The sequence below is a fragment of the Pseudochrobactrum kiredjianiae genome (genome assembly GCF_030362795.1).
Classification (GTDB): domain Bacteria; phylum Pseudomonadota; class Alphaproteobacteria; order Rhizobiales; family Rhizobiaceae; genus Pseudochrobactrum; species Pseudochrobactrum kiredjianiae.
Window position 1 is genome coordinate 1 of record NZ_JAUCBM010000013.1, and the last position, 57,671, is coordinate 57,671.

At 48.9% G+C, this 57,671-nt stretch carries 54 protein-coding genes, 1 tRNA gene and 1 pseudogene (1 of these 56 running past the window's edge); 35 read left to right on the forward strand and 21 right to left on the reverse strand.

Annotated elements, in window-relative coordinates:
• The first annotated feature begins 63 nt into the window (after positions 1-63).
• Positions 64-1,253, forward strand: a protein-coding gene (locus QUF18_RS17020) for an IS3 family transposase (protein ID WP_289386482.1) whose coding sequence is annotated in 2 segments (ribosomal slippage) — positions 64-316 and positions 316-1,253 — 1,191 coding nt in all. Because the reading frame shifts where the segments join, the coding sequence is not laid out codon by codon here.
• A gap of 15 nt (positions 1,254-1,268) precedes the next feature.
• Here QUF18_RS17020 and QUF18_RS17025 read toward each other — a convergent pair.
• The 4 genes from QUF18_RS17025 to QUF18_RS17040 form a co-directional block, all read right to left on the reverse strand.
• Positions 1,269-1,427 (reverse strand): HAD hydrolase-like protein, encoded by a 159-nt coding sequence (locus QUF18_RS17025; RefSeq protein WP_289388474.1) that lies wholly within the window; start codon positions 1,425-1,427, stop codon positions 1,269-1,271.
• Positions 1,427-1,936: a GNAT family N-acetyltransferase gene (locus tag QUF18_RS17030; RefSeq protein WP_289388475.1), complete on the reverse strand. Its 510-nt coding sequence runs from the start codon at positions 1,934-1,936 to the stop codon at positions 1,427-1,429. The genes QUF18_RS17025 and QUF18_RS17030 overlap by 1 nt, the downstream gene beginning before the upstream one ends.
• Before the next feature lie 196 nt (positions 1,937-2,132).
• Positions 2,133-2,218: transfer RNA gene (locus QUF18_RS17035), tRNA-Leu, on the reverse strand.
• Positions 2,219-2,432: 214 nt separating this feature from the next.
• Positions 2,433-3,137 carry an SDR family oxidoreductase gene (locus tag QUF18_RS17040; RefSeq protein WP_289388540.1) on the reverse strand — a complete coding sequence of 235 codons (705 nt, stop codon included), beginning with the start codon at positions 3,135-3,137 and terminating at the stop codon, positions 2,433-2,435.
• A gap of 241 nt (positions 3,138-3,378) precedes the next feature.
• Between QUF18_RS17040 and ade the strand changes: the two genes are divergently transcribed.
• The 6 genes from ade to QUF18_RS17070 all read left to right on the forward strand — a co-directional run bounded on the left by ade (position 3,379) and on the right by QUF18_RS17070 (position 11,126).
• The gene (gene ade / locus QUF18_RS17045) at positions 3,379-5,199 is read left to right on the forward strand and encodes an adenine deaminase (protein WP_289388476.1); all 1,821 of its coding nucleotides are present in this window, start codon (positions 3,379-3,381) and stop codon (positions 5,197-5,199) included.
• A complete protein-coding gene (gene ilvA, locus QUF18_RS17050; protein WP_289388477.1) occupies positions 5,196-6,452 on the forward strand; it encodes a threonine ammonia-lyase IlvA in 1,257 nt (418 codons plus the stop codon). The genes ade and ilvA overlap by 4 nt, the downstream gene beginning before the upstream one ends.
• A 387-nt stretch (positions 6,453-6,839) precedes the next feature.
• The gene (locus tag QUF18_RS17055; protein ID WP_374807205.1) at positions 6,840-8,381 is read left to right on the forward strand and encodes a DEAD/DEAH box helicase; all 1,542 of its coding nucleotides are present in this window, start codon (positions 6,840-6,842) and stop codon (positions 8,379-8,381) included.
• A gap of 195 nt (positions 8,382-8,576) precedes the next feature.
• Positions 8,577-9,623 carry a cysteine synthase A gene (locus QUF18_RS17060; protein ID WP_289388478.1) on the forward strand — a complete coding sequence of 349 codons (1,047 nt, stop codon included), beginning with the start codon at positions 8,577-8,579 and terminating at the stop codon, positions 9,621-9,623.
• A 115-nt stretch (positions 9,624-9,738) separates the two neighbouring features.
• A complete protein-coding gene (locus QUF18_RS17065; protein WP_289388541.1) occupies positions 9,739-10,485 on the forward strand; it encodes an alanyl-tRNA editing protein in 747 nt (248 codons plus the stop codon).
• Between the two features lie 86 nt (positions 10,486-10,571).
• Positions 10,572-11,126: a GNAT family N-acetyltransferase gene (locus tag QUF18_RS17070; RefSeq protein ID WP_289388479.1), complete on the forward strand. Its 555-nt coding sequence runs from the start codon at positions 10,572-10,574 to the stop codon at positions 11,124-11,126.
• A 12-nt stretch (positions 11,127-11,138) separates the two neighbouring features.
• On the opposite strand, the gene QUF18_RS17075 is transcribed toward QUF18_RS17070, so the two are convergent.
• Together QUF18_RS17075 and QUF18_RS17080 are read right to left on the reverse strand one after the other, a co-directional pair.
• Positions 11,139-11,942: a GGDEF domain-containing protein gene (locus QUF18_RS17075; protein WP_289388480.1), complete on the reverse strand. Its 804-nt coding sequence runs from the start codon at positions 11,940-11,942 to the stop codon at positions 11,139-11,141.
• Positions 11,943-12,256: 314 nt separating this feature from the next.
• Entirely contained in the window at positions 12,257-12,649 is a 393-nt protein-coding gene (locus QUF18_RS17080) for an MAPEG family protein (RefSeq protein WP_289388481.1), read from the reverse strand.
• A gap of 588 nt (positions 12,650-13,237) precedes the next feature.
• Between QUF18_RS17080 and QUF18_RS17085 the strand changes: the two genes are divergently transcribed.
• The 7 genes from QUF18_RS17085 to QUF18_RS17115 all read left to right on the forward strand — a co-directional run bounded on the left by QUF18_RS17085 (position 13,238) and on the right by QUF18_RS17115 (position 21,211).
• Positions 13,238-14,437, forward strand: coding sequence for a septal ring lytic transglycosylase RlpA family protein (locus QUF18_RS17085; protein WP_374807202.1), 1,200 nt, complete (start codon positions 13,238-13,240; stop codon positions 14,435-14,437).
• A gap of 137 nt (positions 14,438-14,574) precedes the next feature.
• The gene (locus tag QUF18_RS17090; protein ID WP_289388482.1) at positions 14,575-15,786 is read left to right on the forward strand and encodes a D-alanyl-D-alanine carboxypeptidase family protein; all 1,212 of its coding nucleotides are present in this window, start codon (positions 14,575-14,577) and stop codon (positions 15,784-15,786) included.
• A gap of 100 nt (positions 15,787-15,886) precedes the next feature.
• A complete protein-coding gene (gene tmk, locus QUF18_RS17095) occupies positions 15,887-16,540 on the forward strand; it encodes a dTMP kinase (RefSeq protein WP_289388483.1) in 654 nt (217 codons plus the stop codon).
• Complete coding sequence (locus QUF18_RS17100) at positions 16,533-17,606, forward strand: DNA polymerase III subunit delta' (RefSeq protein WP_289388484.1); 1,074 nt, start codon at positions 16,533-16,535, stop codon at positions 17,604-17,606. Before tmk ends, QUF18_RS17100 begins: the two co-directional genes overlap by 8 nt.
• Positions 17,607-17,820: 214 nt before the next feature.
• Positions 17,821-19,359 carry a methionine--tRNA ligase gene (metG, locus tag QUF18_RS17105; RefSeq protein WP_289388485.1) on the forward strand — a complete coding sequence of 513 codons (1,539 nt, stop codon included), beginning with the start codon at positions 17,821-17,823 and terminating at the stop codon, positions 19,357-19,359.
• Positions 19,360-19,532: 173 nt separating this feature from the next.
• A complete protein-coding gene (locus QUF18_RS17110; protein ID WP_289388486.1) occupies positions 19,533-20,309 on the forward strand; it encodes a TatD family hydrolase in 777 nt (258 codons plus the stop codon).
• Between the two features lie 83 nt (positions 20,310-20,392).
• Entirely contained in the window at positions 20,393-21,211 is an 819-nt protein-coding gene (locus QUF18_RS17115) for an MBL fold metallo-hydrolase (protein WP_289388487.1), read from the forward strand.
• 14 nt (positions 21,212-21,225) lie between these two features.
• Here the strand turns inward: QUF18_RS17115 and QUF18_RS17120 are convergent.
• Positions 21,226-22,351: pseudogene (locus QUF18_RS17120) on the reverse strand (acyltransferase family protein).
• Between the two features lie 277 nt (positions 22,352-22,628).
• On the opposite strand from QUF18_RS17120, the gene QUF18_RS17130 reads away from it, so the two are divergent.
• The 4 genes from QUF18_RS17130 to QUF18_RS17145 all read left to right on the forward strand — a co-directional run bounded on the left by QUF18_RS17130 (position 22,629) and on the right by QUF18_RS17145 (position 26,932).
• Entirely contained in the window at positions 22,629-23,648 is a 1,020-nt protein-coding gene (locus QUF18_RS17130; RefSeq protein ID WP_289388490.1) for a histone deacetylase family protein, read from the forward strand.
• 269 nt (positions 23,649-23,917) lie between these two features.
• On the forward strand, positions 23,918-25,669 hold the full coding sequence (locus tag QUF18_RS17135) for an amidohydrolase (RefSeq protein WP_289388491.1): 1,752 nt from the start codon (positions 23,918-23,920) through the stop codon (positions 25,667-25,669).
• 72 nt (positions 25,670-25,741) lie between these two features.
• Positions 25,742-26,200 carry a redox-sensitive transcriptional activator SoxR gene (gene soxR / locus QUF18_RS17140; RefSeq protein WP_289388492.1) on the forward strand — a complete coding sequence of 153 codons (459 nt, stop codon included), beginning with the start codon at positions 25,742-25,744 and terminating at the stop codon, positions 26,198-26,200.
• Between the two features lie 321 nt (positions 26,201-26,521).
• Positions 26,522-26,932, forward strand: a complete 411-nt coding sequence (locus QUF18_RS17145; RefSeq protein WP_289388493.1) for a DoxX family protein — start codon at positions 26,522-26,524, stop codon at positions 26,930-26,932.
• 71 nt (positions 26,933-27,003) lie between these two features.
• Here the strand turns inward: QUF18_RS17145 and QUF18_RS17150 are convergent, their stop codons facing one another.
• Positions 27,004-27,219 carry a hypothetical protein gene (locus tag QUF18_RS17150; RefSeq protein ID WP_289388494.1) on the reverse strand — a complete coding sequence of 72 codons (216 nt, stop codon included), beginning with the start codon at positions 27,217-27,219 and terminating at the stop codon, positions 27,004-27,006.
• Between the two features lie 354 nt (positions 27,220-27,573).
• Here QUF18_RS17150 and QUF18_RS17155 point away from each other — a divergent pair, with 354 nt between their 5' ends.
• Positions 27,574-27,804: a hypothetical protein gene (locus tag QUF18_RS17155; protein ID WP_289388495.1), complete on the forward strand. Its 231-nt coding sequence runs from the start codon at positions 27,574-27,576 to the stop codon at positions 27,802-27,804.
• Between the two features lie 48 nt (positions 27,805-27,852).
• On the opposite strand, the gene QUF18_RS17160 is transcribed toward QUF18_RS17155, so the two are convergent.
• Positions 27,853-28,545 (reverse strand): glutathione S-transferase, encoded by a 693-nt coding sequence (locus tag QUF18_RS17160; protein ID WP_289388496.1) that lies wholly within the window; start codon positions 28,543-28,545, stop codon positions 27,853-27,855.
• A gap of 196 nt (positions 28,546-28,741) precedes the next feature.
• Here QUF18_RS17160 and QUF18_RS17165 point away from each other — a divergent pair, with 196 nt between their 5' ends.
• On the forward strand, positions 28,742-29,188 hold the full coding sequence (locus QUF18_RS17165) for an acetyltransferase (RefSeq protein WP_289388497.1): 447 nt from the start codon (positions 28,742-28,744) through the stop codon (positions 29,186-29,188).
• Here QUF18_RS17165 and QUF18_RS17170 read toward each other — a convergent pair.
• Entirely contained in the window at positions 29,154-29,549 is a 396-nt protein-coding gene (locus tag QUF18_RS17170; RefSeq protein WP_289388498.1) for a c-type cytochrome, read from the reverse strand. The two genes, QUF18_RS17165 and QUF18_RS17170, sit on opposite strands and share 35 nt — an antisense overlap.
• A 105-nt stretch (positions 29,550-29,654) precedes the next feature.
• Entirely contained in the window at positions 29,655-30,872 is a 1,218-nt protein-coding gene (gene cml / locus QUF18_RS17175) for a CmlA/FloR family chloramphenicol efflux MFS transporter (protein ID WP_289388499.1), read from the reverse strand.
• A gap of 507 nt (positions 30,873-31,379) precedes the next feature.
• Between cml and QUF18_RS17180 the strand changes: the two genes are divergently transcribed.
• From QUF18_RS17180 to QUF18_RS17200, 5 genes are all read left to right on the forward strand, one after another.
• Positions 31,380-32,048 carry a protein-L-isoaspartate O-methyltransferase family protein gene (locus tag QUF18_RS17180; RefSeq protein WP_289388500.1) on the forward strand — a complete coding sequence of 223 codons (669 nt, stop codon included), beginning with the start codon at positions 31,380-31,382 and terminating at the stop codon, positions 32,046-32,048.
• A gap of 309 nt (positions 32,049-32,357) precedes the next feature.
• On the forward strand, positions 32,358-33,722 hold the full coding sequence (locus tag QUF18_RS17185; protein ID WP_452612412.1) for a TolC family outer membrane protein: 1,365 nt from the start codon (positions 32,358-32,360) through the stop codon (positions 33,720-33,722).
• A gap of 754 nt (positions 33,723-34,476) precedes the next feature.
• Complete coding sequence (locus QUF18_RS20525) at positions 34,477-34,782, forward strand: PopZ family protein (RefSeq protein ID WP_374807206.1); 306 nt, start codon at positions 34,477-34,479, stop codon at positions 34,780-34,782.
• A 379-nt stretch (positions 34,783-35,161) separates the two neighbouring features.
• Positions 35,162-37,894: a valine--tRNA ligase gene (locus tag QUF18_RS17195; protein WP_289388502.1), complete on the forward strand. Its 2,733-nt coding sequence runs from the start codon at positions 35,162-35,164 to the stop codon at positions 37,892-37,894.
• 577 nt (positions 37,895-38,471) lie between these two features.
• Positions 38,472-39,719 carry an OmpP1/FadL family transporter gene (locus tag QUF18_RS17200; RefSeq protein ID WP_289388503.1) on the forward strand — a complete coding sequence of 416 codons (1,248 nt, stop codon included), beginning with the start codon at positions 38,472-38,474 and terminating at the stop codon, positions 39,717-39,719.
• A gap of 72 nt (positions 39,720-39,791) precedes the next feature.
• On the opposite strand, the gene QUF18_RS17205 is transcribed toward QUF18_RS17200, so the two are convergent.
• Positions 39,792-40,661, reverse strand: coding sequence for an NAD(P)-dependent oxidoreductase (locus QUF18_RS17205; protein WP_289388504.1), 870 nt, complete (start codon positions 40,659-40,661; stop codon positions 39,792-39,794).
• Between the two features lie 203 nt (positions 40,662-40,864).
• Between QUF18_RS17205 and QUF18_RS17210 the strand changes: the two genes are divergently transcribed.
• Entirely contained in the window at positions 40,865-41,296 is a 432-nt protein-coding gene (locus QUF18_RS17210) for a GFA family protein (protein WP_289388505.1), read from the forward strand.
• Between the two features lie 3 nt (positions 41,297-41,299).
• On the opposite strand, the gene QUF18_RS17215 is transcribed toward QUF18_RS17210, so the two are convergent.
• On the reverse strand, positions 41,300-41,797 hold the full coding sequence (locus tag QUF18_RS17215; RefSeq protein WP_289388506.1) for a GNAT family N-acetyltransferase: 498 nt from the start codon (positions 41,795-41,797) through the stop codon (positions 41,300-41,302).
• 163 nt (positions 41,798-41,960) lie between these two features.
• Between QUF18_RS17215 and QUF18_RS17220 the strand changes: the two genes are divergently transcribed.
• The 5 genes from QUF18_RS17220 (at position 41,961) to QUF18_RS17240 (ending at position 46,098) form a co-directional block, all read left to right on the forward strand.
• Positions 41,961-43,532, forward strand: a complete 1,572-nt coding sequence (locus QUF18_RS17220; RefSeq protein WP_289388507.1) for a sensor histidine kinase — start codon at positions 41,961-41,963, stop codon at positions 43,530-43,532.
• A 2-nt stretch (positions 43,533-43,534) separates the two neighbouring features.
• Positions 43,535-44,140, forward strand: coding sequence for a response regulator transcription factor (locus QUF18_RS17225; protein WP_289388508.1), 606 nt, complete (start codon positions 43,535-43,537; stop codon positions 44,138-44,140).
• Positions 44,141-44,343: 203 nt separating this feature from the next.
• Positions 44,344-44,829, forward strand: coding sequence for a GlcG/HbpS family heme-binding protein (locus QUF18_RS17230; RefSeq protein WP_289388509.1), 486 nt, complete (start codon positions 44,344-44,346; stop codon positions 44,827-44,829).
• Between the two features lie 155 nt (positions 44,830-44,984).
• Positions 44,985-45,581, forward strand: coding sequence for an ankyrin repeat domain-containing protein (locus tag QUF18_RS17235; protein WP_353074546.1), 597 nt, complete (start codon positions 44,985-44,987; stop codon positions 45,579-45,581).
• 103 nt (positions 45,582-45,684) lie between these two features.
• Positions 45,685-46,098, forward strand: coding sequence for a hypothetical protein (locus tag QUF18_RS17240; RefSeq protein WP_289388510.1), 414 nt, complete (start codon positions 45,685-45,687; stop codon positions 46,096-46,098).
• A gap of 17 nt (positions 46,099-46,115) precedes the next feature.
• On the opposite strand, the gene QUF18_RS17245 is transcribed toward QUF18_RS17240, so the two are convergent.
• From QUF18_RS17245 to proV, 4 genes are all read right to left on the reverse strand, one after another.
• Entirely contained in the window at positions 46,116-46,760 is a 645-nt protein-coding gene (locus tag QUF18_RS17245; protein WP_289388511.1) for a pentapeptide repeat-containing protein, read from the reverse strand.
• A gap of 369 nt (positions 46,761-47,129) precedes the next feature.
• Complete coding sequence (locus QUF18_RS17250; RefSeq protein WP_289388512.1) at positions 47,130-47,996, reverse strand: glycine betaine ABC transporter substrate-binding protein; 867 nt, start codon at positions 47,994-47,996, stop codon at positions 47,130-47,132.
• Between the two features lie 32 nt (positions 47,997-48,028).
• On the reverse strand, positions 48,029-48,940 hold the full coding sequence (locus QUF18_RS17255; RefSeq protein ID WP_289388513.1) for an ABC transporter permease: 912 nt from the start codon (positions 48,938-48,940) through the stop codon (positions 48,029-48,031).
• Between the two features lie 21 nt (positions 48,941-48,961).
• Positions 48,962-50,167: a glycine betaine/L-proline ABC transporter ATP-binding protein ProV gene (gene proV, locus QUF18_RS17260; protein ID WP_374807203.1), complete on the reverse strand. Its 1,206-nt coding sequence runs from the start codon at positions 50,165-50,167 to the stop codon at positions 48,962-48,964.
• 712 nt (positions 50,168-50,879) lie between these two features.
• On the opposite strand from proV, the gene QUF18_RS20420 reads away from it, so the two are divergent.
• Complete coding sequence (locus QUF18_RS20420; protein ID WP_353074547.1) at positions 50,880-51,203, forward strand: DUF982 domain-containing protein; 324 nt, start codon at positions 50,880-50,882, stop codon at positions 51,201-51,203.
• Position 51,204: 1 nt separating this feature from the next.
• Here QUF18_RS20420 and QUF18_RS17265 read toward each other — a convergent pair whose 3' ends face one another.
• Entirely contained in the window at positions 51,205-52,629 is a 1,425-nt protein-coding gene (locus tag QUF18_RS17265; protein ID WP_289388515.1) for a GGDEF domain-containing protein, read from the reverse strand.
• Between the two features lie 444 nt (positions 52,630-53,073).
• Here QUF18_RS17265 and QUF18_RS17270 point away from each other — a divergent pair, with 444 nt between their 5' ends.
• The gene (locus QUF18_RS17270; protein ID WP_289388516.1) at positions 53,074-53,682 is read left to right on the forward strand and encodes a TetR/AcrR family transcriptional regulator; all 609 of its coding nucleotides are present in this window, start codon (positions 53,074-53,076) and stop codon (positions 53,680-53,682) included.
• The gene (locus QUF18_RS17275; RefSeq protein WP_289388517.1) at positions 53,679-54,611 is read left to right on the forward strand and encodes a DMT family transporter; all 933 of its coding nucleotides are present in this window, start codon (positions 53,679-53,681) and stop codon (positions 54,609-54,611) included. The genes QUF18_RS17270 and QUF18_RS17275 overlap by 4 nt, the downstream gene beginning before the upstream one ends.
• A gap of 149 nt (positions 54,612-54,760) precedes the next feature.
• On the opposite strand, the gene QUF18_RS17280 is transcribed toward QUF18_RS17275, so the two are convergent.
• A complete protein-coding gene (locus QUF18_RS17280; RefSeq protein ID WP_289388518.1) occupies positions 54,761-55,216 on the reverse strand; it encodes a GFA family protein in 456 nt (151 codons plus the stop codon).
• A gap of 52 nt (positions 55,217-55,268) precedes the next feature.
• Entirely contained in the window at positions 55,269-56,336 is a 1,068-nt protein-coding gene (locus tag QUF18_RS17285) for a D-alanine--D-alanine ligase family protein (protein ID WP_289388519.1), read from the reverse strand.
• Between the two features lie 153 nt (positions 56,337-56,489).
• On the opposite strand from QUF18_RS17285, the gene QUF18_RS17290 reads away from it, so the two are divergent.
• Positions 56,490-56,840, forward strand: coding sequence for a cupin domain-containing protein (locus tag QUF18_RS17290; RefSeq protein ID WP_289388520.1), 351 nt, complete (start codon positions 56,490-56,492; stop codon positions 56,838-56,840).
• A 137-nt stretch (positions 56,841-56,977) separates the two neighbouring features.
• Here the strand turns inward: QUF18_RS17290 and QUF18_RS17295 are convergent, their stop codons facing one another.
• Positions 56,978-57,671, reverse strand: partial view of a methyltransferase gene (locus QUF18_RS17295; protein WP_374807204.1) — the 3' portion only. Its footprint extends 137 nt past the window's final position; 694 of the gene's 831 nt are visible here — the last part of the coding sequence; its start codon lies beyond the right edge, outside the window; it ends in the stop codon at positions 56,978-56,980.

Genomic DNA, 57,671 nt, shown 5'->3' on the forward strand with positions numbered 1-57,671 from the left:
TGACCTGCCACTGAGAATTTCCTCCAGAATGGATTAGAGTCCGGCCCGATAAAGGACGGACGAATGAAGAAGCAGCGATTTACGGAAGAGCAGATTATTGCGGTGCTGAAGGAGCAGGAGGCAGGCATGAAGGTGGCCGACCTGTGCCGCAAGTATGGGATTTCGGACGCAACATTTTATAACTGGAAAGCCAAATACGGCGGTATGGAGGTGTCCGAGGCGAAGCGCCTGAAGGCACTCGAAGAAGAGAACGCCAAGCTTAAGAAGCTGTTGGCCGAGCAGATGCTCGATGCCGCCGCACTCCGCGAGCTTCTCGCAAAAAAATGGTAGGGCCTGCCGCCAAGCGTGACGCCGTTGCACATCTGAAGGACATAATGGGTCTTTCGGAGCGGCGGGCCTGCCAGATTGTTTCGGCTGATCGCAAGATGATCCGCTATCGGTCCTGCCGACCGCCGGAGGTCGAATTGCGAGCAAAGTTGCGCGATCTCGCCAACGAGCGACGGCGCTTCGGCTACCGACGGCTGTTCGTCCTGCTCAGGCGGGACGGAGAGCCATCCGGCGTCAACCGCATCTATCGGCTGTATCGCGAGGAAGGGCTTTCGGTTCGCAAGCGGAAGGCTCGACGAAGGGCCGTCGGCACGCGTGCGCCGATCCTGGTCGAGGCGAAAGCAAATGCCCGTTGGTCTCTCGATTTCGTGCACGACCAGTTTGCATGCGGGAGACGGTTCCGGATCCTCAATATCGTTGATGATGTGACACGGGAATGCCTGGCAGCAATCCCGGACACCTCAATCTCCGGCCGCCGTGTCGCCCGAGAACTGACGACGCTGATCGAACGACGCGGCAAGCCCGGAATGATTGTCTCCGATAACGGCACGGAACTCACCTCGAATGCCATCCTGGCCTGGTCGAAGGATCACAAGGTTGAGTGGCACTATATCGCGCCAGGAAAGCCTATGCAGAACGGCTATGTTGAATCCTTCAACGGTCGGATGCGCGACGAATTGCTCAACGAAAGCCTGTTCTTTGGCCTCGATCACGCCCGCAGCGCCATCGCCCAATGGGCCGACGATTACAACAATTTCCGGCCACACTCGTCGCTGGGATACCAAACCCCGGCAGACTATGCTGGATCCATCGCCGCAACCGGCTCCAACGCTGCGCAAGATGAAAGCTTGGCGTTTCCGCCGGTTGCTACCAACACGCCAATTGGCGTAGTCAAAACCGCCGAGGCTCTAATCGCCGTTGGATGAAAGTTCAGTGGCAGGTCACAATATATATGATAGTTTTTTGCCTCTGTATTGCTCTGTAATTTGTTCAAGTGGCAAATTCAGCTGTGGTAATAAATCAAGAAAGGCTTGATTGCAGAGCGTTTCACTATCAACTAAAGTTCCATCTAAATCAAAGAGAACGCACAGGTTACCCATTATTGATTACAGACCTCCCACTGGCTTTCTTTAACTGTGATATCGAGTTTCCGCTCCATGAAAATACTAACCGGCGAGGGCTTATAAGTGCCGAAAGCATCTCGTTTGCTGAAGCCCATTTTGAGGTATAGCGCCTGAGCCTCAACGTTCTTAATGCCAACCTCTAATTGGATAAGGCTAATATTCTTGCTTTTTGCTGCGGTTAGAACCGCTTGAACTAAGTATGCTCCAATACCTTTTTGACGATAGCACGGATCAACAATCATTCGCTTCAGTTCACCTGTCCCGTCTTGATGCATAAATAGAACACAACAGCCTGCTGCCTTGCCGTTATGGTCTCGAGCCATGAACACGATAATATTATCTGCATTCAGCGTTTTGGAGTTTAGCGGGCGGCGATATTCACCGGGGTAAAGTTGTGCAGCAACATTATCTGATATCTGCATCAGGTGCTCTACGTCTGCCTGATCTGCCGTTTCAGCGAGGATTGAAAACGCGCATTTATTCATAGTGAAGGCCTCCCGTTCGTGCTCTTTACGGATAGAGTAGTTTCATAGGAAGGTACAGGGAAAGTGGTGTCTGGATCGCATGTAAGATGCGGTTTCGTGGCTGCTATTATCGCTTGGGTAAGCAATTTAGATGGGAGCTAAATCCATGCAGTCATAGAATGCGAATATGGTTGCCAATAAATATTTAAGTGAATGGTGGTGCGGACGGCGGGACTTGAACCCGCAAGCTCTAAGAGCGGCAGATTTTAAGTCTGCTGAGTTTACCGATTTCTCCACGTCCGCAGTGCAAGATCTTTAATCTGGCTGAAACCTGTCTTTTGATCTGTGATTTGCTTGCGGAAGTCAAGGCGCAGTTTGTGTGTGAAGCGAAAAATCTGTCAGAATAACATTAAGCGTAATATATTTTGTAAAAATCAATATTGATTGAAATCAGTAATTTAGTTGAGAGTGAAAGGGACATCTGGCCGGAGTTGTGCCGGCCAGATGCCTGAAACGCTTAGACTGAACGAGTAATGCCGCCATCTACGCGGATATTCTGACCGGTAATGTAGCCTGCGCCGTCTGAAGCCAGAAATGCGATGGTTTCTGCAATTTCCTGCTCAGTACCATAACGCTGCATCGGAATTCGATCTTTGAATTCCTGTTTTTCCGGCAGGCTGTCGATAAAGCCCGGCAGGATGTTATTCATACGGATATTTTCTGAGGCATATTTATCAGCAAAGAGCTTGGTGTAGGAGGCGAGGCCTGCACGGAAAACACTGGAAACCGGAAAAGCCGGATCAGGCTCAAAGGCTGCAAAGGTTGAGATGTTGATGATCGAACCGCTTTTCTGTGCCTGCATGATGGGGGTCACGAGACGGACAGAACGCACCACATTCATCAAATAAACATCCATGCCGCGATGCCAGTCCTCATCTGAGAAATCCAGCAGGCTGCCACGCGGTCCATGACCGGCGCTATTGACCAGCACATCAACGCGGCCCCATTTCTGATGGGCGCTGTCTATGAGCTTTTGCAGATCCTCATTAGATTGGTTGCTGCCGGTCACACCAATGCCGTCATAGGTCTTGGCGAGCGTTTCGCCTTTGCCTGATGAGGAAAGAACCGCAATCTTGTAACCATTGTCGGCCAGTTTGCGTGCAGCGGCGGCGCCCATGCCTGATCCACCTGCTGTAATCACTGCTACTTTATCACTCATAATGTTCCACTCCAATTTTGAATTGTTCTGAAGCTGCCATAAAAAATAAGCGGCTGTAAAGATATTATGTAGTCAATATTATGAAATTGTTTCGTGTAGCCGGTCTTGTAATTTTATTGTGCAATCAGACGAGATAATTGCTTAAAACATCAAAACAAACTGGTAATTTACTGTCAAACTTGGCAAAACTGTTTTTTGCCTGTGCCGGATGTATAATGTTTCCGGCCATGCCATGGAGATTGCTATGTCATCATCCGACCTTAAAAAATCAAAGCCTGAAATCAAATCATGGGCGGCATCCGCGTCTATTCTGGTTGATGTCGCGATGGGGCGCAAGCCAGCCGATCTGGTGGTGCGCAACGGTCGTTTGGTCAGTGTTTATTCCGGTGAGATTGTAGCGGGTATTGATATCGCCATTGTCGAAGGGCGATTTGCCTATGTCGGCCATGATGCAACGCATTGTATTGGCGCGACCACAAAAGTGGTGGATGCGGAAGGGCGCTATCTGGTGCCGGGCCTGTGTGATGCGCATATGCATGTCGAAAGCGGCATGGTGACAGTCACCGAATTTACCCGTGCGGTTGTTCCGCATGGCACAACGTCGATGTTTATTGATCCGCATGAAATCGCCAATGTGCTGGGGCTTGAAGGCGTGCGGTTGATGCATGATGAAGCCATGGCTATGCCAGTCAATGTCTATGTGCAGATGCCGAGCTGTGTGCCTTCAGCGCCAGGGCTTGAAAATGGTGGCGCGGAAATTGGCGCAGCGGAAGTGCTGGAAGCCATGAGCTGGCCGAATATTATTGGCCTTGGCGAAGTGATGAATTTTCCGGGCGTTGCCAATAATGACCCGATCATGCGCGGCGTGATAGATGCCACGATGAATGCCGGTAAAACGGTTGGCGGGCATTATGCATCGCCTGATCTTGGCCGTGCTTTCCATGGCTATGTGGCCGGTGGCCCTGAAGACGACCATGAAGGCACACGCGCTGAAGATGCCATTGCCCGTGTGCGTCAGGGTATGCGCGCAATGTTGCGTCTGGGCTCGGCATGGTATGACGTGGCAAGTCAGGTCAAAGCGATTACCGAGCAGGGGCTGGATTCCCGCAATTTCATCCTCTGCACTGATGACAGCCATTCCGGCACGCTCGTGCATGAAGGACATATGGATCGTGTGGTGCGCCATGCGATTGCGCAGGGTCTGAAACCAGTCACAGCAATTCAGATGGCGACAATTAATACCGCACAGCATTTCAGGCTGGAGCGCGAAATCGGCTCTATCACACCGGGGCGCCGTGCGGATTTTCTGATTGTATCTGATCTCTCTGCACTCACAATTGAACGTGTTTATGGTCGTGGTGTGTTGCTGGCTGAGCAGGGCAAACTGCTTGCTGACATCGCGCCTTATGCATATCCGGAAAAAGCCAAAAACACGGTAAAGCTAGCTCGTAAGTTCTCGGCGCAAGACTTTGATATTAAATCACCAAAACCAACTAAAAATGTAACGGCGCGCGTTATTGGTGTGATCGAAAATCAGGCGCCGACACGTGCATTGGAAGCTGAACTATCGGTGAGTGACGGCATTGTGCAGATGGATCGTCGCAATGATGTTTGTCAGATTGCTCTGGTCGAGCGCCATCGCGGTACAGGTCAGATTACCAATGCTTATGTGTCCGGTTTTGGCTATACGCTGGATTGCGCCTTGGCTTCGACTGTTGCTCATGACAGTCATCACATTATCGCTGTTGGCACCAACAAGGACGATATGGCAAAGGCCGTTAATCGTCTGGGTGAAATCGGTGGCGGTGTCGTGCTTTATTCCAAGGGCAGGGAACTGGCCTGTATCGAAATGCCGATCGCCGGTCTGATGTCTGATGAGCGTGCCGAGATTGTTGCCGCCAAAGCGGACAAGCTGGTGAAAGCCATGGCAGCCATGGGCTGTACACTCAATAACGCCTATATGCAGCACTCCCTGCTTGCACTTGTGGTGATACCGGAATTGCGTATTTCTGATATCGGGCTGGTGGATGTACGGTGCTTCGAGAAAGTTGATTTGTTCCTATGAGTGATTTTATAAAATCTGTTGCAAAGGCGACAGAACAGATGCGTGCCCTGTTCGGCGAAACGCCTTTGCTGCGCAATGATTATCTGTCGCGTAAATATGGCGCGGATATCTGGCTGAAACGCGAAGATCTGACGCCGGTTCGCTCCTATAAAATCCGTGGCGCATTCAACTTCATTTCGGCAGCGATTAAAAAAGCAGATGCCAATGCGGTTTTTGTCTGCGCATCTGCGGGTAATCATGCGCAGGGCTTTGCCTATGTCTGTCGCCATTTTGGCCGCAAAGGCGTGGTGTTTATGCCGGTGACAACGCCGCAGCAGAAAATTGACAAGACCCGTGCTTTTGGTGCCGAGTTCATCGAAATTCGTTTGGTTGGCGATATTTTCGACCAGTGCTACGCAGCCTCGCAAGAATATGCCAAGCTTGAGGGCGGCCTGATGGTACCGCCATTTGATGCTATGGGAATTATTACCGGACAGGCTTCTGTTGCGCAGGAAATTGCAGAGCAATTGCCGGAAGGCAAAGTGCCTGATCTGATGATGCTGCCTGTTGGCGGTGGTGGCCTTTCTGCCGGTGTTACACTTTATGTGAAAGCACTGGGCTGGCCAACAGAATTTCGTTTTGTTGAGCCGGAAGGTGCGCCAAGCCTGAAACTCAGCCTTGAAGCAGGCAAGCGCATTAAACTGCAAACCGTTGATAATTTTGTTGATGGTGCAGCGGTTGGTGAACTGGGCGCAGAGAATTTTAAGGTTCTCAAAGATTATCCGGCATCGTCCGTGATCAATGTACCGGAAAACCGCCTTTGCGGCACGATGACTGAAATGCTGAATGTTGAGGGTGTGGTGCTGGAGCCTGCCGGTGCATTGGCAATTGATGCGCTCAAAGACTTCAAGAAAAGCGAACTCAAGGGCAAAACCATTGTTTTGGTGGTTTCCGGTGGCAATTTTGACTTTGAACGTCTGCCGGATGTCAAAGAACGTGCGCTGCGTTATGAAGGGCTGAAGAAATATTTCATCTTCCGCTTTCCGCAGCGTCCGGGCGCATTGCGCATGTTCCTCGATCTCATGGGGCCGGATGATGATATTGCACGCTTTGAATATCTGAAAAAATCAGCGCGCAATTTCGGTTCTGTGCTGATTGGCATTGAAACCAAAGATGCCAAGAACTTCGCAATCCTCGACAAGAAGTTCAAGGAAGCAGGCTGGGCCTATCAGGATATTACCGATAATCAGGTTCTGGCTGATTTCATCATTTAATAGTATCTAAAATGGTGTCCTATGCTTTTACGCATAGGACCCTGTTGTTTATTTCATTTGCTTTTTGCAACGAAAGCGCCCATATGCACTTCAGGCGCTTGGGCTTCATTCATTAAGTTGTGTGCGGGCTTTCCATGCTGGACTTGGTTGCGTCTTAAATTTTCTCTTACGCTTTTATTAATTGTGAGAGAAATAATCCGGACATTCTGTGCCGGATACGGCAGCGCAAGTCGCGTGAGAACATAATCGTTCCGGCGCTTCGTCGTTTAAAATTTGTTTCTGGATCAGCCTGCTTGCGCGTGGCGATTTGATGATGCGTGTGGCCGGTTTTCCCGCCGTCACCGCATGCCGAAAGATTATGTTTTGAAAAATATAAATGAAGATAACCTGTCCGCAGTTGCGGAAACACAGGCTGCCAGCGGCTTCGCCGCTAAAACTGAAGATAATGCCAATGGTTTTGCTGCTTTAGGTGTGACTGGTCTTTTGCTGAAAAATCTGGTTGCTGCGGGTATGACCACGCCAAAGCCAATTCAGCAGCAATCCCTGCCTGCTCAGCTTAAAGGCAAAGACATTTTGGGTATCGCGCAGACCGGCTCCGGCAAGACTGCTGCGTTTTCCCTGCCAATTATTGAGCAGATTTTGGCTCTCGGTGATAAGCGCCAGCCTAAAACCTGTCGCGCTCTGATCCTCGCGCCAACCCGCGAACTGGCTGTGCAGATTGAAGAAACTATTCGCGTTCTTACCAAAGGCGCACATCTCTCAACAGGTCTGGTTCTGGGTGGTGTTTCCCGCGCTTCTCAGGTTCGCAAAATGATGCCGGGTGTTGATATTCTGGTGGCAACACCGGGTCGTCTGACTGATCTTGTGCGTGAAAAATGCATTGATCTGTCTGCAACCAAATGGCTGGTGCTTGATGAAGCCGACCGTATGCTGGATATGGGTTTCATCAATGATGTGAAGCGTATTGCCAAGGCAACCCGCGCCGATCGCCAGACAGCCTTGTTCTCCGCGACCATGCCTAAGGAAATCGTTTCGCTGGCTGAAGGCCTGCTTCGTGATCCTGTTCGTGTTGAAGTTTCGCCTGCTGGTACAACTGCGGTAGAAATCACACAGGTCGTTTATACAGTACCGACCAAGGATAAGAAAAAAGCGCTTTCCAGCCTTTTGACAAATCCTAAGCTGGAAACTGTCATCGTCTTTACCCGTACCAAACATGGTGCCGATGCGGTAACGCGCAATCTGGAAAAAGACGGTTATTCCGTTGCCGCCATTCACGGCAACAAGTCGCAGAATGCCCGTCAGCGTGCGCTGAACGGCTTTAAAGATCGTTCCGTGCGCGTGCTTATTGCAACCGATATTGCTGCGCGTGGTATTGACGTTCCGGGTATCAGCCATGTCATTAATTATGACCTGCCGGATGAGCCGGAAAGCTACGTACACCGTATTGGCCGTACCGGTCGTAATGGTGCTTCCGGTGCTGCGATTACGCTCTATGACGGCGGTACAGAACATGCAAAACTCAAAGCAGTTGAGCGTGTTATCCGTAACAAGCTGACACAAAAAGATCTGCCTGCGCAGTTTGGTCCGTTGCCGGAACGCACAGAAAAACCAACCTTCGAGCACGAATGGCCAAAGCCTGATCCGCGTGCGGTTGGCAAGCGTAAAACTTCACGTCCTTACAAGAATCTGGACAAGCCGGTGCAGAAGGCTACAGGTTTCTCCGATGTGCGCGAACTCTATGATGATGCGCCAAAATCGGGTGAGGTAAAGCCTGCGCAGGGCGAACGTGCGCGCTCAAACCGTAATCATTCCGGCCGGGGTGGTCAAAGTGCCGGCCATAAGGCTGGTCAGGCGAATACCGGCAAACCTGCGAATAAGAAAACCTTCCATCGTAATAAAAAACGGGCAGGGCAAGACTGGAACAGCTGATTTAGCTGCGCTCCTGATTTCTACATAATAGTGAAATGAAAACACCGCCGGAAGCGCTTCCGGCGGTGTTTTTTATTTGTATCAATGATTTTACCGGAAAATCTTACCTTGAATAAGCTGTTGTGCAACAATAGGTTCGAGCCAGAGGTTCGAGATAAATATTGGCATGCAAAGCAGCAATAAAGGACAGCGATCATGGTGCAGCAGTCAGGCGTTACAAATTCGGTGATTGAGGCAATCGGCAACACGCCGCTGATCCGTCTGAATAAAGCATCTGAACTGACCGGCTGCGAGATTTTCGGCAAGGCAGAGTTTGCTAATCCGGGACAATCAGTCAAAGACCGTGCAGCGCTTTACATTATTCGTGATGCAGAAAAACGCGGGCTATTGCGCAAAGGCGGCGTGATTGTCGAAGGCACCGCCGGTAATACCGGTATCGGCCTGACGATGGTTGCCAAAGCACTGGGCTATCGCACAGTCATCGTGATCCCTGAAACGCAAAGTCAGGAAAAGAAAGATGCATTGCGCCTTCTCGGCGCGGAACTGATTGAAATTCCGGCTGTGCCTTATAAGAACCCGAATAATTATGTGCGTTTGTCCGGTCGTCTTGCCGAGCAACTGGCGAAGACCGAGCCGAACGGTGCGATCTGGGCGAACCAGTTTGATAATCAGGCGAACCGCCAGTCCCATATTGAAACCACTGCGCCGGAAATCTGGCTGCAGATGCAGGGCAAAATTGACGGCTTTATCTGTGCTGTCGGCTCTGGTGGCACGTTGGCTGGCGTGGCTGCAGGTCTGCAAGGTTTTGACAAGGACATCAAGATCGGTCTGGCTGATCCGGAAGGCGCGGCGCTCTATTCCTATTACACAACCGGCGAGTTGAAATCCGAGGGAACATCAATCACTGAAGGGATCGGGCAGGGACGCATTACCGGTAATCTCGAAGGTTTTAAACCGGATTACGCCTATCAGATCGGCGATTCCGAGGCTTTGAAACTGGCCTTTGATCTGGTGCAGCAAGAAGGTCTATGCCTCGGCGGCTCCTCTGCCATCAATATTGCCGGTGCAATCCGTATGGCAAAAGACCTTGGCAAAGGTGCGCGGATTGTCACCATTCTCGCTGATTACGGCAATCGCTATCAGTCGAAAATGTATAATCCGGCCTTTCTCGCAGAGCGTGGTTTACCTGTGCCGCAATGGTTGCTTGACCGCTCTGATATTGCCGTGCCGTTTGAGGCGTAAGAGACGAGTTTAATCGTCTATCTCTTTGTTGTTACCGTAGTTTCAGGAAAACCGGTTCCACTTTTCCTGAAACTGCTTTAAACCTCTTGCAAAAGAATTTTTGCAAGAGGGAATGATGACACAGAGTCTGGTAACCAATCCGCTTTTTCGTGACAATGCCTATCTCAAAACCACTCCGGCTAAGGTGATCGGACTGACAGAAGATGGCGGCATCATTCTGGATCAGACTGTGTTCTATGCCACATCGGGCGGGCAGCCTGGTGATAATGGCGTGTTGCGCCGTGCAGATGGCTCTGAAATCAAGATTGCTGTGGCCGTCAATGGTGCGACAAAGAGTGATTTTATTCATATGCCTGCTGAAGGTGAGACACTGCCGCAGATCGGCGATGAGGTGACTGCTGAGATCGACTGGGAACGCCGCTTCAAGCTGATGCAGATGCATACGGCTTGTCATTTGCTCTCCGTTGTTTGCCCGTTTCCGATTACCGGTGCCGCAGTCAATGTGGATGACAGCCGCGTGGATTTTGATCTGCCTGATGCCGAGTTCTCTAAGGAAACTGTTACAGAAAAGCTAATGGAGCTGGTCAACGCAGCTTTGCCGGTTACAGCACAATGGATTAGCGATGAAGAACTGGCTGCCAATCCTGATATTGTAAAATCAAAGAATGTACGCCCGCCTGTAGGACAAGGACGAATTTGTCTTGTGGTTATCGGTGAAAATGGCTCTGTCGACTCCCAGCCTTGCGGCGGGACGCATGTGGCCAATACATCGGAAATCGGTGAAATCCATATCGGCAAGATTGAGAAAAAAGGCAAAGAAAACCGTCGTTACCGTATCCGTTTTGGTAAAGCTCCGGCATAATATCGCTGTTATTGCCTGACAGAATATCGCGGTACCCGTAAGTTGAGACAAAGAAGCCCGTAATTTTAGACAAAGAAGATTGTGTGATGACGAATAATGAGACCGGCCACAGCGATACACTAGCCGCTGAAAAAGTGACTGTTCACGTAACGCGTCTGGAAATGGTCTCTCCGTCATCTGTTGCGGTGCCTGTGCCAGCTGGAATACGGCTGGCAATCATGCTGGCCGAAAATATGCCGCTACATCTCTATCGTTATCTCTATGAAGTGATCGGCAAACCACATCACTGGATGCTGCGCCGCACGCAAAGTGATGAAGTGGTCAGCAGCATTATCAAGGCGGAGGAAACCCGTATTCTTCTGCTCTATGTGGATGGTTGTCCGGCGGGCTTTGCTGAGATGCATCTCAATCTGCCGGAGAGCGTCGATATGCATTATTTCGGTCTGGTGCCGGATTATCAGGGGCGGGGATTAGCAAAATTCTTCTTTGCGGAAGTGCTAGCAGCCGCATGGTCGCATAATCCGCAAAAACTGTGGCTGGAGACCAATACACTCGATAGCCCGCGTGCCTTGCAACTATATCAGCGTATGGGATTTTCCCCTGTATCAACAGCAGAAGAAGTGATTACGCTTTGGAAATAGAGCGGAATTTACTCAGATGCTGCGATCTCCGGCCAAATCCTCAATCGTTGCATTGCGTGGCAACGGATTTTGAATCTGCGGTTCTGTCCCGTCTGTCTTTTCAAAAACCACGCAATTACGCCCCAGATTTTTCGCCTCATAAAGGCAATGATCTGCACGGCTGAATATCTGCGAATTACTGTCACTTTTATGCGCTAATGCGCCGCCTGCGCTGATAGTCAGCGGTTCAACATGGTTTTGACTAATATAAAAAGGCGTATTTTCAATTTCGACGCGAATGCGTTCACCAACGCTGATTGCCGCTTTGCGGCTGGCATTGGGCAGATAAACGCAAAACTCTTCACCGCCAACACGCCCGACCAGATCCCCTTTGCGCGTTACATTCTGTAGTGCAAAAGCAATCAGTTTTAGCGCACGGTCACCAACTGTATGGCCATATTGATCATTGATATTCTTAAAATGGTCGGCATCGATCAACAGCAAAGCGCCGACATCGACGCGCGAACGCACATTGCGCATCATCTCAAAAAAGGCTTCGCGATTATAGAGGCCGGTCATATAGTCGATCTTGGAGCGCGCCTGTAATTCCTGATGGGCTTTTTCCAGATCGGTAAATGCCCTCGCAAGCTGGGAGTTACGGTGGAATACCACCGTCATGGTCGGAAATGCCGTAATCATCGGCAAAATCAGGCTCAAAGCTATGCCGATCAGTCCGATAGGCTCGCCGCGGATAATGCTGATAATCATACTCAGAGCAACGCAAAGCAGCGCTGCCGCAGCAGAAACAACAAAGGCTTTTAAAAGGGCAGATTTCATAGTTCGTTTAAATATCCCTGAGCGCAGGCGAAGATCCGAATATTTGCTTGTTAAAGCATTTCATAATTAAGCTGAATCAACTCGGTGACTGTGACAATGCGATAGAGTAAAAAGCTTGAAACGATCACTGTGATCTATTGCGCATATAAGCCGTTCTAGAATGCGAAGTCTGAAACTCAAATAAGTACCATCTCAATACTGCCCATCCCATAAAACAATATTTCTCGTAATTCTAATAAAATCCGCATTATCCGTAAAATCTTTGTAGATAAGGCTTGCTTGTTTTAGATTTGATTTAAATACGTCTGCTTCATTTATCCAAGCAGAGCCAGAATAATCATAATAAGACCCGCCAGTGATACGCCCCAGATCAGGCTGCGAATGTAGGGAATTCCAAAGCCATAGGCCGGAATATAGAGTACACGGCCGATAACATAGAGCCATGCGCCGATGAGTGTCATATTACCTTCGCGCCCGCTGATATGTGCAATAACAATAGCGGCGAGAAACAGCGGCAGAGTCTCAAAGAGATTGCGCTGTGCGCGCTGCAAACGAGCGGTAATGATCCCAACAGGCGGCCCCGCTTCATCCCGCGGGCCTGCATTATAATCAAATCCTGTTTCACGGTTACGAAACATGGCGGGAAGAAAAATCTGAACAAGGGCTATAATCAGCATCCAGACGGCGAGGTTCAGTTCTGTACTCAAAGTTATCTTCCGTTCATGTGGCTCGTGTCTTGCAGGGTATGCGCGGCAGCTGAAAGTGCTGAAATGCAAAATTTGCGTGCTGCTTTCCCCAGTGAAATAGAAACTTGGTTAATATCAATGCCATTTAAGATGAGGGTTAGGGCAGGTTTTATAATCTAAACGGTAGTTATCGCGTATAAAATACTGATAACATGGAGTTATTTTATCGTTTAAATCTTAATTTATGCCCAAGTGCGTAAAATGTTTTTACATGACTGTCCCCCTACTGACCGTTTATTTAGGCAAAATTTTCGTAAGACAAGGTTTGCTGGGCAGCGGAAAAGATGAATTTTAAGATTTCATCAATAATTTCTTGCGAACAGTTGCCACGTGTTGTGCATTTTGGGCCTTGAATAAAGGTTTTGAAACTGTTTGGTTATACGAAATTAAGGCTGTCATAGTCTGGCTAGTATAAGAGACAGGAAAAATGCCGGTTTGGTTGCAGACTGATTTTTGTTGATTGTGATAGGTTTGAGTAGCGTGATGAAGTCATTTCAGAAACAGCCGCATGCGCCTGTTGCACAAGACAAGAAAATAAGCGGGGGCTGGATGCTGCATTCTTCTTATATGAAACGTGTACTCTATCTTAGTGTTGTCGGTTTATTGGCAACGGCCTGTGCGGCACCGCAGCCACAGGTGAAACAGCAGAAAAAACGTTCCAAAGAATATTTTGCAGAATCCGCTTATGGCGTTAAAGCCAGCCCGCGCGTGGCAAACGGCAAAAAAATTCCGCGCGGCGGCGGCCGCAATCAGGTTGGTAAGCCTTATAAAGTCAAAGACAAATGGTATAAGCCGAAGGAAGACCCGAATTATGTGAAGGTCGGACGCGCATCCTGGTATGGCTCGGCTTTCCACGGTCGTCTGACTGCCAATGGCGAAGTCTATGACATGGCGCATCTGACAGCCGCGCATCCGACCATGCCGTTGCCAAGTTATGCCCGTGTGACCAATACGGCTAATGGTAGTTCAGTGATTGTGCGCGTCAATGATCGCGGCCCTTACTCCAATGACCGTATCATTGATATGTCGGAAAAAGCGGCTGAAATGCTCGATTACAAGCATCACGGCACCGCCAGCGTTAAAGTTGAATATGTTGGACGCGCTCCCTTGCACGGGCAGGACGATGCCTATCTGATGGCCTCTTATCGTTCAGGTGGTGATGCAATTGGCCAGCCTGCAACCGGTGTGATGATGGCCATGAATGGCCCGACACCGACATCAGCACCAAATCGTGCTGAGCAGGGCACTGTCAGCGCTTTCGATCAGATTTCAGCGCAGCCGCAAATACCATTCGGCTATGCTGATGGTGCTATGCCAGTACTGCCGGCGATTATTCCCGTGCCGCTGGATAAGCCATACGGTCTTTATGCTGCCGCTCAGAATGATATCGTGGTCAGTGCTTATGCTGCAAATCGCATTGCGCAGGCTAATGAGGGTATCTATTCCAAAGTACTGATGCCGGATGCAGCATCGGCTGACTGGCGTAATGCGCAGGCTGCGAAATTCCTGAGCGAAAATGCAGAGCAGGGTGAGTTTGTAGATCTCGGCACATTCAACAGCAAGGCTGAAGCTGACCGTATTGCCACAACACTTGGCAAGCTGGGCGCTGTCAGTCGTACAATGACACCTGAAGCGAATGGTGCGCTTTACAGCCTGTCTGCAAAGTCACGAACCGGCAATAATGATGCCTTGTTGCAGGCCGCTTGGGCTGCCGGTGCGAATGATGCTTTTGTTGTGCGCGCTGAATAAAGCAGCCACATAGCCATATTTCTTATTGAAACGTCCGGTTTTACCGGACGTTTTTTTTATTTTAGCTTCATGGATCGTCAATCATCGTGTTCTATTTTTGAGTCGAATAAAGCGTAACACGACGACCGGAGAACAGGGTGAACTGGTATCAGAGCCTCTATGACAAGACAAAACCTGGCTCTAAGGTGCGTTTTGCTGCTGCGCTGATATTTGCCCAGTGTTGTGCTTCACTCGCATATGCCGCAGAACCACCTTTTGCGATAAAATCCGAGCAGGTGTTGTTATTCGATTCCGATACCGGCAGTGTTCTGTTTTCCCGCAAGGCCGACATACCTTTTCCGCCTGCCTCACTGGCCAAGCTGATGACCGCTGAAATTGCTTTCAATGCGTTGAAAGCAGGTCAGTTACAGCCGGAGACGGCTTTCAGCGTGAGTGAACATGCGTGGCGTACCGGTGGCGCACCTTCGCGCACCGCGACTATGTTTGCCAGACTGAACTCGCAGCTGACGGTCAGTGATCTGATACAGGGCATTACCGTTCAATCGGCCAATGACGGCGCTATTGTTTTGGCCGAGGGCATGAGTGGTAGCGAGCAGGCCTTTGCTCAAAAGATGACAGAGCGGGCGCAGGCGCTGGGCTTGAAGAACTCGGTGTTTATCAATCCGACCGGCTTGCCGCAGGATGGCAAACAACAAGTGACCTTGAGTGATATGGTGAAGCTGGCACGGCATTTGCACGACAGCTATCCGCAATATTATCCGCTCTATAGCCAAGAGAGCTTTAGCTGGAATAATATTTTGCAACGCAACCGCAATCCGCTACTGCGCCTCAATATGGGGGCTGACGGACTGGCAATGGGCGGCACGCAAGATGCAGGCCTGTCGATTATTGCTTCTGCCGAGCAAAACGGGCGGCGGATTTATCTGGGGCTCAATGGCGCAAAAAGCGTTCAGGACAGAACTGAAGATGCTGAAAAGCTGATCCGCTGGGCGATGAATGACTTTGTAAAGTCGCCGGTCTTTAGCGCTAATACGGAAGTTGCTCAGGCTTCACTTTACGGAGGCACACAGGGTTCTGTTGGCTTGATGGTGCATGATGCCATCTCTGTGCTGGTGCCGGTTCAGGATAAAGCTAAGCTGCGTTCACAGGTTATTTATCAAGGGCCGGTGGCAGCACCTGTTGCCAAGGGGCAAGAGATCGGTCGCGTACAAATTATGCGTGATAAGGAGGTTCTGCTGGAGCGTCCTGTCTATGCGGCGCAGGATGTCAATGAGGGGACATTGCGCAATAAATCGCTTGATGCGCTTTATGAACTGACAACAGGCTGGATACGCCGCTTGCTGAAATAACGCGCTTATTTGCCTTTGTCGGTTTTATTTGACAAAGCCATGCCCATCCTCAATAAGCTTTATTCAAATTTCATTTCGACTGCTTAGGAAAATCAGAGCTTTGTCAGGATTGCTGATCACATTTGAAGGCGGAGAAGGCGCGGGGAAATCCACGCAGATTCTGGCTTTGGCTGATCACTTGCGGGCAAAAGGCTTTGAGGTTGTTGTTACCCGCGAGCCTGGCGGCTCGGCAGGGGCAGAGGCTGTCCGTCATGTGATTTTAAGCGGCGCGGCAGAAACCTATGGCCCTGCTATGGAAGCCTTGCTGTTTGCCGCAGCCCGCAGCGATCATGTCGATCAGAAAATCCGTCCTGCAATCGAAGCCGGACAGATTGTACTCTGTGACCGCTTCATTGATTCAAGCCGTGTTTATCAGGGCATCAGCGGTAATCTTGATCCGCAATTTATGCAGTCGGTTGAACGCATTGCCATAGACGGAACTATGCCTGATCTGACTTTCATTCTCGATATTCCGGCAGATAAAGGTCTGGCACGGGCTGGTTTGCGACGCGGGACGGAAACTGCCGACCGTTTTGAGAAAGAAACCATTGCCACGCATGAGGCACGCCGACAGGCATTTCTAGCTATTGCTGCCAGTGAGCCACAGCGTTGTAAAGTCATTGATGCGGATCGCACAGTCGCTGAGATTAGTGCCGAGATCGCAGCATTGGCTGATGCGGCGCTGAAACAGCGGGAGGTGTCCGTCCATGGCTGAGCAGGCACCAAACACCACTTATGATGCGATTGACGGCGTTCTTTCGCCGAATACCACCAGCTTTCTCACAGCACATGAGGATGTGCGGACATTTCTCGCGCAAGCTTATCATGAAGGCCGGATGCATCATGCGCTGTTGTTTGAAGGTTTGCAGGGCATTGGCAAGGCGACAACCGGCTTTCATCTTGCCGGTCATATGTTGCAGCATTCTGATGGCTCTTCGGCTCCGCAGCACCTGAGTGTTCCGGATTTTGACAAAGCCCCTTATCGTCAGATTTCACAAGGCATGCATCCGGCGCTTTTGCATATTACACGGCCATATGACACCAAAACGGGTAAATATCGCACGGCGATTACGGTTGAAGAAATTCGTCGTATTACGCATTTTCTGAGCCGTACTTCCGGTGATGGCGCATGGCGTATCGTTATCATTGACCCTGCAGATGATATGAACCGCAATGCCGCCAATGCGCTGCTGAAAACACTGGAAGAACCACCGGCACGGGCACTGTTTATTCTGATTTCCCATTCGTCCGGGCGCTTGCTGCCAACCATCCGCTCACGCTGTCAGTCACTGGCGTTTAAGCCGCTGAATGATGCCGAGCTGAGACGCGCTCTGGAAGTCGCAGGCAAGGATGTCGGCATTGATGTGCAGGATCAGGCGTATTTTGCAGCACTGAGTGCGCGCGCTGAAGGTTCTGTACGCAAGGCACTGCTGCTGGTGGCGCATGGCGGTCTGGAAATTACAGATACTGTCGATACTGTATTGAACAACACTCACTTTGATCTGTCGAAGGCGCAGGCGCTTGCCTCTGTGCTTGGGGGACGTGATGCTGAGGTTCAGAACCAGTTATTCCTTGAATATTTGCTGGATAAGGCTGCCGGTCAGGCGCTGAATCTTGCTGAGCAAGGGCAGGCTGTGCAGGCCAGTCAATGGTCGGAATTCTGGAATGATTTGCGCCGTGAAGCGATGGATACAGAGAGCTATAATCTCGACCGCAAACAAGCGGCGCTCATCATGATGGAAAAGATGCATCGCGCAATGCGCAGCGGCATGCCAGTCTGAGGCTTGAGACTGGCTGATGCCGCCGAGCAGGCCGGTCACTGCAACGATGCTGGAACCAGCATTTTCAGGATCAAAAAACCGCATAAAGCAGCATCAGTTTCTGATTTAGATGCATTTAGGGCTGACTTACGCTCCGACATGCGTTATGCCGGTTTTATCAGTTATCATCATATTGACTTCATGAGATAAAATATCTCGACAAGACGGATCCGACATGAGCCGCGAAAAATTTTATATCACCACCCCGATCTTCTATCCGAATGGCACACCGCATATCGGCCATGCCTATACGTCGATTGCGACCGATGCTATGGCGCGTTTCCAGCGTCTGGACGGCAAAGATGTGCTGTTCCTGACCGGTACAGACGAGCATGGTCTGAAAATGCAGCAGACCGCCGAGAAGGAAGGCATTACGCCGCTGGAACTGGCTGACAAAAACTCTGCCGTGTTCCGTGAAATGCTGGCCAAAATCGGCTCAAGCCATGACCAGTTCATCCGCACCACGGAAGAGCGTCATTATAAAGCCTGTCAGGATATCTGGGAGCGTATGGTCGCTAACGGCGATATCTATCTCGATAGCTATGCTGGCTGGTATTCCGTTCGTCAGGAAGCCTATTTCGATGAAAGCGAAACCACCGTTGGTGAAGATGGTGTGCGTCGTGAGCCAATCGGTTCGCCGGTAGAGTGGCATGAAGAAGAAAGCTATTTCTTCCGCCTGTCAAAATATCAGGAACCACTGATCGAATATTTCGAAAAGCATCCGCAATTTGTCGGCCCATCTGAGCGCCGCAATGAAGTGCTGAGCTTTATCAAATCGGGCTTACGCGATCTGTCCGTTTCCCGCACCACCTTTGACTGGGGTGTGCCGGTGCCGGGCAATGACAAGCATGTCATGTATGTCTGGGTTGATGCGCTGACCAATTATCTCACCGCTATCGGCTATCCGGATATGGATGCGGAGAAGGCACAGTTCTGGCCAGCATCTGCCCATATTCTCGGCAAAGACATTGTGCGCTTCCATGCTGTTTACTGGCCTGCATTCCTGATGTCTGCCGGTCTGCCTCTGCCGGAACGTGTTTTCGCGCATGGCTTCCTGTTTAACCGCGGCGAGAAAATGTCGAAATCGGTCGGCAATGTGATCGATCCGTTTGCGTTTATCGACCGTTATGGTCTGGATCAGGTGCGTTATTTCTTCCTGCGTGAAGTACCGTTCGGTCAGGATGGCAGCTATAATCACGAAGCGATTGTCAACCGCACCAATGCCGATCTGGCCAATGATCTGGGCAATCTTGCGCAGCGCTCGCTGTCGATGATCGCTAAGAACTGCGAAGGCAAAGTGCCGGAAAAAGCCAATTTCCATGAGGAAGACACGGCTATTCTGAAGCTGGCTGAAGAAGCGATTGAAATTGCCCGTAATGCGATGAAGGTTCAGGCTATTCATCAGGCACTTGCTGCAATCTTCAATGTGGTATCGGAAGCCAACCGTTACTTCGCGGCTCAGGAGCCTTGGGCTCTGCGTAAAACCGATCCGGTTCGCATGGGCACAGTGCTGTATACGACCGCAGAAGTGCTACGTCGCGTTGCGATCATGACACAGGCTTATATCCCGACATCTTCAGCCAAGTTGCTGAATATTCTGGGCGTAACGGAAGACAAGCGCAGCTTTGCTGATCTCGGCGATGTGCTGGTCAGTGGTGCTGAACTGCCTGCACCGGAGCCGATCTTCCCGCGTTATGTGGAAACTGAAGAGTAACATCTTATATAAGATACGGGCGAATTATCGCCCGTATCCATTTCCCGTGTAGAGCATTTCTATACGTTCCTATCAGAACGGAAATGCGCTATGCCTTTATTTTACGCGCATCTTATCCGAAAACCGCGAACACTTTTCGGGATGCGCTTATGAGCACGAGCAGGACTTTTATTATGCTTGTAGACAGCCATTGCCATCTCGATTTCGCTGATTTTGCTGAAGAACGTGACGCGATTATTCAACGCGCACTTGATGCCGGTGTTGAAAAGATGATCACCATCTGCACCCGCGTGAAAAAATTCGATCAAATCCTAGCAGTCGCGGAAAGCTACGATCAGGTCTATTGCTCGGTCGGCACCCATCCGAATAATGCGCATGAAGAACTGGACGTTACCGCGGATGATCTGGTGCGTCTGGCGCAGCATCCAAAAGTTGTGGCGATCGGTGAGGCTGGCTTAGATTACCACTATGATTATTCAACGCCGGAAGCGCAGCGTCAGGGTTTGCTGACCCATATTGAGGCATCGCGCCGTACACAATTGCCGCTTGTGATCCATGCCCGCAGCGCGGACGAAGATATGGCAGCATTGCTGCGTGAAGAAACCGCCAAAGGCGCGTTTCCGTTTATTCTGCATTGCTTCTCATCGGGTATTGAGTTGGCACGTACCGGTGTAGAACTAGGCGGCTATGTGTCTTTCTCTGGTATCATCACTTTCAAGAACTCTGCTGAAATTCGTGAAACCGCAAAAATTGTACCGCATGATCGCCTGTTGGTAGAGACGGATGCACCTTATCTGGCACCGATGCCGCATCGCGGTAAGCGCAACGAACCGTCATTTGTGGCACATACTGCTGCTGTTCTGGCAGATGTGATTGGTATGAGTGATGCGGATATCCGCCGGATTACCGGAGAGAATGTGCTTCGCCTCTTCACCAAAATATCGCGCTGATAGAGCTTATTCAAACTATCAGAAAAACATTTCAACCTTTTGATATTTAAATATTAAAAGGCATATAAAAGCGGAATTGACAAATGTCGGACTTCTATCGCTTTACAGTTCTTGGTTGCGGCTCATCTCCGGGTGTGCCGCGTCCGAACGGCGATTGGGGGAAATGTAATCCGCTCAACCCAAAGAACCGCCGCCGTCGCGCATCGCTGATGGTGGAGCGTGTCAGCAGCACCGGCACAACACGTGTTGTGATTGATACGGGGCCGGATTTCCGCTCGCAGATTATTGACGGCCTTGAAGGCAAACCCGACAATCATATTGATGCGGTTATCTATACCCATCCGCATGCCGATCATATTCACGGGATTGATGATCTGCGCAGCTTCATGCTGGATAACAAAAAGCTGATGCCGATCTATGCTAACCGCTTTACGCTTAACCGGCTTTATGAGGCTTTTGGCTATTGTTTTGCGACGCCTTACGGTTCGAGCTATCCGCCAATCCTGAGAGCGCATGAAATCAGTAATACAGAGGATTTCATCATTGACGGGCCAGGTGGTGCGATCCGCTTTCAGGCAATGCCGTTGGTGCATGGCGATATTACCAGTCTTGGTTTTCGTATCGGCAATGTTGCATATTGCTCTGATGTGAATGCTTTCCCGCCGGAAACTGCTTCCTCATTGGAAAATCTGGATGTTTTACTGATCGACGCTCTGCAATATAAAACACATCCGAGCCATTTCAGCCTTGATGAGGCACTGGAATGGATTGCACGTCTGAAGCCGCGCCACGCTATTCTCACCCATATGCATGTGCCGCTGGATTATGATACCGTACGCGCAGCCTTGCCTGTAAATATCGAGCCTGCCTATGATGGTTTGGCGTTTGAGATAAAGGCGTAAACTTCCGGCAGAGGCTATCTTGGTAAACTAAGCGCAACTTTTTGTGGAGTTGTGATTTTACGCACTAATCGGGTTAGCGGCATTTCTATCAGCTTGTAGATGATGACGCCGGTGATTGCAGAGCCGATAAATGCAACTGCAAAATAGAATGTTCCGTACAGCGGTGCAACCGGTACAAGTTTGCGAATAACTGCCAGAAAAAGAATATGGCTCAGGTAAATACTGTAGGAGGCCTCTCCAAGCAGAACACCAATACGGCCAATGATTGTGGCTGGTTTGAAGCGACACAATAAGGCCATTACGACACAGAAAAACGGTAATACATATTCAAGTGGTTGCAGATAAAGCGGCCAGCTTGCTTTATCTGTTGACCAGTTAAATGTGATCGCACAAAGAACGGCTATAAACATCCAGAGCAAGCTGACATTGGCTGTCTGAAACAATGCAAACTTTCTGTAAAGAACACCCAACCAGACCCCCGCAACGAATAAGAGCAAGAGCGGATTAGCGTAGAAGCTGAAAAGTGTCCTCGGCTCATTAATTTCCGAGGATGGTAAGGTACTCATTCCCCAAATGACCAGAGCCAGCATTACAGTCGTAAAACCGCTCAAAGCTGCTCGTTTTGGAAATGCGAGAAAAATAGCAAAAATCAGATAGAAAAACATCTCATAATTGAGCGTCCAGCCAGGCCCTAAAACTGGCTGTGTAATGACACCTGATGAAGGATCGATCGGTACTATAAAATACATGGATTTCAGCAGATATAAGACGGATATTTCTTTACTTGCAGTGGCAATGAATAAGCCGGCGGCAATGAAGGTCATTGACCCAATAAAGGGGTACAATGCGGATGACCCGATTGACCATAAACCGCAGAGATTCACCAGTTTCACCAAATTTTTTATCATTGGTCAGCACCATCACAAAACCGCTAATGACGAAGAATGTCATGACGCCGATGCCGCCGAGCTTCCACGCCATAGCATGATAAGGCTGAGGAATATTATAAAAAGTTAAAATATGAATAAGGCTGTGATCCGCAACAACAAACAGAGCCGCTACAGCACGTAATATCTGTATTGAATAAATTGTATTTGCTTGATTTTCATTGCTGGACACTAAAATACACCTGAAATTCATAGTTTAAATCTTTATGGTGTATTCATGTCGTGTTTTAAAATCTAAATAATTGATAGGTTTGATGATTAATATTGATGAAGGACTATCGTAGGGTTATGTAAAAATACCCTTATCTAAGAGGTTCCGCTTATATGGGGAATCCGATAAAATATTTTCCTACAGCATAATTCCTAAAACTTGAATTAGCTTAAGGAATTATGCTGTAAATATAAAGAGTTGGAGCGAACTTTGTGCGCCTAAGAGAACGCACGGCGCTCTATGAGGAGGAAACTGATTTATGAAATTTACTTTTGCTGAGCCTCAGCGCGCACATAATCCGGCTATGTTTCTCTCGGCTGGTGCCCGCAAAGCGAACCCTGAAGTCCCTGAGCGCATACAGCGGCTTCTGGCTGGCGCGAGCGATGCCGGACTATCCATGATTGCAGCGCGGGATCATGGCCTGGCAGATGTCAGCGCAGTGCATACACCTGAATATTTGGAGTTCCTGCAAACAATCTACGGCCAATGGCAGACCATCAATGGTGCCTCGGATGAGGTGATCCCGAATATCCATCCGAACCGACGCGATTTTTCCTATCCGACATCACCGGTTGGCCGAGCTGGTTATCATATGGCTGATACGGCTTGTCCGATTGCTGCCGATACGTGGAATTCTGCCTATTGGAGTGCGCAGACGGCGATTGAAGCCGCAAAGCTGGTACAACATGGCGAGCCTGCGGCCTATGCGCTATGCCGCCCGCCCGGACACCACGCCTATGCTGATATGGCAGGAGGCTTCTGTTTTCTGAACAACTCCGCAATTGCCGCGCAAGTTCTACGTGAAAGCCACGACCGCGTGGTTATTCTGGATGTCGATCTGCATCACGGCAACGGCACACAGGGTATTTTCTATCACCGTTCCGATGTGATGACGGTTTCCATTCATGTTGATCCGTCCGTGTTCTACCCGTTCTTCTGGGGATATGCTTCTGAGCGCGGCGAGGGCGCGGGCCTTGGCTATAACTATAATCTGCCTTTGGCACGCGGTTCAGGCAATCAGGAGTTTCTTGCTGCACTCGATGTGGCGCTGGATCGTATTCGCGCTTACCGTCCCGGTGCTTTGGTGGTAGCGCTCGGGCTTGATGCTTCCGAGCATGATCCGTTTGGCGGCTTTACAGTCAATGAACAAGGCTTCACCAGCATTGCCCAAAAATGCGCCAGCCTGAAACTGCCGAGTGTGATTGTGCAGGAAGGCGGGTATATCTGTAATCAGCTCGGCGGAAATCTTACGCATTTTCTGCGCGGATTTGGCGGCTGAATGCTATTATAATTGTTATAAACGGGTGATTATATGTCGCCCGTTTATATAATGTTTTCATTCTCTTATAATAACAATAAAAACTAGTAATTGAATATTGCTGTTCTGGTCAAAATGCGTTTATGTATATTGAAGTGCTTTTTATAAATTCGTTCTCTGAACTTATTCTGATTTTTAAATTTGCATTTTCACTGCTTTTCTTTCTCATAGTTTTACATTGCAATCAGGAATAATCCGGCATTCAATCGTCCTTACAAAGGGAATATCTGATGTGTTTAGCCTGTAATCCCGCAGTAACCGCCATTCTTAAAAATGCAGCTTCAAGGCGTAATTTTCTGAAATATATGGGCGTGGCAGCAACATCGGTTTTTGCTGCACCACTTCTGACCAGAGGTTCTGCGCTGGCTGCTTCACCGACTGAAGGCCCCGCCGATATCATTTTTAAAGGCGGTACAATTCTCACCGTCAATAAGGATAATGCCCGTGCAGAGGCAGTCGCCATTCGCGGCGATACGATTATCGGTGTCGGCAAGGCGGATGATATGCAGGCGCTGAGTGGCGCCCAAACGCGGATAATTGACCTTCAGGGGCGCACACTGACGCCAGGTTTGATTGATCCGCATATGCATTCAACATTTGTGGTGCTGGATGACTGGATTGATGTCAGCCCGATGGCAACACCGAGTTTTGCAGAGGTTTGGACGCAGTTGCGGCAGGGAGCAGCAAAAGCCAAGGCGGGAGATTGGATTCGTGCAAAGAATTTTGATCCGAGTATTACGCTGGAGGCACGGCCGCCGACTTTGGCAGAACTGGATGCTCTGGCGCCCAATAATCCGTTTTTCATGATCGAGAGTAATGGTCATATTGCCTATGCGAATAGTTTTGCAATGAAACTATCCGGCGTTACAGAAGCAATAAAAGACCCGTCAGGCGCACGATTTGTGCGCGATGCCAATGGTAAGCTGAGTGGCAGGCTGGAAGAAAGCGCGGCGCAAGAGCCGTTTATTGAAAAAATGCCACAGCCTACAGCGCAGGAAATTCAGAGGCGTATCCGCAACTTGTTCAATCATGCCGCATCCGTTGGCTGCACCAGTTTGCATGATTGCAGCATCGGCATGTTGTCCGGCACGAATGACATTGCTCTGCTTGATGCGGTGATGGCTGACAATCCACCGGTGCGCTATCGAGGCATGCTGATTTCCACATTGATGGATGAGTGGGACAAACTCGGCATCAAACCCGGCCATGGCAATGATCTGTTCCGTATCGATGGTATCAAGGCTTGGGCGGATGGCTCCAATCAGGCGGAAACCGGCTATCAGCGCGAGAATTATCTCGGCAAAAATACACGCGGCACACTCAATTACAGTCTGGAACAAATAACTGAAGTGATCCGTCGGGCGCATAACGGCGGCTGGCAGGTTGGCGTGCATGCGAATGGCGATGCGGCGATTGATACGGTGATTGAAGCCTATCAGACCGTGTTGCAGGGTACGGGTACCAATGATCTGCGACACCGGATTGAGCATTGCAGTGTGTTCCATCCGGAGCAGATGGAGAAAATGGTGCGGCTGGGTCTGTCACCATCCTTTTTGATTGGCCATGTGCGGTGGTGGGGCAAAGCATTCCGGGATCGTATTTTAGGGCCGGAGCGGGCAAAATATTATGATCCTTGCGCTTCTGCTTTGGCGGCAGGGCTGCGGATTTCTCTGCACTCCGACTGGAGTGTGACACCGATTGAACCATTGCGGTATATGCAGGATGCCGTGAGGCGTATCATGCATGAAGGCGGCGGCATTTTTTATTCCGATGAATGTATTTCAGCAGATGCAGCTTTGCGCGCTGTAACGATTGATGCCGCATGGCATTGCCATATGGATGATAAGGTCGGCAGTGTTGAAGTCGGGAAATATGCGGATTTCGCTATTCTGGAACAAGACCCGACCAGCGGTGTTCAAGATATTGGTAAGATCAAAGTGAGTGAAACATGGATGGCTGGTGAGCAGCGCTATTCAGCCTGATATTTTCGCGAGTATCTGTTTTTGTCAAATATTTTGATATAGTCATACCTCAGCTATAATTGAGGTATGACTATGAATTCCGGCAAACTTAAAGATACGCTGACGGTGGGGGATGTTGCCCGCCGCAGCGGTATTCCGGTTTCCACAATCCATTTTTATGAAGCTAAAGAACTGATCGCGGGTTGGCGTACAGCCGGTAATCAGCGGCGTTATCATCGGGCAGTGCTGCGTCGTATTGCAATTATACGGATTGCGCAGCGGGCAGGGATATCGCTCGCTATTATTCATGATGCGCTGAGGGACTTGCCGCACGACCATGTGCCGACCGCACGTGACTGGCGGCAATTTACCAATACATGGAAAGATATGCTGGAAGAGCGCATTATCAGCCTGATGCAGCTGAGGGATCAGATATCCACTTGCATCGGTTGTGGCTGTCTTTCACTGGCGGATTGTCCTTTGCGTAATCCTGATGACCGGCTGGGACAGGAAGGAGCAGGACCGCAACGTTTAGTGCCTAAGAAACTCTGAATTGACGAAGAAAGGTTTTTATAATTATTGCTTGACCTCAGCTTTGGTTGAGGTTCTATAAGCATGTCGGTGATTGTGACAACCTGTCAAATAGGTGGTTGTCGCAGGCATTCTTTTTGAAGTGTCACATGATTTTACGCACGGGTAAAAACCGGTGAATTCATGTGATCGCGAAGGGATCTTGGCGTTTTAAACGCTTTTGGAGAGCCGACATGAATAAATATGGAACCGATATAAAACCGGCTGCTGCTGCCGCTCAATCTACTGCACATTTCAACATCATAAAAACTATGCGCCTCACAGGCCATACAGGGTGATGAAATGCCGGTTATGATTACAAGGATACTGGATGCGCAGTGGTTCGACGTTTTGGCACGCATTTTGCTGACACTGGTTTTCTGGACAAGCGGGCTGGGTAAATTATTCGATTTTACAGCCAGCGCAGGCATTATGGATGATTTCGGCCTGCAACCAGGTTGGGCCTATAATATCGCTACCCTGATCCTTCAGATCGGTGCATCGCTGATGATTATCTGTAACAAAGGTGTATGGCTCGCCACAGGTGCTTTGGCCGTCTTTACTATCCTGACGGTGCCGGTCGCGCATCCGTTCTGGGCGAAGCAGGGAGAAGAGGCATTCCGTGACGTGACCGTTGCGCTTGAGCATATATCCGTCATCGGCGGATTGGCTGTCTATGCTATCTATTTTCGTCAAAGACAGCGCATGCTTTAGGCTGACGACAGATCACTCTTCGGCCATAGCTTATTCCGGAGAGTGGCAATCTTACCTGCGAAGAAAGTCAGTTAAATGTAAGAGGCCAGAATATTAATGAAAAACAATGAGATACTGAAAATTGTGATCAATGCCACGATCCAGACCCCGAAGGCTTTGATTTCAGCATATTGAGCGCCGGACTGGCTTTCCAGATATTTCCTCTCAGCATAAGCCGCAATTACAACTGAAAGTGGAAGACCGATCACCAAGAGCGACACAATAAGCGTTGTCATTTTAAAAATCATGGTGCGCTCCCTTTTGCTAAAACCAGTTTCACTGGGTGTTCTTTAAAGTCTATAGAGCATTAAAAGAATTGCAATCTTATTGCTTTTATTCACGTTTAAGTGTTTTTTCTTGAATTTTGTCGCAATCAAGACATTTGAATTACTTAAATTACTGATATTTAAATTGAATATTTAATTCAACTATAGTCTGATTTGACGTAGTTTATATTGATATTACCGTCATTTTCTGCCATTGCGTCCGCGTTAGCGGGAGGGAACCGCATGTTGGCATTTCCAATACTCTGTGATGCTATAAGGCAGAGAAGGCAAATTCGTTTTATTTATAAATCACTTCGCTGGATGGTGGAGCCGTATTTGCTCGGCTATTCACCTGATGGTAATATGGTTTTAAACTGCTGGGTTGTATCGCATCGTCATGAAACCGGCTGGCAGCAATTTCATGTGCCGCTGATTTCTAATGTTGTTTTATTGCAAAAGCGCTTTTTGCGGGCGCGGTCGGATTATAATCCTTACGATAAATCCATTGCACAGGTGGTCTGGCGCTTTGAGGGTTTCAACGCATCAATCGATGTCGGAGAAATTTGACACATCATGCAGCAATCCTGTGTGATCGCTGCATGATGCAGGGCAAAATCAAATAGCTCTGAGATCCTGAAGCCAAGGTCCCGCATTGCGGGCATCGGCTTCATGTGGCTCATCGCGCCATGTTTCGGCAAGGCTTGCCTGATACCAATCCTGCATAGCAGGCAGGTTACGCAGATGGTCGGCATATTTTGCTGCTTTATCGCCGAGTTTGATGCCATAAGACTGGAAACGGAAGACTACCGGTGCAAAAAAGGCATCGACAGCAGTGAATTTTTCACCGGCCAGAAACGGCCCGCCAAATTTATCCAGACCTTCAGTCCAAAGCTGCTCAATACGATTGATATCTTTGAGCAGAGCAGGCTCCATTTTCGTGCTAATATCAATGCGCAAACCGATATTATTGGTACAAATGCTACGCAATGTATGAAAGCCTGAATGCATTTCAGCTGTCGCACAGCGTGCCCATGCTTTGACTTTTTTGTCCTGCGGCCAAACCTGCGGATACTCATCCGCTACATATTCGGTTATGGCGAGAGAATCCCAGACTGAAATTACACTGCCATCACTTTGCTGATCGGACAGGCAAGGCACCTGACCGGTTGGTGACGGATTTTTGTTCCAGTCAGCACTGCCGAACGGGATCAGCATTTCTTCAAAAGGGATTTTGAGCTGCGTCATCAAGAGCCATGGCCGGAGTGACCATGTGGAGTAGTTTTTATTGGCGATATATAGTGTGTACATCGAATATTTGTCCTGCTGCCGATGCAACAGTCATTCCATGAAATACGTGTCCGGTATAGAAAAAACAGTGATCTGTAGCAAAAAATAATGCAAACCTGACAAAACCTTATAAAATCAGAGCAATGACAGGGAAACGTGAACCGGCAGAATGCTCTCGTGTATTCCCGTGCAGTTTCGAGAATGACGGATAAAATTTATGCATATCAGACCTTTTGTTTCAAATGATCGCCACAGACTAACCGAGATTTGGCGCGCCGCCGTTGAGGCAACCCATGATTTCCTAACTGTGGCCGATATCGAGCATTATGAGCCGCTTGTACGGGATACATATCTGCCTGCCGTTGAAGTCTGGGTTGCAGAAGATGCACAAGGCGCACTGACCGGTTTTATCGGCCTGTCTGAAAACAAAGTGGAAATGCTGTTTGTTGATCCGGCCGTTAAAGGGCAGGGCATTGGACGTGCCTTGCTAGACCATGCACATAGCCTGAAAGGGCGTCTTGCCGTGGATGTGAACGAGCAGAACCCGTTAGCGGTGGGGTTCTATCTGAAATATGGTTTTGTCCAAACCGGCCGCTCAGAGACAGACAGTGAGGGCAAGCCCTTCCCTATTATTCACTTGGCGCAGCCTGAGACTTGCTGCTGAGATAGGCCAGCAAATCATCAATCTGACTCTCCCATAGTCCCCAAAAACGCATACTGGTTCCCGGAACCATGGTTTTTGGGGATGTCAGAAACTCTTTGAGGGTTGCATCATTCCAGATCAGGCCATTTTCACCGGCCTGCCTCAAAGCATCTGAATAGACAAAGCCTTCTATCGAGCCAGCCTCGCGTCCCTGAATATCCATCAGGTGAGGCCCCATCCGGTTGGTTGGCTGGTTCAGGGTATGACAAAAATAGCATTTCTTATAAATTTTCTCGCCATTCTTCACATCGCCATCTGCCAGAACTGGAACAGGTGCCAGCAGAGCAAGAATAAGGATTGAAGTTTTTAAAGCGCGAAACATTGCAGGTACCAGTCAGTCATAAATCTGTTGGCTTGCTTTACGCACGATCAGCAATAGCTGCAATGCGGCACCGGTAAGGCTGCTGTGTACCGGTGCCGTTTGGTGTTAGTTTTTCTGTCCCATTGTCAGTACCAGAGTTAGCAATGCAGAGACTACACAATAGGCCACAAGAGGCAGCACTGTATCACCACCGAGAAGCAGAACTGCGACGGTTCCGCCAATGCTGACCACCAGACTTTCAATGCAATAATAGATTGCTGTAGCCATTCCGGCATAATCGCCAAAGGCTTTGAGCGCGCCATTGGCCGTAACAGAGCAAGTCAATGCGATGCCTGCCGCTACGATCCACATAATCAGAATGAATGCCACCACATTCAGCTCTGTGACCCATCCTGCAAAGAACAGCAAAATACCACCGCTCATAATCAGCAAGACACCGCGCCTTAAAGTGCCGCGTAGTCCCCACCATTTGGTGTAATTACCGGCAAAACGAGCGAAGATCACCATCACAATGGCGATGCTTGCAAAACACAGACTAAATGTGACGGTAGACAGGCCAAGTCTATCGATCAGCAAGCGCGGTGCCGTTGAAAAATAAACAAAAAACGCGCCCATCGCCGTACTGAAGCCCATTGTATAAGTCCAGAACTGACGATTGGAGAGGATTGTGCGCAGCTTCCCTTGCTGTTCTTCACGGGTTACAATCCGCGTTTCCGGCCAGCGCCATGCAGCATGGAGACCGGCAAGTGCCCCCAATGCTGCCAGCAGCCAAAAAATACTGCGCCAGCCGAACTGAATGTCCAGCAAGGCGCCGAGCAACGGTGCCAGTGCCGGTACAAATGCCAGCATTGAACCGAACAGACTGTAAATCACTGCACTTTCCGGTCGCTCCGCATAAACATCACGCACAGTCGCAAAAGTTGCCACCAGCATAGCCGCAGCCCCTGCCGCCTGAATGAGACGCAAGACAAGAAACAGATTGGCAGAGCTACTCATCGCCAGCCCCGCAGACGCAGCGGTAAACGCAAATGCACCACCGAGCAGAACCGGTCTGCGTCCGAATTTGTCTGACAGAGGGCCGAAGATCAGCTGACCTGTGCCGAGCAGTAACAAATAGAGGCTGAGTGTGAGCTGTATCATAGCGGGGTTGGTTTGCAGCGCTTGCGACATATGCGGCACAACAGGCAGGTAAATATCCATGCCCATAGACGCCAAAAGGTCAAACGGCACCATCAAAAACAGAGCAGCACTAAGTGTAAAGCGCCATTGCACCGGCAGACTTCCCTCTGCGGGTTGCATAGGCTTACTTTTGTAAGAAGACATGAGTTGAATCCACATGAATGTGGCATGCATAGAGAACATCATCCGCCACGGTGTTTAAAACAACCGGCAGAGCAGGGTTCTGAATGTTACGCCGTAAATTTTCTTCAGATGATAAAATTTACGGCTGACGGGTTGCGGATTCGACTTTTCCCATAATGATTGCTGTTTAAAATTTTCTCTGCAAATTGTCAAAGCGGGGCAATTGCAGGTCAAACCTTCAGAAATGGATTACGACCTGTCAGTATGCTGATAAACGCAATTGTGAGTGGCTTCTCAGCCATGCGGCACTATGATCGCAGGAAGAATGTCGGTCTTTGATTGACTGGACGGTGTATTTTTGCCAAATCAGCGCAAATGATTTTCATAGAAGCGCAGGATGATCCCTGTATAATGCGTCTGTGTTTATTGCAGAATGTTGCGGTGCTATTGTAAGTCCTGTCAGGCAAATGCTGCGATGTGAGATTGAGATTATGACGTGCATCAGATGCACAGGAAAGGTTTAGGGCTATGACAGCCGATTTCCGCGAGCTTCGTATTAATATGGTTGATACGCAGATCCGCACAACGGATGTGACGGATCTTGCTGTTCTGGATGCTTTTCTGGCAGTTCCGCGTGAAGAATTTGTGCCTGCGCATCGCCGTGAACTGGCCTATATTGATGAAGATCAGGTTCTGGCAGAAACAGCTGAAGGCGTACGTTATCTGATGGAACCTTCACCGGCTGCGCGTTTGGTGCAGCTTGCTTTGGTGAAGAAGCAGGATGTGGTTCTGGATGTCGGTTGTGGCACAGGCTATCTGACTGCCGTTCTCTCCCAATTGGCAAGCTCCGTGATCGCTCTTGAAAGCAATCCGGATTTTGTTGCTATTGCGACTGAAAAACTCCAGACACTCGGCTGTGATAATGTTGTTGTCGTTACCGGTGAACTGACTGCCGGTTATGCCAAAGAAGCACCATTTGATGTTATCATCATTGAAGGTGCTGTGGATTTTGTTCCGGAAGCATTGCAGGCACAGCTTAAAGATGGCGGCCGTCTGGTTGCAATCGAAGGGCAGGGCAATATGGGCGTTGCGCATATTTATGTTAAAGAAGACGGTATTATTTCTCGCCGTGGCGTCTTTAATGCTGCCGTTAAATTGCTGCCGGGCTTCCGTCGCACAGCTGAATTTGTGTTCTGATTAGTCTGCACCAGATTGACAAAAAAAGCCTGCCCGAGAATTATCAGGCAGGCTTTTTGTTTATTACGGATATTTGAGCTTAAAATCTCCGGATAAACTGATATGTTTCAAAGGCTGAAAATACGATTTGCAACTTACGGAGCGCAAAATTGTGCAAAATAGAGCAGATCGCTAATTGTTGTTTTGGCAACAATAACAATTTGTTTATTAATGAGTTAGCCTGACGGGTGGAAAATCCGATTTTTACCCGTTATTAGCAAATACCCGAATGAGTTTGGGAATTTTGATTCGAATTGTATGGGGTAAACCGTGGTCAATTTCAGCAAACAGGTTTTAGCTGTTGCACTCTTAGCGAGCACGGTACTCGCACCGGCACCTGTTATGGCGGAAACGCTGTTTGGTGCAATGCAAAAAGCGTATCATAATAATGCTGCACTGAATTCGTCCCGCGCGGGTCTTCGCGCCGTTGATGAAGATGTTGCAATTGCCAAATCCGGTTACCGTCCGACTTTGAACGGCACATATAAATATGGTCGCAGCCGCGATGGTACGAGAGATTTGTACTCAACTACAGGTGAAGTTGGCATTCAGCTTAACCAGACTTTGTTTGATGGTTTCCAAACAAAAAACAACGTGGCGGCGGCCGAAAGTAACGTATTCGCCCAGCGTGAAAATCTTCGCAATAATGAACAGAACCGTCTGTTCGAAGCTGTGCAAGCCTATATGGATGTGTACCAGAATCGCCAGATCGCTTCTCTGCGCCAGAAAAATCTTGCCGCATTGAACGAACAGGTACGTGCTGCAAAAGCACGTCTTGATGTTGGTGAAGGTACACGTACAGATGTGGCACAGGCTGACGCACAACGGTCATCTGCTGTCGCTCAGCTCAATGCAGCTCTTGCTAACGTAAAGTCTGCCGAAGCGGTTTATCGTCAGGTTACCGGTTCATCGCCGGATAAGTTACAGACAGCAAAGCCTGCTGGTAAATCCCTGCCAAAAAGCATTGCTCAGGCCTATGCGATTGCTGAAGCCGCTCATCCGGGCATTAAGGCAACACAATATGCTATGGACGCTGCCGGCCATAACGTGAAAGCGAAAGAGGGCGCATTGCTGCCAACTGTGGGGCTCACAGCTTCCGCTTCGCATTCCACTGTTTATTCAGGTCTGCCGATGGCTGGTGACGGCAACTCTGCTTCGATCGGGGTTGGCGTAACTGTACCAATTTATTCCGGTGGTAAAAACTCCGCCACTGTGCGTAAATCCAAGGAACAGCTTGGTCAGGCACGCATCGAAATTGATGTGATTCAAGATCAGGTACGCGCAGCCGTTGCCTCTTCATGGTCGCAGCTTGAAGCATCAAAGGCTTCTCTTTCTGCATTCCGTGATGGTATTGCAGCGGCACGCCTAGCATTGGACGGCGTGGTTGAAGAACGCAATGTCGGCCAGCGTACAACACTCGATGTGTTGAACGCGCAGAATGATCTGGTCGATATTCAGATTCAGCAGGTTCAGGCTGAACGTGATGTTGTTGTTGCAAGCTATGCGGTGCTTTCATCCGTCGGGCGTCTAACTGCCACTCAAATCGGCTTGCAGGTTGCAGAATATAAGCCTGAGCAGCATTATGAAGCTGTGAAAGATAAATGGATTGGTTTGCGTACGCCGGATGGCCGTTAATCATTTGGTTTATAGTATTTAAAAAGCGGCGCTCAATGCGTCGCTTTTTTTGTTTTTTGCCATTAAGAGATGGCTGGTATATTTCAGAAATGTCTAAAAGTTAAAAATCACTTAAGAAATCTGTGTTTTACGCCTGAACAGCGCCTGCGGGGATTCTCAAATCACCAATGCTTCTGTAGTTTAGGCATAAGATTCGTTGAATTTTGAAATTGAAGAATTTTTACGCATAGCCGGTGAGGCGAACAGCAATAGCTGAAAAGTTCTCCCGTAATTATGCGCCAGACAAAGGATGCTGCACGATATGGCACAGACTTCCAGCGCAACACGTGAACCATCCATGGAAGAAATTCTGGCTTCCATCCGCAGAATTATTGAAGACAGTGATGTTTCCAAGCAGGTCACTGCGGAGCTGACAGCTACACCAAAAGCGCCTGAACCTGTGACAGAAGAACGTCGCGGTGAGGTCACCCAGTTTCCGCGCGCGCTGGCTGTTGAAACTATCCAGACTACAGCACAGGCTGCTGCGCCATCTTTCTCATTAGATGCAGTTTTACGCGGCAGTATCAGCGAGCAGCAAATGCCGGAAGCAACGCGTGCTGAAATCCATGAACGCAATGTTGCGCATGTGCGGATTGCTACAGTCAACCCGCCGGTGCCACCGGTTGTGAATGCTGTTGCTGAGCAGCCGAACAGTGATGCCATAAAAATGTCCGAGGCACTTCTTATGCAGGTGGCTGAAAAGCGGGTTGTTCCGATGACCCAGCCAACCACAAAAGAAGAGGCAGCACCAGTGTCAGAAAACAGAACTGAAACTGTAGCGCACAAGTTCTCTGTCTCTTCAGAGGACAAGCCATTGATTTCGCAGGCCGCAGAGCAGCATGTTGCGGCGTCATTTGGTAGCCTTAGTCAGGCTCTGCTTGAAGAGCAGAAGCGTCTGCTGAATGATAAAATGGAAGCGATGTTGCGCCCGATGTTACAGGAATGGCTGGATACCAATCTGCCGCCACTTGTTGAGCGCCTTGTCCGTGAAGAAATCGAACGGGTTGTTCGTCGCGGTTAAGACATGTGACTTTGCGGTCAATATAAAGAATTATAGAGCATTTCACAGTCAAGTTGGATCAACTTAGACAGTCCGGGATAATGCGGCTTTCTAAAGAATTGAGACGCGAGCACTGCGATCCGACATGAACGTAAACCGCTCTAGCCCCGCTGCCGCTGTAGACGGGGCTATTTTTATGGCAACAGTCACCCTATATAGATTATAGAAATATCGTGATTTGCAATGTGAGGCATGCAGCCAGTCTTGATTCTTTGTTTTAAACTTGCTTTGAAACGCTCAAAGAGTCTTGTCCGTTATGAATATATGATTATGCCTGCCTGAGGCGGCGCGTAGCATACGCTTCATACTGCTTGCCTTCATATAAAGAGACAGAGTTTTTATGTTAGAGAAAACCTACGATTCCGCGGCCACAGAGCCAAAAATTGCTGAACTTTGGGAAAAAGCCGAGGCTTTTAAAGCCGGTGCCGGTTCCAAGCCTGGTGCGGATCCGTTTGCGGTGGTGATTCCGCCGCCGAATGTTACCGGTTCTCTGCATATGGGCCACGCGCTCAACAATACAATTCAGGACATCATGGTGCGCTTTGAGCGCATGCGCGGCAAGAATGTGCTGTGGCAGCCAGGTATGGATCATGCCGGTATTGCAACGCAGATGGTTGTTGAACGCCAGTTGATGGAACGGCAAGAGCCGAACCGTCATGTTATGGGACGTGAGAAATTCGTTGAGCGTATCTGGCAGTGGAAAGAAGAATCCGGCGGTCTGATTTTCAATCAGCTGCGTCGCCTCGGTGCGTCCTGTGACTGGTCGCGCGAGCGCTTCACCATGGATGAAGGCCTGTCGAAAGCTGTTCTCGAAGTTTTCGTAACGCTCTACAAAGAAGGCCTGATCTATAAAGATAAGCGTCTGGTCAACTGGGATCCTAAATTGCAGACCGCGATTTCGGATATCGAAGTTGAGCAGCGCGAGATCAAAGGTAATCTCTGGCACTTCCGCTATCCGCTGGAAGGTGTGGCTTTTGATGCCGAAAACCCGGATACTTATATCGTTGTTGCCACAACACGCCCTGAAACTATGCTGGGCGATAGTGGTATTGCGGTTAATCCGGAAGACCCTCGCTATCAGGCACGTATTGGCAAGAATGCTATTCTGCCGCTCGTTGGCCGTTCACTGCCGATTGTTGGCGACGATTATGCTGATCCTGAATCCGGCTCCGGTGCGGTAAAGATTACCCCTGCACATGATTTTAATGATGCTGAAGTTGGCAAGCGTAATAACTTACGTAAAATCAATATCATGTCGCCGGAAGCTAAAATTCTTCTGAAAGACAATGAAGATTTTGCGGAAGGTCTGACTGCATCCGCTGAGCTTGATGCTTTGGTAGAGCGCTTCCATGATGAAGACCGCTTTAAGGCGCGCAAAGCCATCGTTGAAATGATGGATGAGGGTGGCTATCTCGAAAAGATCGAAGATCACACACATATGGTGCCACATGGCGACCGTGGTGGCGTGCCGATTGAGCCGTTGCTGACTGACCAGTGGTATGTAAATGCTGCTGAAATGGCTAAGCCGGCGATTGCTTCTGTTCGCGAAGGCCGTACAGCGATCGTGCCTAAAACATGGGAAAAAACCTATTATGACTGGATGGAAAACATTCAGCCTTGGTGTATTTCCCGCCAGCTTTGGTGGGGACATCAGATCCCTGCATGGTACGGCCCTGATGGCACGATCTTCGTTGAGAAGTCCGAGGCTGAAGCTGTTGCTGCTGCCGAGAAGCATTATGGTGCGCCAACAGAAATTACCCGTGATTGCGACGTTCTCGATACATGGTTCTCGTCGGCTCTGTGGCCGTTCTCGACCCTTGGCTGGCCGGACAAAACACCTGAACTCGACACCTATTATCAGACTGATGTTCTGGTAACCGGTTTCGACATCATCTTCTTCTGGGTTGCCCGCATGATGATGATGGGTCTGCACTTCATGAAAGAAGAGCCGTTCCACACCGTTTATGTTCACGCACTCGTGCGTGATAAGAACGGCGCGAAAATGTCGAAGTCCAAAGGCAATGTTATCAATCCGCTTGATCTGATTGATGAATATGGTGCCGATGCGCTGCGTTTCTCGCTGGCAATCATGGCAGCGCAGGGACGTGACGTGAAGCTTGATCCGGCACGTATTGCCGGTTACCGGAATTTTGGTACCAAGCTGTGGAATGCGACGCGCTTTGCGCAGATGAATGGTGTAACGCGCAATCCGGATTTCAAACCGGAAGATGCTAAGCTGGCCGTCAATCGCTGGATTTTGACCGAACTGACACGGGCAACAAAAGCGATTACCGAAGGTATCACAACTTACCGCTATAATGATGCGGCGGGTTCAGCCTATCGCTTTGTCTGGAACCAGTTCTGTGATTGGTATCTGGAACTTCTCAAGCCTATTTTCATGGGCGATGATGAAGATGCAAAGCGTGAAGCGCAGGCTTGTGCTGCTTATTGTCTGGATGAAATCTACAAGCTGCTGCATCCGTTTATGCCGTTCATGACAGAAGAACTGTGGAGCCTGACGGCCGGTGAAGGCCAGAGCCGTGAAACGCTGCTTGCACATGCACCATGGCCGGAATTGAGCTTTGAAGATGCATCCGCAGCGGATGACATTAACTGGCTGATCGAGTTGGTGAGCGGTATTCGTTCCGTTCGCTCCGAGATGAATGTTCCGCCATCAGCGCAGGCACCGCTTGCGGTTCTGGAAGCCAATGATCTGACGAAAGAGCGTCTTGCACATCATGATGCAGCGATCAAACGTCTGTCGCGTGTTGCTGATATCAGCCTGTCCGATGCGGCGCCAAAAGGCTCTGCACAGCTGGTTGTGGGCGAGGCGACTTATTGCATGCCGCTTGGCAGCCTGATTGATCTTGATGCTGAAATGGCGCGCCTTGAGAAAGAAAACGGCAAGCTGGCAGCGGAAATGGAAAAAATCAACAAGAAACTCTCGAATGAGAAGTTTGTTGCCAATGCCAAGCCGGAAGTGGTGGAAGCTGATCGCGCCCGTCTCAAAGAATTGCAGGAAGCACAGAGCAAGATTGCTGTCGCTCAGCAGCGCCTGAAAGATGCTGAGTAAGCCTGCCATCGCACTTCGCTGAATAATTGTTCCGCCCTTGAACCAGATAAGTTTGAGGGCGGAATTGTTTTATCCTGCTTTTGAAACAAATTCCGGTCAGAGTTTGGCTGCAATCCGCATGAAATCGGTAAGTCTGAAATCTCATTGATTCTGTATGATATTTTTGAGTTCTCTAACTATATGAATTTTTTATATTAATTTAAAAACACAGTAGCTTTTGAAGCGAAATATCTGTAATTTCGCTGATGGGAAGCGTCATGAAATCAGGCTATTGCAAAGCTCGATATATGTGTTTGGGGTCGAATATTATGATTTCAGGACAATAATAAGCGATTGTCGTTTTTGCGTGATATTTTTAACACAGGGTGTGTTTGGGGAAGCGAAACTGGCAAAAATTGGCATTTCATCGAGTGTTTTTCGCGATGAAACACAAAAAATCTTCGCAGCGCAGCCAAATTTTCGCTTTTTGGGGAAAGCGAAAACGAACCGTCAGTTCGCTAGCTGTTTCTTGGCCTTGCAGAACCTATTCGGCATGTTACGCTCACGTCAAAATTAAGTATAAAAATCGAGGGACACTATGCTTAAAACTGCATTGAAATTTTCTGCTGTTTCACTGGCATTATCTGGGGGAATATTGACTGCACATGCCGGTGGTCTGGAACGCAGTTCTCAGGATTTCGATATTCTGTTTGAAGACGGTAATGTGGTTGAAACAGGAGCGACATTTGTTACACCGCAGCGAAAGCTGAAAAATATTCGGTCTGGGCTCGGTCCTATAAATCCTGTGCAGGATCAAAATTACGGTAAACCTTTTGAAACAGAAGTTGACGAAGGTAAATCTTACTGGGTACCAAAAGTTTCAGCAAAATTTCAGCTGACCGATGACCTCGCCTGTGCTGCACAATATCGTCAGCCTTGGGGAATTGATACGGATTCTGGTATCAATAATGCGCGAATGTTTAGTTCGATAACGCAGAAAATTTCTTCTAACGATTATGGTTTGAACTGTTCTTACCGTTTTGCAGCAGGTGAGAAAGGCTTCTTTCGTATTCTTGGTGGTGTGAGCTATCAGGAGCTAAAAGGTAAGCAAACCAAGGTATCAGCACTTTCAGCTTCGACTTTTGCAAATAGTAAGTTAGATGTTGATGATAGTGCTTTTGGCTGGCGGTTGGGTGCCGCTTATGAAATTCCGGAAATAGCACTGCGTGCGAGCCTCGTTTACCAATCCAAGGTCAGTTATGATCTCGATGGTGAAGTTAATGTAGCACCTATCGGCTCTCCAATCAGTTTTACAACACCTGTACGCGGCTCAGTGGCAACTCCGCAGTCCGTTGAATTCAAATTCCAAACTGGTATTGCACCTGACTGGTTAGCTCTGGCTTCGGTCAAGTGGACGGACTGGAAAAGCATCACCAAAGTCAGCTTTCTAAATTCGGGAACTGATCCGTTTTTGATGGGGAAATTTCCTGTAGGTTCTGAGGTTACCTCGCTTGATCTGTATTACAAAGACGGTTGGACAGTCACGGGTGGTGTTGGCCATAAGTTTAATGATCAATGGTCTGGTGCAGCAACTGTAACCTGGGATCGTGGAACTTCAACTGGCCTGACATCACAAACAGATGTTTGGTTGCTCGGATTAGGCGCTAATTATAAAGCAACTGAGCACCTTGAATTCCGCCTTGCTGGTGCCGTTGGTGTACTCACATCGGGTACTTTGGATAGTACAAAAAACGGTGACGGCACATCAAATCCAACCGGTTCAAAAGCGGATTTTGGCACAGACGTTGTTGGTGGTATGACACTTTCGGCAAAATACCGTTTCTGATCTGATAATCAGATAAAAAAGGCGCTGTGATTGTGGTGATCACAGCGCCTTTTTAAATGAGTATTTAGCTGCTTATTTCTCCAGACGAGCGAGCAGGGATGATGTATCCCAGCGGCCGCCACCAAGCTTCTGCACATCCTTATAATACTGGTCCACCAAAGCAGTCAGAGCCAATGTGGCGCCATTGCGGTCGGCTTCTTCAAGGCAGATTTTCAGGTCTTTGCGCATCCAGTCTGCGGCAAATCCGAACTCATATTCACCCTTGATCATGGTTGGTGTGCGGTTTTCCATCTGCCATGAACCAGCAGCACCTTTGGAAAGCACATCAATAACCGTCTGAATATCAAGACCTGCGCATTTGCCGAAGTGAATGGCTTCTGCCAACCCCTGCACAATACCGGCAATGCAAATCTGGTTCATCATTTTGGCAAGCTGGCCATTACCGACAGCGCCCATTAAACCAACCGAGCGGGCATAGGCAGAAATAACCGGCTTGGCTTTGCCAAAAGCAGCTTCATCTGCACCGCACATCACGGTGAGAACGCCATTCACAGCACCAGCCTGACCACCGGAAACCGGCGCATCAATGAAATGGAAGCCGCGCTTGCGCGCCTCTTTATCCAGCTCACGGGCAACTTCGGCGGATGCCGTTGTATTATCGATGAAGATCGCCTCTTTGCTGATCGTGTGGAATGCACCATGCTCACCAAGCGTTACTTCACGCAGGTCGTCATCATTACCGACACAGCAGAAAACGTAATCCTGTCCCTGAGCGGCTTCAGCAGGGGTTGCAGCGAAACTGCTTTTAAATTCCTGCGCCCAGGCCTGTGCTTTGGCAATTGTGCGGTTATAGACTGTAACTTCGTGCTCACCGCGAGTCCTGAGATGCCCCGCCATCGGATAGCCCATTACGCCGAGGCCGATAAATGCAACTTTAGCCATGTCTCTCCCATTCCATCAATCTGCTGAATACGTTTTGTGATGGTATTCGTAAGGAAGAATATAGGTTTTAGCAACAGAGCGATCTGGGCACTTTTATTGTGATTGCAACCACTTAAATCACAGCTGATTGTCTATGCCCTCAGGCTGTAGATCAGCACGGAGTTTTGCAGTATTTTTATAAGCACAGATTGGAGAACAAAATTATGAATCAGAGCGATGAAGTGGTAAATGGTGCCTGTCATTGCGGAACAGTACAGTTTCGGGTGAAATTATCTGACGGGCTGAATACAGCACGTCGTTGCACCTGTTCTTATTGCCGGATGCGTGGTGCCGTGGCGGTTTCTGCCCAGGTTGGTGGTTTGGAGATTACCAGCGGCGAGGAAGCACTAACGCTATATCAGTTCAACACCAAGGCTGCGAAACATTATTTTTGCTCTGTTTGCGGGATTTACACCCATCATCAGCGCCGTTCCAACCCTCAGCAATATGGCATTAATGCCGCTTGCCTTGAAGGTGTCAGCCCGTTTGATTTTGATGAAGTAATTGTCAATGATGGCGTTAATCATCCGGCAGATGATCAATCGGCCAACCGACCGCCTTATGTCGGCGTATTGAAATTTATTCGCTGCGAGTAACGGTTATTTATCGTTGATGATCGCCCAGCGTTCATGGTCGCGCCAGTCACCGTTAATGAAGAGATAGCGCGGGGAAAAGCCCTCTTTGTGGAAACCCGCGCGCTGAACAAGAGCGATAGAGCGCTGATTATCCGGTTGGATATTGGCCTCAATGCGATGCAGCCCGACTTCATCAAAACCATAAGTGATCGTCTGCTTCAGAGCTTCAGTCATGAGGCCGCGACCTGCAAATTCCACCATGCTGTAATAGCCGAGATAGGCACTACGGAATGCCTTCATGAAAATTTGACTGATGGTAAAGACACCAACAATCCCGCCGCTGTCTGCATCCCGCGCAACAAGCGCCTGAGATGCACTGCTCTGCAAATTACAAAACCACTCTTCAAAGCCAACCTGATCCGTGAAGTTGCGCATCCACGGATGATGATGGTCGCGGCTGGCAATATTTCCCGCAATCAGTTCCTGTGCATCTTTTCTGCTAACTGGCTGTAAATTGATCATTTTATTCTCCGTAATAGCTATATTTTATGGCGCAGAAGCCGCAGAAAACTCAATCCCTATATTGAGAGAATATCGCGTTTTATAACAGTAGCATTGCGCGTACATAAATATTATGCCAGCGATTAGCAGGTTAATTAGAACCTTGTAAAAGCAGGAGTGCAGTTTGGCGGATAAAAAGCGGTCTTGGCAAACCTATCTGGCAATTGCAGCTATCTGGTTGCTGATTATGCTGGTGTTCGTGGCTTATTCAGCCCGTCAGAGCATTAATCAGGCACGTGATGAGGTAAGGCAGACTGGCACGGCATTGCATCGCGTGCTTTCACAGCGGGCAGCGCAACATGATGCACATCTGACCAGTCTGAATGCTCTGATCCTCTCAGCCAATCCGCCGCCTGTTGATGCCCTGCGTCAGGTGTCGCGCAATATTATCCGGTTTTATCCGCGCATCAGCATTATTGATGTGATGCTTTTGACCCGAGAGGGCGCAAGAGTAAGCGCACAACCGTTCCTGATGGTTGATGAGAGCGAACACGAGACTATTGCCGGTGCTTTTGCTGTGCAGATCGCAGGGCAAAAACCGGGTGAGGTGCGCACTTATCTTTCTGATAAAGTTGGTGACCGCTATTATCTTGGCAAGAAATCAGACAATTCCAATCCCGGCTATGCCATTATTATGGCAATTAATCCGGCTCTGATGATTGAACCAAATGAGCGCCCAGACTGGGCTGATCTCAGCCTTTCTATTGATGGTAAGACAATTTTGCAGCAGCACTCCGCTCTTCAGAACGCACCGTCATTGTTGAAGCCGGTGGTTTATACGCAGCAGATTGACAGCCAGAACCAACCACTGCTTTTGACATTAAGTCGTCCAATAGTGCTGTCGGAGATGATTGACCCGCGGCGTACTGCTTTGCTGGCGGTTGTCTCGCTTTTGGCGCTACTGGTATCCTATTCACTATGGCAGTCTGTGCGAGCGGCCAAAAAAGCTGAACAAAAAGCACAATTACTGGAACATGAAACACGCCTTGCTCATGCGGCGAGGGTGAATTCCATGGGTGAGTTAGCATCGGGGATTGCCCATGAGTTGACGCAGCCACTCACGGCATTGCTCAGTCAAAGTCAGGCAGCACTGCGCCTTGAGGCTTCCGGTGAGCGACCTGATCTGCTGAAACAAGCATTGACGGCCAATGTGCGCGAGGCATCCCGTGCCGGTGAGATTTTAAAGCGTATGCGTAACTATATGAGCAATCATGAACCGCAGCGCAAGCCGATGGATATCAGCCAGAGCATTCGCGATGTGAGTGAATTGCTGCGCACTGACCTTGCGCAGCGCAATATTACATTGCTTATTCAAACAGAGAAAAACACACCCGCGATTATGGGTGATGCGGTGGAAATGGAGCAGGTTCTCTATAATCTCATCCGCAATGCCGCCGATAGTCTTGTTCAAACGGAGAAAACAGACAAGCAGATCTCTGTTACAGCCCGCAGCGGGCAAGGGCAGCTTGTGATCACTGTGTCCGATAATGGCAGTGGCATTGCCGATGATGTGTTGCCGCGCTTGTTTGAGCCGTTTTTCACCACACGCAATGGCGGTATGGGGCTGGGGCTTGCGCTTTGTACAACATTGATTGAGCGGATTGACGGGGAAATCACCGCGGCCAACCGGCCTGAGGGCGGTGCTGAGTTCACGATTGCGCTGCCTGTAGCAGAAACATCATCAATAAAGGTCTGATTATGAAAAACTTCAATATCTATCTGATTGATGATGATGAAGCGGTGAGGGATGCGTTGTCCTTGCTTTTGCAGACCTATGATATGCGCGTTGAGACATTTCGCGATCCGGCCACTTTTCTGGCGCATGTTGATCCGCAAAAACCCGGTTGTCTGATACTGGATTTGCGTATGCCGATGATAAGCGGGTTGCAATTGCAACAAAAGCTGCTTGAGCGCGGTATTGACTGGCCTGCCATTATGATTACCGGTCATGGTGATATCAATGCTTGTCGCCGTGCTTTCAAGGCCGGTATTCTGGACTTTCTCTCCAAACCGGTCGATGAACAAGTGTTGCTGGATGCGCTGGCTTTGGCCTCTGCAAAGCTGGATAAAATTCTGGAAAAGGCTGAAGCGCAAACACTGCTGGCTAAACTGACCGACCGTGAGCAGGAGATTTTTGACTTGATATGCAAAGGCTTCGGCAGCAAGGAAATTGCCGCAGCGCTCAATATTTCTGTGCGCACAATCGATGCACATCGTGCAAATATTGCCGAAAAACTGGAAACCAGTTCGGTTGCCGATTTTGTACGGCTGCAATTATCGGGCAATGATACGGCGCATCCGTAATACTACCTATAAAGTTCAGGACTATCGCGGATTCCCGACATTCATGCGTTTCACTAGATTAGAGCGCATCCCGAAAAGTGTGAAACGGTTTTCGGAAAAGATGCGCGTTAAAACAAATGATTAGAGCGCTGATCTGATCCAATCAGATCAGCGCTCTAATAATCAGAAAGCCGGTTGCTTTCATCAACAATCAGGAGACGATCATGAAACGCATTTTGTTTGCCGGAGCTGCGGCACTTGTACTGACCTCTGCTGCATCTGCGCAGGTATTGCAAGAAAAAAACATGCCGCTGAACCTTGCGGTAAACATTGCCAATGAAACAATCGCTGCCTGCTCTGCAAAGGGTTACAATGCTTCTGTTGCAGTTGTTGACCGTGCCGGTGTGCTGCGCACATTGCTGCGCGCTGACAATGCCGGCGCCCATACACCAGCCGCTGCAACTGCAAAGGCTTACACCTCTGCATCTTCCCGCACACCAACCGGCATGATGGCAGAAAATATTCAGAAAAATCCAACTGCTGCTGAACTGGCCAATATTCCGGGCTTTCTCGTCTTGGCAGGCGGTGTGCCGGTGAAGATCGGTGACGAAACCATTGGTGCAATCGGCGTTGGTGGCGCACCGGGTGGTCATCTGGATGAAGCCTGTGCCGTGGCTGCGTTGGATAAAGTAAAAGACCAGCTTAAATAATAAATCAACCGTCGTTCTGTTGTTTCAGGACGGCGGTTCAATCATTATGAAATCCCGATAAGGAGAGCGTGGTGTCCCGTTTTTTATCAATACGTAAAATCCTGAAAAGCACTCTGCTTATTGCCGGTCTGATAGTGACAATGACGGGAGTTTCCATGTCCGAAACGACGAGCAAAGAACGCCAAATGCTTGAGGCGGCAGCGTCCGGTGATGTGGCCACTATTCAGCAACTGCTGAAAGACGGCGTGAATGCGGATACACGCAATGATCATCGCCAGACAGCTTTGTTGCTGGCAACGCATAATAATCAGATTGAAGCTGCAAAAGTGCTGATTGATGCCGGTGCGGATGTCAATGCCAAGGATATGATACAAGACAGCCCTTATCTTTATGCCGGTGCACGCGGTCATCTGGAAATTCTCAAAATAACCTTGTCTCACGGGGCCGATCTGAAAAGCACCAACCGTTTTGGCGGTACGGCTTTAATTCCTGCATCCGAGCGTGGCCATGTAGAGACAGTGCGCACACTGATTGAGGCAGGTGTTGATGTGGATCATATCAACCGCCTCGGCTGGACAGCGCTAATTGAAGCTGTGATCCTGAGTGATGGTGGTCCGGCTCATGTGCAAATTGTGAAATTGCTGAAAGATGCTGGCGCAGATTTGTCCATCAAAGATAATGACGGCGTAACGGCACTTCAGCACGCTAAAAAGCGCGGCTATACAGAAATTGTCGCGGTTCTTGAAAAGTAAAACTAATAAGTTTGTAAAATAAATTTTACTGTTCATGTTACGATGGAAATTATAGCCATAATAGGCTTTGATACAACGCGTAACAGCCTTAAGGATAGTGAATATGCCGGTTCAACAGCAGTCAGAAAACAATGCCTCGAGAGAGGATATTGCTGCGATCATTGCTGAACGTAGCCGTCATTTTCATCTGCAATGGTTTAAAGACCTGTTTTCCGGCCGCTTGTCTCTCGGTGACACATTCTGGCTGGGTTATCTTGGCAGTGCTCTGATTATTGCGCCTGTCACATTCGTATTTTTTATTTTGGCGCGAGGGTTTCTACCCAGCACCTATTTTAGTCTGGTTCTGGCAGTTTGGTTTTGCCTGATAAGCCTCTATTACATCGCATTATTTATGGCTGTTGTCCGCAAGGCCCTAAGCACGCCTGAAGCAGCTGGCTGGAGATGGGCAGCAGTTTTGTTTGCTCTGCTCAGCACCATGGGGCTGCTCACCAGAGTTTATGCCTATCTTGCTACATGAGCGATTGTGTGTGTGCTTTACAGCACCAGCAGGCCGATACCGCTGAGAATATCTGTTGCCTGACTTTTGGAAATGATCGCGCCTTTGAGCACTGCTGCATCATGAAAAGTGAGGCTACCCAAGTCACAGCCGCGAAGGTCTGCGCCTTTAAATTTGCTCAAACGCAGTGAAGCGCCGCGCATCCGGCAATCTTGAAACACGGTCTCACGGAAATCACACTCCCTGAGATCAGCCTCGCTGAAATCCATATTGATCAGAGTTTTCTTGCGGAACGAAACGCGCGGCAGAAAAGCGGCGACTAGCAAACATTCTTCAAAATCAGTGCCAATCAGGCTGCACTCGGTGAAATCCGCACCGGTCAGTTTCGATTGTGAGAATTTGGCGCTGTTGAGATTGGAGCGGTTCCAGAGCGTATTGGACAGATCGCAATTTTGAAACTGCGCCGCATTGCCTTCACTATTGGACAGGTTTACGCCACTGAGCCGGCATTTAATAAATTGCGTATCGGTAATAACCGCAGCTTTGAGATTACAGCCGACAAATGTGCAATCTGTAAAAACACAATCGGACAGATCGCTGCCGGATAAATCCGCACCGTCAAATCGTTGACCGCTGATATTTCGCGTGCCACCAGCAATCTGGCTAAGAAGTGTATCAGTCACAGGCATAGCGCTGTCAGCGCTTACGGGTCAGAACAGCAAAAGCTACGCAACCGGCCAAACCGAAAGCGATAATTCCCTGAACAAGGAAAACCCACTGTATCGAGCTCATGATATCACCTTTCATTCGTTTGAAATTATATGATCTGTGCAGTGCTTTATCACTCTCACGCGGCGCTGTCAGCTTTTTAAATATGATTATTACAGCGGTTTAAGTTAAAGCTGAATCGTTCAAACCGCTGTAACTATTTGTTTTTACGCATTATCCGACGCAAAACCGCTTCGCACTTTTGCTGGAAATGCTTTAAAGACCAGAATTAAAAAAAACGGCGGTGTTTGCACACCGCCGTTGTAATCTTAAGCTATCCGTTTTTACTCGGCCAGCCATTCTTTAATACGATCAGGATTGTCGGCAATATATTTGTCAACGGCCTTATCATAAGACGTTTCCTGAGCCTCAAACATCGCTTTTTCGAGGTCTGCCAGCGGGATATTCATCTTCTCCAGCAGCGAAGCGACTTTCGGATTGTCTTCCTTAAAGCCTTTACGGGCGAGGGCATTCACATGCTCTGCGGCACCGAGCGCACCTTCAGGATCTTCCAGATAGCGCAGTTTGTATTTACCGAACATCCAGTGCGGGCTCCATGCGGTTGCCACGAACCAGCCGTCAGAGCGGGTAGCGCGATCAACGGTTGTGAGCATCGCTGCTTCACTGGAGATTTGCAGCTTGTAATTCAGGCCGTATTTCTTCACGGCTTCTTCTGAAAGGCGGGTCAGACCGGCACCCGGATCGATACCCTGAATCTGGCCTTTGAGTTTCTCGTGAATTTCAGCTTTCTTCAGGTCTTCAATCGACTTGATATCGCTTTCAGGTACGCTGGAAGGCACAACCCAGCCGAGCTTTGCACCTTCATAGAGTGGGCCCAAATTTTCAACTTTACCTTCAACGCGCTTGTAGTAATCAGCATGTGTTGCAGGCAGCCAAGCCATCAGCATGGCATCAAGATCGCCGCGGCTTACGCCCTGATAAAGTGGTGCAACATCGGTCTGCACCAGTTCGACTTTTTGATCCAGATTATCCTGAATAAGTTTAGCGGCGAGTTTGGTGACAAACTCAGCATCGGACCACGGAGCCCAACCGATTTTCACCACTTTGGCATCGCTTGCAGCAAATGCTGAAGTTGCCATGGTTCCCGCCAGCAATGCCGCCAGGCTTAGACGTGTCAGTTTCCCGAACATATCTTCTCCTTTAAGGTTTTTGTATTCTCAGATTATGCTTCCTGCTTACGCAGGGATGGTGTTTGTGTGCTGCCGGTTTCCGGCTGCTTACGCAGCGCTGCAAAGCGCTTGAACAGGCTTGGTTGAGGTTTGCCGAAGCTCTGGGTAATGCGGTCAAGAACCACAGCCAGAATAACTACGGCCAGTCCACCTTCAAAACCGGTGCCGACATCAAGGCGCTGAATACCTGTGAGAACTGTATTACCCAAACCACCGGCACCAATCATCGAGGCAATAACCACCATCGAAAGTGACAGCATGATTGTCTGGTTAATACCGGTCATGATGGAAGGCAGAGCATTTGGCAGCTGCACTTTGAACAGCAACTGCCGTGACGTACAACCAAAAGCCAGACCGGCCTCAACGAACTCACCATGCACCTGACGAATACCCAGATTGGTCAGACGTACTACCGGCGGCATCGCAAAAATTACAGTCGCGATAGTACCGGGCACGGCACCCAGACCGAAGAACATGGCCGCCGGAATGAGATAAACGAAGGCAGGCATGGTCTGCATCAGGTCGAGTGCGGGACGAATAATCGTCGCCAGCACTTCACTGCGTGCCATGGCAATACCCATCGGAATACCAACTACAATCGCAATGAAGGTTGCCGCCAATACCAGTGACAGACTTTCCATCGTACCGGACCACAGCCCCATATGATGAACAAGCGCTAATGCTAAAGCGGTGAAAATCGCAAATTTCCAGCCAACGCGCCAAAGCGACAGCAATGCCAGAATGATAATACCCGCCACAGGTGGAATGGCCAGCAATCCGCCCTGAATACCACCGGTTACAAAACCAATCACGGCTGCGATCATATCAAGCGCCGGTGTAAAGTGGTCGAGAATATAGTTTACTGTGATATCGGCACCTTTGCCGATACTAAAATTCATATCCATATTTATACCAATCGTTTCAGCTCAACCGGCGCGGTCAAGCGTTTCCAGCAATGCCGACTTAGAAATCGCGCCGACATATCGGTTTTTTTCATCAACAACCGGAACCGGCCAGCGGCTTTCAGCAACGCGTCCAAGCACGTTGGAAAGCGGTTCGCTTGCATCGATAGGAACGATATCGCTCAAAAATGCTTCCCTGTAGGGATGCGGCGATTTGTTTTTAACTTTCTCAATCAGAGAGTCCTGACTGATCATGCCGTGATAGCTGCGGTCTCGGCCGACAATAACAGCAATGTCACGACCGGTCGTTTCCATCTGCTCCAGTGCGGAAGCCGCAGCAACACCCTGACGGTCAATAATCGTCAGCAGCGTTTTACGCGCCACATCACCGGCAGAAAATACATGCGAGACATCAACATTCTTAAAGAAAGAGCGCACATAATCATTGGCCGGTTTAGAGACAATCTCATCCGGTGTGCCGACCTGAACAACCTTGCCGTGCTGCATAATGCAAATACGGTCGCCGATACGCATGGCTTCATCAAGGTCATGGCTGACGAAGATGATCGTGCGGCTGTTTTCTGATTGCAAGCGGATCAGCTCATCCTGCATTTCTGTGCGGATGAGAGGATCAAGCGCCGAGAAGGCTTCGTCCATCAGCAGGATTGTCGGTTCATTCGCCAATGCGCGGGCAAGGCCGACGCGCTGTTTCATCCCCCCCGAAAGCTGCTCTGGCATGCTCTGGGCATAGGGTTCCAGACCGACGGCGGTGAGCGCTTTCATTGCGCGCTCATGGCGCTCGGCCTCAGCCATGCCTGCAACTTCAAGTCCGAAGGCTGCATTGTTGAGAACTGTACGGTTTGGCAGCAATGCGAATGACTGAAACACCATGCTCATATCGCGGCGGCGAAGATCAATCAGCTCGCGTTTTGACATTTTGGTAATGTCTCGACCATCAACGGCAATTACGCCGGATGTAGGCTCAATCAACCGGTTGAGCAGACGGAGCAAAGTAGATTTGCCGGAGCCGGACAAACCCATGATGACAAAAATCTCGCCATCCATGATTTCAAAGCTGGCACCGTCAACGCCGATTGTGCAGCCTGTGTCTTTGTGAATTTCAGTTTTACTCTTACCGGAACGCAGTTGGGTCATCGCTTTTTCCGGCCTGTCGCCAAAGACTTTAAAAACATCTTTCAAAGATAGTTTCGCTGTCTTTGCCTCATCCATACTTATTTCATTCGTATAAATATCCATATATTAAGTTAACCCTGCCATGACGGCAGACCTATTCTCCTTTTGTATTCTAAGATACATAAAACCTGCAAAATACGACTATAATCATATAAAAATAATAGTCTTAAAAATGCAGATAAATCGAATTAGATTTGAATTATATATCGCAAAACCTCAAAAAAGTCCACCCGAAGCATAAAAAACGTCCCGAAAGCCTGCTGTTCTGGTAGTTGCAGCACGATGCACGCAAGGCGGGCATTAAGAAAAGAAGGCAATATACGGAGGAAAAACCGGAAGATTTGGTGAGAGATTCTCTAGAGCGCCGCGCGCCCTCTTGTGCGCAGAAACGTCGCTCGAGCCTTTATATTTATAGCGCAATTTTTACCTTAAACTGTTTCAAGTTTAAGGAAACATGCTGTAACGAACAAAAGAGCTGTTTATTTGAGCGCTTCCGGTAAAGCTTGTAGGCGGTTTTTCGCAGTGACAATGAGCGAAAATAGGATGATTAAACCGGTTCAACGATCTAAAATTTACTAAAATAGAAGTGAATTTTGGAAAGATAATTAAAGTATAATAATACAAATTAAATTAAAAATATTAAATCATATATATGATTGAATATAATATTTTAAAATACGAATACATGCTTTTATAATTTTATAAATCAGGTACTATTCAGGTTACCTTAAACACCAATAGGTAACATATGAATAGAGTCTGGAGCTTTTCTATAGTTGCCGAACCTGAGGAGGGGCGGATCATTAAGATATCCGAATGGTCGGATTTATCGATGTTCCTGCTATGTCATTGGCCGGTAAAATACGGCGCAGCTTATACAGCAGCCATTTGCAGTCTTTCTCAGGATTTTTATAAGCAATCCAATATTGAGACGATTATACGACTATTTATCGCCGCACTGAAAGAAGCGGAAATTCCATACAAGTTTGAAATGGCCACACCTGCGCATGGCCACTCCGAGGTCAGCTTGTCAGCATCCTTTACCAGTCAAATACCGATAACGCCCCTCTGAATTAGGCAAGAGGAACCGCGACTTCTGTGCGGTTACGACCATTGCGCTTGGCTTTGTAAAGCGCCTGATCTGCCGTTTCAATCATATAGCTGAAGTCCGGATGCCCGTTGAAAGTGGAAACACCGATCGACAACGTGATATTCTGCACACCGCCATCCGGCAGCAGGAATTGCTGTACGGAGATTTTCTGACGCAGGCGTTCAGCAGTTTCATAGGCCGTAGATGCACTTGCCTCAATCAGCACCACAAGAAACTCTTCCCCGCCATAACGGAACACAAAGTCGCTGGCGCGGCATTGTGTGAAAATGCTTTCTGCCACTTGTTGCAGAATATGATCGCCGCCGCCGTGGCCATAGGTATCATTGATACGTTTGAAATTGTCGATATCGACCATCATAACGCTCAGTTCCATCCGGTTTTGTGTCGCCATTTTGACTTCACGCGTCAGAATGGAAGGGAGGAAACGACGGTTCAGCGTGCGGGTTAACGGATCGCGTCCGGTTTCCATCGCTGCTGCAACCTGAAACAGTTCAGCCAGCAGAAATTTGATTTCACCGGTCTTGTTTTTAAAATTCTCAATGAGATCTGTCAGAATAGGATCAGCATTTACGGTTGCAGCGGCAATGGAAGGCAGCAGGCTATTATCGACATAGCGCATATCACTGCGGATGTTTTCCAGTACCGGTGAGCCGTGAAAAATCATATCACCTTTATGATGCAACCACAGACCAAAATCCGAGCTGGCAAGCGGCGGAAGCGCTGTATCCTGACGAGCGCCATAGAGGCTGAACAGTACCGACTGACTCCATTCCATCAAAGCAGCGCGCTGGGTTTCGCGCTCCAGTGTCACATCCTGACTGAGCGCAAAGGCACGATAAGCTTCATCTGTCTGGGCATCGCTTTTGGTGTTGGTCACAAAAGCCTGACTCATGATCTCAATAGCAATATTGATCGCATTGCTGGTATAGCCAGCCAGAATTGCAAAATCCCCGAGACTAATATCCTGATTGCGCAATTTCAGAATAATTTCATTTTTCAAAAGGCGTGCACCTTGCATCACCACATGGATCGGCACCTGAATACGCGCATGCACTTCGCCGATTTTGCGCTGCTCAGCAACAAAAACCTCAACATCCATCGTGCGCCCGACGAATAAGCGGCAAAGCCAGCCACGCATCGAATGCTGTAAACGATCATGCACAACCTCCTGCGAGAGGAACGGGCTGGCATCAGGGTTTTGTAGCAGGCGATCGTAGAATACGCGCACGAGACGATCTTTATCAGCCTCAATCAAATCTGCCATCAGCTTTGCCAAATTATCAGGCAAGCCACGGGTTAGCTGAACCCATTCCCATTCTGAAGGCATTAGAGGAGGCTGATGAGCGGCATAACCGGCTATCTCTGCTGTGAGAGGGGGAATGTTCAAAACCGTTATGTCTCCGTCACTCATATGCTTTGCGGCGCTAATTTTCGGGCAGAAAATCTGCAACACCGATTAAATTTCAAGTAAACCTGTTTCAATGTAAGCAAGATCAAAACCCTGTGATCAATCTTGCTGTACTATATTGACGGGTACTTGCCATTCTCGCGACCGCTGTAAAAATTATCCAAAATTTCATAATGCAGACTGCCAGCGTTACATTAAATATCTGCCGGGATAAGCCTCATTTATTGCCCTCAATATAATGTCTGACGAATGAATGAAATACTTAAATTGATATTTTATATAAAAGTTCAAATCTGCGATTATCATACTGTTTTTATATAAACCTCTCACAATCTCGCTTATTTTTTTTGTTTCGCTCACTCTTGCTGTCTGAAAATTTAATAGATAGACTGATCTACCTAATTTATTATAAAAAGAGAAAACATGCCAGCAACCTTGAAAGCGCCGAAAACAGCTTCTGCCCGGGAACGTCTGCTCGAGGCAGCAGGAATCCTGTTTTATAATTACGGGATTAACGCAACCGGCATTGATATGATTACAGCCAAAGCAGGCGTTGCGAAAATGAGCCTGTATAATAATTTCTCATCAAAATCCGACCTTGTCGCTGCTTTTATTGAAATGCGGCATCAGGAATGGCTCGATCTGTATGAGGCCCGCTTAAAACAGGCGCATACCGTGCCGGATCGTATTTTGGCTGTGTTTGATGCCTATCAGGATCATGCCGAATTTGACTATGAGAACGGCTTTCGCGGTTGCGGGCTGCTCAATGCCGCCGCAGAGCTGACTGTGGGCGACGAGGGCAGGGAGGCTGTGCGCCGGCACAAGGAAGAGGTCGAGCGCCTTTTGGTGGATCCCCTTGAAAACTGGCGCAATGCGGCTGGTGAAGCCTTGTCAGCAGAACGGGTGGCTCTAACCGCCGAACATCTGTCTTTTTTGCTGGAAGGATCGTTCTCGCGTGCGGGTCTTGAAGGCAACAGCAATCGTGTTCTTAGCGCAAGACGCCTTGCAGAAAGCATTCTGGCCGCTTTATGAGTGAAACATCTGTTATCCGTACAGATCGTGTCGGTCTTGGCATCATCTGCGTTTTAATTGCGTCCTTCCTATGGGGCACCACCGGCACTGCCGCTACCTTTGCACCGGAAGTCGGCCCTTTAGCGATAGGTGCTGTTGCAATGGGAGTAGGCGGTCTTCTGCAAGCCCTGCTCGCTTTACGTGCGCTGAAACGTGACAAGCTCAAATTGCAGCGGCATTGGCTGCTGGTGTTTTTCGGTGCGGTTTCTGTCGCGGTTTACCCTCTGGCCTTTTACTCTTCTATGTATCTTGCCGGTGTCACTATTGGCACAGTCGTCACACTTGGCTCTGCGCCACTATTTTCCGCATTGATTGAATGGGCTGTCGATCATAAAACCCTGAGTAAGCAATGGATTGCAGGCGCAGCACTGGGGCTGAGCGGCATTGTTCTGCTTTGTTTTTTCGGCGGTGGCGCGCATGAAGCAGCGTCTGCCACAACCGCAACGGGAACAACCGTAGCAGGCATATTGTTAGGTCTTGTCGGTGGGCTGACCTATGCACTTTACGCCTGGGTAGCACACAGGCTGATGTGCAAAGGCATTTCATCCGGAGCTGCTATGGGCTCAATTTTTGGGGCAGGCGGGTTATTGCTGATGCCCGTTTTGCTGTTCACCGGCGGCGCCTTGCTAATCTCATGGAACAATGCACTTGTCGGTGCCTATATGGCCATCGTCCCGATGTTTACCGGTTATGTGCTGTTTGGCTATGCATTGGCGCGTATATCTGTTAGCACAGCAACCACTGTCACACTCACAGAGCCGGTTATTGCTGCCTTACTCGCAGTGGTGATTGTTGGTGAAAATCTGTCGCCGTTAGGCTGGCTTGGCGCATTACTGGTTATACTCTGCCTTGTCATTCTTTCCGCACCAAAGAAAGAGCAGGCGCTTTAATCCGGTGAGGGAAGCGTCTTGAGATAATCCTCAAAGCGCTTCCCTCGCTTCTCACGAAAGAGCCTGCCTGCCAGTTGAATGACCTCAATACGATCTACGCAATGCAGAGTTTTGGGTATGGGCAAAACACATGCCCATAGCCGATAATATTAGCGCGCAGTTGCAAATTCAGTCATCAGCTTTTCGAAGTCCTCGAAAGGCGGAAAGCCTTCATAGCTATGCGTTGCCGGAGTATGCGCCCAAGGCAGTTTTTCCTTGGTCATCGTCTCGATAAAGGGCACAAACCACTTGCGCTCATCAAACAATGACGGCCGGACATTGATGAATGCATCCATACCTTCAATGCGCGTAAACATCCATGTCATGCAATAAGCACAGAAATAATGATGCTGCTGAGGCCCATGCAAGCCGCCGATAACCGGCTCACCTTGTGTGACTTTAAAGCCGGATGAAGGGATCATTGCAGTTAATGAAAAGGCGCTGCTGCTCATGGATTGGCAACCGGTGCAATGACAGGCTGCGGTCATTAATGGCTCTGCAGTCACTTCAACTCGGACTTCTCCGCAACGGCATTGTCCGCTTAAAGGTAATCGGGGCATCTTCATCCGCCATATCCTTCTAAAAGTAATGCCCTGTTTTTACAGGACTTTTGCAGTTTTAGCTACCACGTTTCAATCCATGATCTATCAAGCGGTCAATAATTTGACTGTAACTGACACCACTCACGGCCATAACTTTGGAATACATACTGATATCTGTAAATCCTGGTATCGTATTGATTTCATTGAGGATGATCCGCATATCTTCAGTGACGAAGAAATCTACGCGCGCCATCGCATCACAACCGACAGCCCGAAATGCCTTCTCGGCCATTTCATGTATTTGTGTTTCAACGATTGAGGGCAGGTCTGCCGGTACTTTTAACGCCGCACCAGCCTCATCTATGTATTTTGCATCATAGCTGTAAAGTCCATAACTTTCTGCCGGTGTTATCTCACCACAACGCGATACAAAGAGACTGCCGTCTGTATTCTCCAGCACGGCACATTCAATTTCACGGCCGCGAATAAACTCTTCAGCCAACAGCTTTTTATCATGCAGGAAACCGGCGTCGAGTGCAGCCTGATAGCCGGTTTCAGCGCTCACTTTACTGACACCAACAGACGAACCTTGGCGCGCAGGTTTAACGAAAAAGGGCAGTCCGAGTTTTTGCTGTAAAACTTGAAATTCCGGCACATTGCCCTGATGAATTGTCACCGAATGTGCAACTGGCACAGCAGCTTCTTTGCTCAGGCGCTTTGTCATATCTTTATCGAGCGCTGCCGCAGAGCCAAGAATGCCGCAACCGACGAGAGGAACACAGGTGACTTCTGCTAAACCCTGTACGGCACCATCTTCACCATGCAGCCCATGCAGAACCGGAAAAAGCGCATCAATCTTTGGTAACTCGTATAGTTTTTGATGCTGACCCAGAGCAACTATACGCCCGTAACCGCCGGATAAAAGGCAAATCTGAATACCGGAGGAGGGCTGCGCCAATTGTCCCTTCTCATAGGAACTCAGCAGCCATTGCCCTTCGCGGGTCGCAAAAACCGGCACGGCTTCATATTTATCAGGATTAAGCGCCTGTATCACATTGGTCGCAGACAGAACCGAAACATCATGCTCGGGTGAACGGCCACCAAAAAGCAAAGCAACGCGTAATTTTTTCTGTGTTCCGGTCATGTGCCATCCGTTGATTAAACAATTGTCTCCGTGTTTGAGATCATTTTACGGAATATCGACAATATTAAGTTGCAGGACATCTGGATAAAACAAAGCATGATTTTTGAATTTTTATAGTAAAGAAAGGCTATGTTGCGCGCCTAGGGAGGAAAAATGAAAAAACCTGTCGTTCTTGAGCGTAAAGTATGGGCTGAAAAGCCTGATGTCTGGCAGGGCGAATTTGAGGGCCGTCGCTTTGGTACCAATGCATCTGTGATGTTTTATACGACGGATCAAATCGGTCATGGTCCACGACTGCACAAACATCCATATGATGAAATTTTCATCGTGCGTCAGGGACGCGCTTTATTCACCGTTGGTGATGAGAAGTTTGAAGTTACAGCGGGACAGATCATATTCGGGCCAGCCAATATTCCGCATAAATACATCAATCTTGGACCTGAATGCTTAGAGATGACAGATATTCACGTCACGGATAAGTTTGAGCAGGAAAACTTAGAATAACTCACAGGTATGACACATCAACTGCGATGAATTCGGCATCTTACGGCTGAATCACATAAGATAGATTATGGAACTAAATTATATAAAGAGAAGCGGCAGATGCATGTTCTGCCGCCTTTAAAGACTTGAATTCAGGCTTATGCCTTTTGAGCAATGTATAAATGCCCGGCAACCGGTTTGCCTTGTTCACTACGCACTGTGATATCTGTCACGCGCAGCATTTTGATACCGTGGCTCAGCAGCAGCTTCTCAACATAGTCCTGTTTATGTGCAAAACGCTGATGTGGCCCGACCGTATAATCACGGCCTGCAAAATCCTTGTCGGACAATGTTTCGCTCGAAAATGCAAAAATGCCGTTACGATTAAGGTTCAGCGGAAGTTTTGAGAAAAACGGTGCCAGATCGCCCATATATGGCAGTACATCGGTCGCTATAATAATGTCCCAGGCCGGCGCTGTGGTCTGGTCAAGGAAGTTCACAACTTCGCCTACATAAAGCACATTATAATCGCCTTTTTCATCAGCAATGGCGATCATGTTTTCAGCGATATCAACGCCTGTGCGATGCTCTGTCATTTCGAATAGCGCATCAGCGCCAAGCCCTGTGCCGCAGCCCAGATCAAGCATGCGGGCATAATGTGCATCGGGATTAAGGTCTTCCAGATGATCCGCGAGCTGCAGCGGTACATCATAACCAAGCTCATCAACGAGGATCGTATCGAACATTTCTGCGTGCTGGTCGAACAAAGTCGCAACATAGGCATCAGGTGCTTTGTTTGGCACCTCACCACGCCCCATGCTCGCTAAGCGTACAGCTGCACCGCCATGATCG

Bases quoted from the DNA above. Each gene is read 5' to 3' on its own strand.
- QUF18_RS17275 (WP_289388517.1), top strand. From the start codon at position 53,679: ATGAGTGAAACATCTGTTATCCGTACAGATCGTGTCGGTCTTGGCATC.
- proV (WP_374807203.1), bottom strand. From the start codon at position 50,167: ATGGATGAGGCAAAGACAGCGAAACTATCTTTGAAAGATGTTTTTAAA.
- QUF18_RS17270 (WP_289388516.1), top strand. From the start codon at position 53,074: ATGCCAGCAACCTTGAAAGCGCCGAAAACAGCTTCTGCCCGGGAACGT.
- QUF18_RS17100 (WP_289388484.1), top strand. From the start codon at position 16,533: ATGGCTGAGCAGGCACCAAACACCACTTATGATGCGATTGACGGCGTT.
- QUF18_RS17150 (WP_289388494.1), bottom strand. From the start codon at position 27,219: ATGATTTTTAAAATGACAACGCTTATTGTGTCGCTCTTGGTGATCGGT.
- QUF18_RS17180 (WP_289388500.1), top strand. From the start codon at position 31,380: ATGACAGCCGATTTCCGCGAGCTTCGTATTAATATGGTTGATACGCAG.
- QUF18_RS17290 (WP_289388520.1), top strand. From the start codon at position 56,490: ATGAAAAAACCTGTCGTTCTTGAGCGTAAAGTATGGGCTGAAAAGCCT.
- QUF18_RS17225 (WP_289388508.1), top strand. From the start codon at position 43,535: ATGAAAAACTTCAATATCTATCTGATTGATGATGATGAAGCGGTGAGG.
- QUF18_RS17145 (WP_289388493.1), top strand. From the start codon at position 26,522: ATGCCGGTTATGATTACAAGGATACTGGATGCGCAGTGGTTCGACGTT.
- QUF18_RS17085 (WP_374807202.1), top strand. From the start codon at position 13,238: ATGCTGCATTCTTCTTATATGAAACGTGTACTCTATCTTAGTGTTGTC.
- QUF18_RS17200 (WP_289388503.1), top strand. From the start codon at position 38,472: ATGCTTAAAACTGCATTGAAATTTTCTGCTGTTTCACTGGCATTATCT.
- QUF18_RS17135 (WP_289388491.1), top strand. From the start codon at position 23,918: ATGTGTTTAGCCTGTAATCCCGCAGTAACCGCCATTCTTAAAAATGCA.
- QUF18_RS17115 (WP_289388487.1), top strand. From the start codon at position 20,393: ATGTCGGACTTCTATCGCTTTACAGTTCTTGGTTGCGGCTCATCTCCG.
- ilvA (WP_289388477.1), top strand. From the start codon at position 5,196: ATGAGTGATTTTATAAAATCTGTTGCAAAGGCGACAGAACAGATGCGT.
- QUF18_RS17195 (WP_289388502.1), top strand. From the start codon at position 35,162: ATGTTAGAGAAAACCTACGATTCCGCGGCCACAGAGCCAAAAATTGCT.
- QUF18_RS17165 (WP_289388497.1), top strand. From the start codon at position 28,742: ATGCATATCAGACCTTTTGTTTCAAATGATCGCCACAGACTAACCGAG.
- QUF18_RS17110 (WP_289388486.1), top strand. From the start codon at position 19,533: ATGCTTGTAGACAGCCATTGCCATCTCGATTTCGCTGATTTTGCTGAA.
- QUF18_RS17030 (WP_289388475.1), bottom strand. From the start codon at position 1,936: ATGAATAAATGCGCGTTTTCAATCCTCGCTGAAACGGCAGATCAGGCA.
- QUF18_RS20525 (WP_374807206.1), top strand. From the start codon at position 34,477: ATGACCCAGCCAACCACAAAAGAAGAGGCAGCACCAGTGTCAGAAAAC.
- QUF18_RS17280 (WP_289388518.1), bottom strand. From the start codon at position 55,216: ATGAAGATGCCCCGATTACCTTTAAGCGGACAATGCCGTTGCGGAGAA.
- QUF18_RS17205 (WP_289388504.1), bottom strand. From the start codon at position 40,661: ATGGCTAAAGTTGCATTTATCGGCCTCGGCGTAATGGGCTATCCGATG.
- QUF18_RS17235 (WP_353074546.1), top strand. From the start codon at position 44,985: ATGTCCGAAACGACGAGCAAAGAACGCCAAATGCTTGAGGCGGCAGCG.
- cml (WP_289388499.1), bottom strand. From the start codon at position 30,872: ATGTCTTCTTACAAAAGTAAGCCTATGCAACCCGCAGAGGGAAGTCTG.
- QUF18_RS17070 (WP_289388479.1), top strand. From the start codon at position 10,572: ATGACGAATAATGAGACCGGCCACAGCGATACACTAGCCGCTGAAAAA.
- QUF18_RS17210 (WP_289388505.1), top strand. From the start codon at position 40,865: ATGAATCAGAGCGATGAAGTGGTAAATGGTGCCTGTCATTGCGGAACA.
- ade (WP_289388476.1), top strand. From the start codon at position 3,379: ATGTCATCATCCGACCTTAAAAAATCAAAGCCTGAAATCAAATCATGG.
- QUF18_RS17065 (WP_289388541.1), top strand. From the start codon at position 9,739: ATGACACAGAGTCTGGTAACCAATCCGCTTTTTCGTGACAATGCCTAT.
- QUF18_RS20420 (WP_353074547.1), top strand. From the start codon at position 50,880: ATGAATAGAGTCTGGAGCTTTTCTATAGTTGCCGAACCTGAGGAGGGG.
- QUF18_RS17130 (WP_289388490.1), top strand. From the start codon at position 22,629: ATGAAATTTACTTTTGCTGAGCCTCAGCGCGCACATAATCCGGCTATG.
- soxR (WP_289388492.1), top strand. From the start codon at position 25,742: ATGAATTCCGGCAAACTTAAAGATACGCTGACGGTGGGGGATGTTGCC.
- QUF18_RS17160 (WP_289388496.1), bottom strand. From the start codon at position 28,545: ATGTACACACTATATATCGCCAATAAAAACTACTCCACATGGTCACTC.
- QUF18_RS17285 (WP_289388519.1), bottom strand. From the start codon at position 56,336: ATGACCGGAACACAGAAAAAATTACGCGTTGCTTTGCTTTTTGGTGGC.
- QUF18_RS17215 (WP_289388506.1), bottom strand. From the start codon at position 41,797: ATGATCAATTTACAGCCAGTTAGCAGAAAAGATGCACAGGAACTGATT.
- QUF18_RS17170 (WP_289388498.1), bottom strand. From the start codon at position 29,549: ATGTTTCGCGCTTTAAAAACTTCAATCCTTATTCTTGCTCTGCTGGCA.
- QUF18_RS17240 (WP_289388510.1), top strand. From the start codon at position 45,685: ATGCCGGTTCAACAGCAGTCAGAAAACAATGCCTCGAGAGAGGATATT.
- QUF18_RS17250 (WP_289388512.1), bottom strand. From the start codon at position 47,996: ATGTTCGGGAAACTGACACGTCTAAGCCTGGCGGCATTGCTGGCGGGA.
- QUF18_RS17075 (WP_289388480.1), bottom strand. From the start codon at position 11,942: ATGAAATCTGCCCTTTTAAAAGCCTTTGTTGTTTCTGCTGCGGCAGCG.
- QUF18_RS17255 (WP_289388513.1), bottom strand. From the start codon at position 48,940: ATGGATATGAATTTTAGTATCGGCAAAGGTGCCGATATCACAGTAAAC.
- QUF18_RS17025 (WP_289388474.1), bottom strand. From the start codon at position 1,427: ATGGGTAACCTGTGCGTTCTCTTTGATTTAGATGGAACTTTAGTTGAT.
- metG (WP_289388485.1), top strand. From the start codon at position 17,821: ATGAGCCGCGAAAAATTTTATATCACCACCCCGATCTTCTATCCGAAT.
- QUF18_RS17230 (WP_289388509.1), top strand. From the start codon at position 44,344: ATGAAACGCATTTTGTTTGCCGGAGCTGCGGCACTTGTACTGACCTCT.
- QUF18_RS17060 (WP_289388478.1), top strand. From the start codon at position 8,577: ATGGTGCAGCAGTCAGGCGTTACAAATTCGGTGATTGAGGCAATCGGC.